Annotated in this window: 54 protein-coding genes, 1 tRNA gene and 1 CRISPR repeat array; of the genes, 44 read left to right on the top strand and 11 right to left on the bottom strand. The window is 40.1% G+C overall.

Features of this window, described 5'->3' with window-relative positions; all coding sequences use genetic code 11:
- Window positions 1-267 precede the first annotated feature (267 nt).
- The 4 genes from E3K36_07475 to typA all read left to right on the top strand — a co-directional run bounded on the left by E3K36_07475 (window position 268) and on the right by typA (window position 7,651).
- On the top strand, window positions 268-1,764 hold the full coding sequence (locus E3K36_07475) for an efflux RND transporter periplasmic adaptor subunit (protein ID MCF6155082.1): 1,497 nt from the start codon (window positions 268-270) through the stop codon (window positions 1,762-1,764).
- 62 nt (window positions 1,765-1,826) lie between these two features.
- Window positions 1,827-2,192, top strand: a complete 366-nt coding sequence (locus E3K36_07470; GenBank protein MCF6155081.1) for a four helix bundle protein — start codon at window positions 1,827-1,829, stop codon at window positions 2,190-2,192.
- Window positions 2,193-2,267: 75 nt separating this feature from the next.
- Window positions 2,268-5,471, top strand: coding sequence for a CusA/CzcA family heavy metal efflux RND transporter (locus E3K36_07465; protein ID MCF6155080.1), 3,204 nt, complete (start codon window positions 2,268-2,270; stop codon window positions 5,469-5,471).
- Between the two features lie 317 nt (window positions 5,472-5,788).
- A complete protein-coding gene (gene typA / locus E3K36_07460) occupies window positions 5,789-7,651 on the top strand; it encodes a translational GTPase TypA (protein MCF6155079.1) in 1,863 nt (620 codons plus the stop codon).
- 131 nt (window positions 7,652-7,782) lie between these two features.
- On the opposite strand, the gene E3K36_07455 is transcribed toward typA, so the two are convergent.
- Window positions 7,783-8,058, bottom strand: a complete 276-nt coding sequence (locus E3K36_07455) for an HU family DNA-binding protein (GenBank protein ID MCF6155078.1) — start codon at window positions 8,056-8,058, stop codon at window positions 7,783-7,785.
- Between the two features lie 231 nt (window positions 8,059-8,289).
- Between E3K36_07455 and cas6 the strand changes: the two genes are divergently transcribed.
- From cas6 to cas2, 12 genes are all read left to right on the top strand, one after another.
- Window positions 8,290-9,141: a CRISPR-associated endoribonuclease Cas6 gene (cas6, locus tag E3K36_07450; GenBank protein MCF6155077.1), complete on the top strand. Its 852-nt coding sequence runs from the start codon at window positions 8,290-8,292 to the stop codon at window positions 9,139-9,141.
- A gap of 48 nt (window positions 9,142-9,189) precedes the next feature.
- A complete protein-coding gene (locus tag E3K36_07445; GenBank protein MCF6155076.1) occupies window positions 9,190-9,396 on the top strand; it encodes a hypothetical protein in 207 nt (68 codons plus the stop codon).
- A gap of 197 nt (window positions 9,397-9,593) precedes the next feature.
- Entirely contained in the window at window positions 9,594-9,722 is a 129-nt protein-coding gene (locus tag E3K36_07440) for a DUF861 domain-containing protein (protein MCF6155075.1), read from the top strand.
- 56 nt (window positions 9,723-9,778) lie between these two features.
- On the top strand, window positions 9,779-11,263 hold the full coding sequence (locus tag E3K36_07435) for a hypothetical protein (protein MCF6155074.1): 1,485 nt from the start codon (window positions 9,779-9,781) through the stop codon (window positions 11,261-11,263).
- A gap of 15 nt (window positions 11,264-11,278) precedes the next feature.
- The gene (gene cas7i / locus E3K36_07430) at window positions 11,279-12,718 is read left to right on the top strand and encodes a type I-B CRISPR-associated protein Cas7/Cst2/DevR (GenBank protein ID MCF6155073.1); all 1,440 of its coding nucleotides are present in this window, start codon (window positions 11,279-11,281) and stop codon (window positions 12,716-12,718) included.
- Window positions 12,718-13,395, top strand: coding sequence for a CRISPR-associated protein Cas5 (gene cas5 / locus E3K36_07425; protein MCF6155072.1), 678 nt, complete (start codon window positions 12,718-12,720; stop codon window positions 13,393-13,395). Before cas7i ends, cas5 begins: the two co-directional genes overlap by 1 nt.
- On the top strand, window positions 13,388-15,646 hold the full coding sequence (cas3, locus tag E3K36_07420; GenBank protein MCF6155071.1) for a CRISPR-associated helicase Cas3': 2,259 nt from the start codon (window positions 13,388-13,390) through the stop codon (window positions 15,644-15,646). The genes cas5 and cas3 overlap by 8 nt, the downstream gene beginning before the upstream one ends.
- Window positions 15,647-16,008: 362 nt before the next feature.
- Window positions 16,009-16,338 carry a nucleotidyltransferase domain-containing protein gene (locus E3K36_07415; GenBank protein MCF6155070.1) on the top strand — a complete coding sequence of 110 codons (330 nt, stop codon included), beginning with the start codon at window positions 16,009-16,011 and terminating at the stop codon, window positions 16,336-16,338.
- On the top strand, window positions 16,335-16,727 hold the full coding sequence (locus tag E3K36_07410; protein ID MCF6155069.1) for a HEPN domain-containing protein: 393 nt from the start codon (window positions 16,335-16,337) through the stop codon (window positions 16,725-16,727). The genes E3K36_07415 and E3K36_07410 overlap by 4 nt, the downstream gene beginning before the upstream one ends.
- Before the next feature lie 18 nt (window positions 16,728-16,745).
- Entirely contained in the window at window positions 16,746-17,264 is a 519-nt protein-coding gene (gene cas4, locus E3K36_07405; GenBank protein MCF6155068.1) for a CRISPR-associated protein Cas4, read from the top strand.
- Between the two features lie 418 nt (window positions 17,265-17,682).
- Window positions 17,683-18,663 (top strand): type I-B CRISPR-associated endonuclease Cas1, encoded by a 981-nt coding sequence (gene cas1b, locus E3K36_07400; protein ID MCF6155067.1) that lies wholly within the window; start codon window positions 17,683-17,685, stop codon window positions 18,661-18,663.
- Between the two features lie 90 nt (window positions 18,664-18,753).
- Window positions 18,754-19,020 carry a CRISPR-associated endonuclease Cas2 gene (gene cas2, locus E3K36_07395; protein MCF6155066.1) on the top strand — a complete coding sequence of 89 codons (267 nt, stop codon included), beginning with the start codon at window positions 18,754-18,756 and terminating at the stop codon, window positions 19,018-19,020.
- 208 nt (window positions 19,021-19,228) lie between these two features.
- Window positions 19,229-19,778: a CRISPR direct-repeat array (repeat unit 29 nt; unit sequence GTTTTATCTGAACCATGTGGGATATAAAG).
- Between the two features lie 60 nt (window positions 19,779-19,838).
- On the opposite strand, the gene E3K36_07390 is transcribed toward cas2, so the two are convergent.
- Complete coding sequence (locus E3K36_07390; GenBank protein ID MCF6155065.1) at window positions 19,839-21,029, bottom strand: ISL3 family transposase; 1,191 nt, start codon at window positions 21,027-21,029, stop codon at window positions 19,839-19,841.
- A gap of 112 nt (window positions 21,030-21,141) precedes the next feature.
- On the opposite strand from E3K36_07390, the gene E3K36_07385 reads away from it, so the two are divergent.
- The 6 genes from E3K36_07385 (at window position 21,142) to E3K36_07360 (ending at window position 23,765) form a co-directional block, all read left to right on the top strand.
- Window positions 21,142-21,285, top strand: coding sequence for a ribbon-helix-helix domain-containing protein (locus E3K36_07385; GenBank protein MCF6155064.1), 144 nt, complete (start codon window positions 21,142-21,144; stop codon window positions 21,283-21,285).
- Window positions 21,282-21,698: a hypothetical protein gene (locus E3K36_07380; protein MCF6155063.1), complete on the top strand. Its 417-nt coding sequence runs from the start codon at window positions 21,282-21,284 to the stop codon at window positions 21,696-21,698. Before E3K36_07385 ends, E3K36_07380 begins: the two co-directional genes overlap by 4 nt.
- Window positions 21,699-22,335: 637 nt before the next feature.
- A complete protein-coding gene (locus E3K36_07375; protein ID MCF6155062.1) occupies window positions 22,336-22,608 on the top strand; it encodes a hypothetical protein in 273 nt (90 codons plus the stop codon).
- A 138-nt stretch (window positions 22,609-22,746) separates the two neighbouring features.
- Window positions 22,747-23,070, top strand: a complete 324-nt coding sequence (locus tag E3K36_07370; protein ID MCF6155061.1) for a hypothetical protein — start codon at window positions 22,747-22,749, stop codon at window positions 23,068-23,070.
- 31 nt (window positions 23,071-23,101) lie between these two features.
- Window positions 23,102-23,524, top strand: coding sequence for a hypothetical protein (locus E3K36_07365; GenBank protein MCF6155060.1), 423 nt, complete (start codon window positions 23,102-23,104; stop codon window positions 23,522-23,524).
- A 34-nt stretch (window positions 23,525-23,558) separates the two neighbouring features.
- Window positions 23,559-23,765: a hypothetical protein gene (locus E3K36_07360; protein ID MCF6155059.1), complete on the top strand. Its 207-nt coding sequence runs from the start codon at window positions 23,559-23,561 to the stop codon at window positions 23,763-23,765.
- A gap of 647 nt (window positions 23,766-24,412) precedes the next feature.
- Here the strand turns inward: E3K36_07360 and cobM are convergent.
- Entirely contained in the window at window positions 24,413-25,144 is a 732-nt protein-coding gene (gene cobM / locus E3K36_07355) for a precorrin-4 C(11)-methyltransferase (protein MCF6155058.1), read from the bottom strand.
- A gap of 6 nt (window positions 25,145-25,150) precedes the next feature.
- On the bottom strand, window positions 25,151-25,516 hold the full coding sequence (locus E3K36_07350; protein ID MCF6155057.1) for a hypothetical protein: 366 nt from the start codon (window positions 25,514-25,516) through the stop codon (window positions 25,151-25,153).
- 199 nt (window positions 25,517-25,715) lie between these two features.
- On the opposite strand from E3K36_07350, the gene E3K36_07345 reads away from it, so the two are divergent.
- Window positions 25,716-26,534 (top strand): 3-deoxy-8-phosphooctulonate synthase, encoded by an 819-nt coding sequence (locus E3K36_07345; GenBank protein MCF6155056.1) that lies wholly within the window; start codon window positions 25,716-25,718, stop codon window positions 26,532-26,534.
- Between the two features lie 78 nt (window positions 26,535-26,612).
- Window positions 26,613-26,685, top strand: a tRNA-Thr gene (locus E3K36_07340).
- Between the two features lie 17 nt (window positions 26,686-26,702).
- Here E3K36_07340 and E3K36_07335 read toward each other — a convergent pair.
- On the bottom strand, window positions 26,703-27,356 hold the full coding sequence (locus E3K36_07335) for a site-specific integrase (protein MCF6155055.1): 654 nt from the start codon (window positions 27,354-27,356) through the stop codon (window positions 26,703-26,705).
- Window positions 27,357-28,122: 766 nt separating this feature from the next.
- Between E3K36_07335 and E3K36_07330 the strand changes: the two genes are divergently transcribed.
- Window positions 28,123-29,592: an RCC1 repeat- and reductase domain-containing protein gene (locus tag E3K36_07330; protein MCF6155054.1), complete on the top strand. Its 1,470-nt coding sequence runs from the start codon at window positions 28,123-28,125 to the stop codon at window positions 29,590-29,592.
- A 69-nt stretch (window positions 29,593-29,661) separates the two neighbouring features.
- On the opposite strand, the gene E3K36_07325 is transcribed toward E3K36_07330, so the two are convergent.
- The 4 genes from E3K36_07325 to E3K36_07310 form a co-directional block, all read right to left on the bottom strand.
- On the bottom strand, window positions 29,662-30,051 hold the full coding sequence (locus E3K36_07325) for a putative toxin-antitoxin system toxin component, PIN family (GenBank protein MCF6155053.1): 390 nt from the start codon (window positions 30,049-30,051) through the stop codon (window positions 29,662-29,664).
- Entirely contained in the window at window positions 30,048-30,287 is a 240-nt protein-coding gene (locus tag E3K36_07320; protein ID MCF6155052.1) for a hypothetical protein, read from the bottom strand. Before E3K36_07320 ends, E3K36_07325 begins: the two co-directional genes overlap by 4 nt.
- Window positions 30,288-30,356: 69 nt before the next feature.
- The gene (locus tag E3K36_07315) at window positions 30,357-30,776 is read right to left on the bottom strand and encodes a PIN domain nuclease (GenBank protein ID MCF6155051.1); all 420 of its coding nucleotides are present in this window, start codon (window positions 30,774-30,776) and stop codon (window positions 30,357-30,359) included.
- Window positions 30,766-30,972 carry a type II toxin-antitoxin system VapB family antitoxin gene (locus tag E3K36_07310; protein ID MCF6155050.1) on the bottom strand — a complete coding sequence of 69 codons (207 nt, stop codon included), beginning with the start codon at window positions 30,970-30,972 and terminating at the stop codon, window positions 30,766-30,768. Before E3K36_07310 ends, E3K36_07315 begins: the two co-directional genes overlap by 11 nt.
- Before the next feature lie 1,405 nt (window positions 30,973-32,377).
- Between E3K36_07310 and E3K36_07305 the strand changes: the two genes are divergently transcribed.
- Both E3K36_07305 and cysC read left to right on the top strand, forming a co-directional pair.
- Window positions 32,378-33,766, top strand: coding sequence for a phosphodiesterase (locus E3K36_07305; GenBank protein ID MCF6155049.1), 1,389 nt, complete (start codon window positions 32,378-32,380; stop codon window positions 33,764-33,766).
- Window positions 33,767-34,034: 268 nt separating this feature from the next.
- Window positions 34,035-34,643: an adenylyl-sulfate kinase gene (gene cysC / locus E3K36_07300; GenBank protein ID MCF6155048.1), complete on the top strand. Its 609-nt coding sequence runs from the start codon at window positions 34,035-34,037 to the stop codon at window positions 34,641-34,643.
- A 27-nt stretch (window positions 34,644-34,670) separates the two neighbouring features.
- Here cysC and E3K36_07295 read toward each other — a convergent pair whose 3' ends face one another.
- Entirely contained in the window at window positions 34,671-35,423 is a 753-nt protein-coding gene (locus E3K36_07295) for a hypothetical protein (protein MCF6155047.1), read from the bottom strand.
- A gap of 327 nt (window positions 35,424-35,750) precedes the next feature.
- Here E3K36_07295 and E3K36_07290 point away from each other — a divergent pair, with 327 nt between their 5' ends.
- From E3K36_07290 to E3K36_07280, 3 genes are all read left to right on the top strand, one after another.
- Complete coding sequence (locus E3K36_07290) at window positions 35,751-36,764, top strand: class 1 fructose-bisphosphatase (GenBank protein ID MCF6155046.1); 1,014 nt, start codon at window positions 35,751-35,753, stop codon at window positions 36,762-36,764.
- 19 nt (window positions 36,765-36,783) lie between these two features.
- The gene (locus E3K36_07285; protein MCF6155045.1) at window positions 36,784-38,184 is read left to right on the top strand and encodes an aldolase; all 1,401 of its coding nucleotides are present in this window, start codon (window positions 36,784-36,786) and stop codon (window positions 38,182-38,184) included.
- A 152-nt stretch (window positions 38,185-38,336) separates the two neighbouring features.
- Entirely contained in the window at window positions 38,337-40,259 is a 1,923-nt protein-coding gene (locus E3K36_07280) for a hypothetical protein (protein MCF6155044.1), read from the top strand.
- Between the two features lie 38 nt (window positions 40,260-40,297).
- Here the strand turns inward: E3K36_07280 and ahbD are convergent, their stop codons facing one another.
- Window positions 40,298-41,374 carry a heme b synthase gene (gene ahbD / locus E3K36_07275; GenBank protein MCF6155043.1) on the bottom strand — a complete coding sequence of 359 codons (1,077 nt, stop codon included), beginning with the start codon at window positions 41,372-41,374 and terminating at the stop codon, window positions 40,298-40,300.
- 410 nt (window positions 41,375-41,784) lie between these two features.
- Between ahbD and E3K36_07270 the strand changes: the two genes are divergently transcribed.
- From E3K36_07270 to E3K36_07205, 14 genes are all read left to right on the top strand, one after another.
- On the top strand, window positions 41,785-43,356 hold the full coding sequence (locus E3K36_07270; GenBank protein MCF6155042.1) for a citramalate synthase: 1,572 nt from the start codon (window positions 41,785-41,787) through the stop codon (window positions 43,354-43,356).
- Window positions 43,357-43,447: 91 nt separating this feature from the next.
- A complete protein-coding gene (locus tag E3K36_07265; protein ID MCF6155041.1) occupies window positions 43,448-43,768 on the top strand; it encodes a hypothetical protein in 321 nt (106 codons plus the stop codon).
- Between the two features lie 11 nt (window positions 43,769-43,779).
- Window positions 43,780-44,847, top strand: a complete 1,068-nt coding sequence (locus E3K36_07260) for a glycosyltransferase family 9 protein (GenBank protein ID MCF6155040.1) — start codon at window positions 43,780-43,782, stop codon at window positions 44,845-44,847.
- 143 nt (window positions 44,848-44,990) lie between these two features.
- A complete protein-coding gene (locus tag E3K36_07255; protein ID MCF6155039.1) occupies window positions 44,991-46,073 on the top strand; it encodes a deoxyhypusine synthase in 1,083 nt (360 codons plus the stop codon).
- A gap of 966 nt (window positions 46,074-47,039) precedes the next feature.
- Window positions 47,040-48,383 (top strand): chromosomal replication initiator protein DnaA, encoded by a 1,344-nt coding sequence (dnaA, locus tag E3K36_07250; protein ID MCF6155038.1) that lies wholly within the window; start codon window positions 47,040-47,042, stop codon window positions 48,381-48,383.
- Between the two features lie 92 nt (window positions 48,384-48,475).
- Entirely contained in the window at window positions 48,476-49,546 is a 1,071-nt protein-coding gene (locus E3K36_07245; GenBank protein MCF6155037.1) for an aminopeptidase P family protein, read from the top strand.
- A 200-nt stretch (window positions 49,547-49,746) separates the two neighbouring features.
- Window positions 49,747-50,217, top strand: a complete 471-nt coding sequence (gene accB / locus E3K36_07240; protein ID MCF6155036.1) for an acetyl-CoA carboxylase biotin carboxyl carrier protein — start codon at window positions 49,747-49,749, stop codon at window positions 50,215-50,217.
- A gap of 70 nt (window positions 50,218-50,287) precedes the next feature.
- The gene (accC, locus tag E3K36_07235) at window positions 50,288-51,625 is read left to right on the top strand and encodes an acetyl-CoA carboxylase biotin carboxylase subunit (protein ID MCF6155035.1); all 1,338 of its coding nucleotides are present in this window, start codon (window positions 50,288-50,290) and stop codon (window positions 51,623-51,625) included.
- A gap of 367 nt (window positions 51,626-51,992) precedes the next feature.
- Window positions 51,993-52,703: a hypothetical protein gene (locus E3K36_07230; protein MCF6155034.1), complete on the top strand. Its 711-nt coding sequence runs from the start codon at window positions 51,993-51,995 to the stop codon at window positions 52,701-52,703.
- Window positions 52,704-52,744: 41 nt separating this feature from the next.
- Window positions 52,745-53,797, top strand: a complete 1,053-nt coding sequence (locus E3K36_07225; GenBank protein MCF6155033.1) for a hypothetical protein — start codon at window positions 52,745-52,747, stop codon at window positions 53,795-53,797.
- A 40-nt stretch (window positions 53,798-53,837) separates the two neighbouring features.
- Window positions 53,838-54,626, top strand: a complete 789-nt coding sequence (locus E3K36_07220; GenBank protein ID MCF6155032.1) for a hypothetical protein — start codon at window positions 53,838-53,840, stop codon at window positions 54,624-54,626.
- 94 nt (window positions 54,627-54,720) lie between these two features.
- On the top strand, window positions 54,721-56,112 hold the full coding sequence (locus tag E3K36_07215) for a sigma-54-dependent Fis family transcriptional regulator (protein MCF6155031.1): 1,392 nt from the start codon (window positions 54,721-54,723) through the stop codon (window positions 56,110-56,112).
- Between the two features lie 308 nt (window positions 56,113-56,420).
- A complete protein-coding gene (locus tag E3K36_07210) occupies window positions 56,421-56,963 on the top strand; it encodes a hypothetical protein (protein ID MCF6155030.1) in 543 nt (180 codons plus the stop codon).
- A 57-nt stretch (window positions 56,964-57,020) separates the two neighbouring features.
- Window positions 57,021-57,671: YncE family protein (locus E3K36_07205; protein MCF6155029.1), on the top strand; the 651-nt coding region annotated here is incomplete at its 3' end.

Genomic DNA, 57,671 nt, shown 5'->3' with positions numbered 1-57,671 from the left:
TTTTCAAGATATAGGGTAGCTGCAACCTAAAAAGGTTGCGCCATTCCCCGATAGGTTCGGGGATGGGTTTGCGCAGGCTTCGTTGTGAGTCTTCGTCGTGAGCTCAGTCGAACGATACAAGGGTGTGAAAGTTTGCTGGAACACACCCCCGACCCCTCTTTTTAGAGGGGACATGAAAAGCCGCTGCCTTTGGCAGCTTACCTAAAATGAACAGGGGGATCAATCATGGGGGACAAGAAGATATATCATACAGCTTATTTTAAGAAGATGTTGCCAATTGGTATTGCCGTCGTGGTAGGAATTGTGCTGGCAGTAATTATTTTCCGTATGAAGAAAACAACAGTTGAAGAGCCTCATGAGCATGCTGCCTTGGAACATGAGCATGAGGAAGAAAATCAGGTAAAAGGGTCTCATGGCGGCAGATTGTTGTCTGAGGGTGATTTTCAGGTTGAGATCACCATTTACGAACGTGGTGTTCCTCCCCAATTTAGAGTTTATGTATTTGATAGAGGAGAAGCAGTTAACCCTGATGAGGTGAAACTAATTATAGAATTACATAGACTCGGTGGCAGGGTGGATGTAATTAACTTTCGAACAGAAGGCGGGTATCTTTGTGGTGATAAGGTTGTTGAAGAACCGCACTCTTTTGATGTCAAGGTGTTAGCAGATTGGAAAGGTAAGACCTATCGATGGGAATATTCGCAGGTGGAAGGCAGAATCGAGCTCAGCCCCGATGCAGTACAAAACGCTGGGATCGGTATTGAGACTGCCGGTCCTGCTCAGATAAAAACCGTCCTTGAGCTTCCAGGCGAGATCGAACTCAATGCAGATAAGGTAGTGCATGTCGTACCGAGAGTCTCAGGTGTGGTAACTGAGGTATACAAAAATCTTGGCGATACGGTCAAGCATGGTGAGGTTATTACCGTTCTCGACAGTCGAGAAGTGGCGGAACTGAAGAGTGAATACATGGCCTCTGTGAAACGAGTAGAACTGGCGCGAGCAACATTTGAAAGGAAAGTACGTCTTTGGAAACAGAAGATCTCTTCAGAAAAAGACTATCTCGCCAGCCGGCAGGCATTGGCAGAAGAAGAGATAAACCTGCAAACGGCTACTCAAAAATTACTCGCATTGGGGTTTTCCCAAACTGATTTGGATAGGATTCCGGAAATGACGGGTAGGGGGCTTACACGTTATGAGTTAAAAGCCCAGTTTGACGGTATCGTTATTAAAAAGGAGGTTGCCGTGGGTGAAGCTATTAAGGAGGATGCCGATATCTTTGCCATCGCTGATTTATGTACGGTTTGGGTAGGAGTCACGGTGTACGCCAAGGACTTGAATGTGGTCAAGGTGGGACAAAACGTTACGGTAAGGTCAAAGATATTAGGTCTGGAAGCGAATGGCACGCTGACGTATCTCGGCCCACTTGTCGGTGAGCAAACACGTACTGCAAGGGGAAGAGTTGTTGTGCAAAATCCTGAAGGGCAGTGGCGTCCCGGCCTCTTTGTAACTGTCGAAGTTGTTCAGGAAGAGATATCAGTTCCAGTAGCAGTATCAGTCAATGCAATACAAACATTTCGTGATTGGTCTGTCGTTTTTGTACAATACGGCGACCTTTTTGAAGTCCGTCTATTGGAGTTAGGGCGAAACGATGGACGATGGGTGGAGGTTCTGCATGGTCTTTCTCCGGGTGAGAAATACGCTTCACGCAACAGCTTTATCCTCAAGGCCGAATTAGGTAAATCAGGGGCAACCCATGAGCATTAACTAATGGTAAATCCGAAACTCGAAACATGAAATATAAAATCCGAAATCCGAAATTAACTGCAATGAACGATGACGAAAATAACCGACATTATGATTTAGAGGAACGTACCTTTCTGTTTGCTAAAAATGTTAGGAGTTTCGTAAGGAAACTTCCTAAAACTATTGCTAATATCGAGGATGGGAAGCAACTAATAAATGCGTCAGGTTCTGTAGGAGCAAACTACATTGAAGCAAATGAATCGTTTAGTAAAAAAGATTTTATTTTTAGAATTAAAATTTGTAGAAAAGAAGCAAAAGAAAGCAGATATTGGCTAAGATTAGTTTTTGTCGCTAATAATGATGAACTTGGAAAAGAACGTGAACAGTTAGTTCAAGAAGCTACGGAATTGATGAATATCTTTGGAGCAATAATCCAAAAAAGTAAATAAAAATATCTTGTTTCGTTTCGGATTTACGCTGAGTACTTTGTGATGATCTGAACTTTTAAGAAAAGAAGGTGAAGTATGCTTGAGCGAATATTAAAATTTTCAATCCACCAACGATGGTTAGTCCTTATAGCAACAATGGCAGTTGCAGTTTTGGGTGTATACAACTATCAAAAACTTCCCATCGATGCAGTGCCTGACATTACCAATGTTCAGGTTCAGATTAATACGGAAGCGCCGGGGTACTCTCCGCTTGAGGTCGAGCAACGTATTACTTTTCCTGTTGAGACATCGATGGCTGGTATTCCCGGTTTAATGGAAACACGCTCGTTGTCACGTTACGGACTCTCACAGGTGACCGTTATTTTTCAGGACGGAACGGACATTTACTTTGCCCGTCAACTGATCAACCAACGCATACAGGAAGTCAAAGGGGATCTCCCTGCCGGCGTTGATCCTATTATGGGACCTATTGCAACTGGCCTTGGTGAGATCTTCATGTGGACTGTGGAGCCTAAAGCCGGGGCATTGAGGCAGGATGGGATGCCTTATACATCCGTTGATTTAAGGACTATTCAAGACTGGGTTATTAGACCTCAACTTCGCAATATTCCAGGTGTTACCGAAGTAAATACCATTGGCGGTTACGAGAAACAATATCATGTAACTCCATACCCTGACAAACTGATTGCCTACGGGTTGTCGTTTCATGACGTTCTTCAGGCCCTTGCCAGAAATAATGCCAATGTAGGCGCCGGGTATATCGAACACAGTGGGGAACAGTATCTGATCAGAGCCCCCGGACAAGTGATCGGCATTGAGGATATCCGGCAGATTATCATAGGAAATTACAAAGGGGTGCCCATTTATATTAAAGACGTAGCAGAGGTTTTATTAGGGAAGGAACTCCGAACCGGTGCAGCAATGGAAAACGGGAAAGAGGTTGTCCTGGGTACGGTCTTTATGCTTATGGGCGAAAATAGTCGAACAGTATCCAGAAAGGTGGCCGATAAGATGGTTGAGGTAAATCATATACTACCACCTGGTGTTATTGCCAGGACAGTTTATGACCGTACCACTCTTGTAGAAAAAACCATACATACCGTAAAGAAGAATCTGGCTGAAGGCGCCCTTCTGGTAATTGCTATTCTGTTCCTCTTTTTGGGAAATATACGAGCGGCCCTTATCACGGCTTTAGTTATACCATTATCCATGTTATTTACTGTTACCGGGATGGTAAGCAACAAGGTGAGCGCAAACCTCATGAGCCTTGGGGCATTAGACTTCGGAATCATTGTTGATGGCGCTGTAATTATCGTTGAGAATTGCATTCGCAGGTTGTCAGAGGAACAACATCGACTTGGACGGCTATTAACACGTCAGGAACGGTTCGAGGTTGTTTTTGAGGCATCAAAGGAAGTACGGAGAGCAACCATGTTTGGTGAATTGATCATTATGATCGTTTATTTACCAATCCTGAGCCTGACAGGAGTTGAGGGAAAGATGTTTTATCCCATGGCATTTACCGTGATTGTTGCCTTATTCAGTGCAATGGTTCTTTCTGTGACGTTTATTCCTGCCGCTATTGCGTTATTCTTTTCCGGAAAATTAGCAGAAAAGGAAAACTTTTTCGTGCGATGGGCCAAGAAAACCTATATCCCTGTTTTAAACCTGGCTATGAATAACCGGGGATTTGTCATAACGATAGCAAGCGTGCTTGTTGTCCTGAGTGGCCTTTTAGTGACACGGATGGGAAGTGAATTCATACCGAGTCTGGATGAAGGAGATATGGCAATCCATGCCCTCCGCATTCCGGGGACAAGCTTATCGCAGGCAGTGGAAATGCAGCAGACCCTGGAGGAGAAGATAAAAGAATTCCCCGAAGTGGATAACGTCTTTTCCAAAATTGGAACAGCCGAAATCGCGACCGATCCAATGCCTCCAAGTGTGGCCGATACATTTGTTATGCTAAAACCACGGTCAGATTGGCCGGATCCTCATAAACCAAAAGAAGATTTGATACATGAACTTGAGGAGTTTCTCGGGAAAATTCCGGGAAATAATTATGAATTTACCCAGCCGATCCAGATGCGATTCAATGAGCTTATCGCAGGGGTGAGGAGCGATGTTGCGATAAAGGTATTCGGGGATGACATGGGAGTCCTGCTTGAGACCGGGGAGAAAATCGCCGGAGTCCTTGAGAAGATACGGGGGGCATCGGATGTGAAAGTAGAGCAAGTGACAGGGCTACCGGTTCTGACTATCCACATGAACCGCAAAGAAATGGCGCGATATGGCCTTAACATTTCTGATGTGCAGGAGGTAATAGAGGTTGCGATTGGAGGGAAGAGTGCAGGGAATATTTTTGAGGGGGATCGGAGGTTTGAACTCCTGGTACGTCTGCCCGATGAGATGCGCAGTAATGTGGAGGCACTTAAGAGGTTACCGATTCCATTACCGGAGAGTGGAGGTGGATTGAATACGGGTGTATTATTAGCAGCACATTCTAAGGAAAGCAAACGACCTAGTTATATAACACTTGGCTCTATTGCAGAATTTAACATTAAACCAGGCCCCAATCAGATTAGCAGAGAAAATGGCAAACGCCGGGTCGTTGTAACGACAAACGTGCGTGGTTGCGACATAGGTTCGTTTGTCGAGGAAGCTGAAAGAAAGATTAAAGAGGATGTCAACATTCCGGTGAATTACTGGATCACCTGGGGTGGGCAATTTGAGCAACTGATGTCAGCCAAGAAACGCTTGCAAATTGTTACACCCATTGCACTTTTACTAATCTTTTTCTTGCTTTTTACAACATTTGGAACCATAAAAGACGCCCTTTTGGTCTTTACAGGCGTTCCTTTTGCCCTTACCGGGGGGATAGTTGCACTCTGGCTTAGGGGAATTCCATTATCGATTTCGGCTGGTGTCGGGTTTATAGCACTCTCCGGTGTGGCAGTGCTCAATGGACTTGTCATGATCTCATTTATCAACAAACTGCGTGCAGAGGACAATCCCCTCGACCATGCCATCCTTCAAGGTGCAATTACACGTCTGCGCCCGGTATTGATGACCGCCCTCGTTGCCTCTTTAGGGTTTCTTCCTATGGCTATGGCTACCGGAACGGGGGCAGAGGTGCAGCGCCCGCTTGCTACAGTAGTGATCGGGGGAATTCTGTCATCAACTATCCTCACATTGCTTGTACTTCCCGTACTTTATCGGGTATTTTACCGCGCGGATGAAGTTGAAGTCAGTACGGAGGACATGAATGGAAGTATCTAGGCCTAGTGCGGCGTAGCTGCAACCAAAGCAAATTTAACCACAAAATCACAAAGAATTCAAAACCTTCGGAGGATGTAAGAAGTATGATTTATGATGTATGAGGTACGATTTCACCCTCATATCTCAAAACTTCATTTTTATTGACAATAACAAGTCCGTTTGTAATAATATAAAGAATTGTATGAAACGTAGTTTTGAGGCTTAGTGACTCAATTTATATTTTAGTAGCCGCTACGATTATTCGTTGCGGCTTTTTTATTTTAAAGCAATCGTAGGTATTGGTTGTATAATATTTTGCAGTATATTTAAGGAGCGATATGACACAGTTAGTGCGAGACGATATACGGAATGTGGCAATTATTGCCCATGTAGATCACGGCAAGACCACCCTTGTGGACCAATTGCTCAAACAAAGCGGTACATTTCGGTCTAATCAGCAGATTCAAAATGTAGAAAGGATTATGGACTCTAACGACCTGGAACGTGAGCGGGGTATTACCATCCTCGCCAAAAATACCGCTATCAATTATAAAGGCGTGAAGATCAATATTATTGACACGCCGGGGCATGCCGATTTTGGTGGAGAAGTGGAACGTGTCCTCAAGATGGCCGACGGTGTCTTATTGCTGGTGGATGCAGCTGAAGGGACGATGCCCCAGACACGGTTCGTACTCCGTAAGGCCTTGAGTTACAATCTCAGGCCCCTTGTGGTTATCAATAAGATTGATAGACCCGATGCCCGTTGCTCGGAGGTATTGAATGAGGTCTTTGACCTCTTTGTTGAACTCGATGCAACCGATGAACAGTTGGATTTTACGGTGATTTATGCCAGCGGACGGGAAGGCTATGCAAAGTTGTCCCTGGAGGGCGATAATAAAGACATTACCCCGCTGCTCGACACGATTTTGCACTACGTTCCAAAACCCAGCGGTGATCCAAATGCACCATTGCAAATGCAGATAACGTCACTGGATTATAATGATTACGTAGGCCGAATTGGGATCGGTAGGGTGTTTAATGGTACAATTCATGCAAGCCAGCAGGTTACGCGGATTGACAAGAACAACCGGCATACGGTACACAGGGTGACGGAATTATTTGCCTTTACGGGATTGGGAAGGCAGTCGGTAAAATCGGCACAGGCTGGTGATATTATTGCTTTAACCGGGATTGAGGATGTCGACATCAGCGATACGATTGCCTCCGTCGAGAATCCGCAAGCTATGCAGAAAATTAGCATCGACGAACCGACACTATCTATGATATTTTCAGTGAACAATTCACCCTTCAGCGGTCAGGACGGCAAATACGTTACCAGCCGGAATCTGAGGGAAAGGCTTTATCGGGAACTTCGGTCAAATGTAGCCCTCAAAGTGGAAGATACAGAAACGCCGGATGCCTTTCGTATTTCGGGGCGTGGGCTCTTGCATCTCTCTGTGTTAATTGAAAACATGCGTCGTGAAGGATATGAGTTGCAGGTCTCTAAACCTAAGGTGATTTTTAAGCAGCTGGAGGGGGAAAAAGCGGAACCAGTGGAATATGTCGTAATCGATGTACCAAAAGAATATGAAGGCCAGGTGATCTCTATGATGGGGGCACGAAAGGGGGAAATGCTCAGTATGGATACCGATAAGGACATCACCCACTTTGAGTTTAAAGTGCCTTCCCGGGGTCTGATCGGCCTGAGGAACCGTCTCTTAAGCTCTACCCGCGGAGAAGCAGTGATGTACCATAATTTTTATGACTACGAACCTTACAAAGGTGACATTGCCCATCGCATACAGGGCGTGCTCATTTCCATGGCCGCAGGTGAGGCAACTGCTTATGCCCTGGATGGATTACAGGACAGGGGTATAATGTTTGTAAAACCTGGTGATCGTGTGTATGAGGGGATGATCGTGGGTGAACACTGTGAGCAGAATGATATTACGGTGAATGTCATCAGGGCAAAAAAGGCCACGAATATTCGTAGTGCGACGGCTGACAAAGGGATCAAACTCCCTCCTCCCAGAGAATTCTCGCTGGAGATGGCCCTTGAGTATATCGAAGACGATGAATTAGTGGAGATTACTCCAAAAACATTCCGATTGAGAAAGAAACTCCTTACCGAGAACGAACGGAGAATTACCCGCAGACAACAAACCCTTGAATCTGTTGAGACATCCACAGAAAAGCCATAGGGTGGTATTTTATAAATTTCTTGTAAGGTTAAAATTCCTTGTGTAAAGCGAATTTTGTAACTATCCGGGAAGAAACAAAAAAGCAGGCTCTGGAGCCTGCTTTTTTGTTGTATATCCAAGAGGGGAATGATTTATTTATTGACGACGTTCTTGAAGTCCTGTCCCGCAGTAAATTTTACCGTTTTGCTGGCCTTGATGTTAATCACAGCGCCCGTCTGCGGATTGCGCCCTTTCCGTGCCTTTCTGGTCCTTACAGAAAAGGTACCGAAGCCAATTAAGCGAACCTCCTTGGTCTTCTTAACACCATTCTTTATGCCATTTAACACGGCATTTACAGCCATTTCCCCGCAAGCCTTTGACATCTCACACTCTTTTGCTACAATTTCAACTAATTCCTGTTTATTCATCCAACAACCTCCTTTCGATAAAATGGTTTAATAAAGGGTGTTAAATTCGGGGTTAGAATACATTAAACGGACTTCTGAATCAAGTATTTTCTGGATTTTTTTTGAAAATAATATCTCCACGATAAAATTCCCGTGTGTCTTTCAAGGAATTTATATTGAAAATCTTATCCAAAGACTTACAATTATCAACGTTGGACTACTCATTAACTTGCTCAGAGGAGGAAATAGGATGTGAGGATAAAGATAGCCTTAAAAACCCACAAATTACCCATCCTCTACCGGCATCGGTTTATGGCCCTTATAAAGGAAGCACTGGGCGAATCAGATGCCGGTTATAAACAGTATCTCTATCCCGCCAGGGACTCCTGCAAATCCAAGCAAGCAAAGCCATTTGCTTTCAATGTGGTAATCCCTTCCGATAGAACTGCAAAAAAAGAAAAGATCACAATAGATAGCGAATTCGAAGTCGAAGATACAGTATTTTATTTTTCTCCCGATAGTTTCCTTTCCTTTTACGTAAGCTCATCTGATTATCAGTTCATGATAAATCTTTATAATGGACTTCTGAAGATAAAAGAATTCGACTTTGGCAGTAAGATAATCCTCAAATTAGGGAAGATATTTCTGCTCAATGAACGGGAGATCAGGGGAGATGAAGTAATATTCAAGACCAATTCTCCCGTGTTAATTGAAGATAGAGACGGTAAACCTATCCTGCCTTTTCAAATTTCATCAGACGTCAGCCCTCAGTTTTCAGCCCTCAGCCTTCGGTCTTTTAATGACCATTTCAATGAAATTCATGACAGAATCTTGAGTGATTTAAGGGGAGTGAACGGAAAGAAGGGGCAAGGGTTACAGAGAAAAATGGAATTGATTCCTCTTAATCTCAAGAAACAGGTAGTAAAACATACCTTGAGGGATTTCAGGGAAAAGACCGGCAAGCCATACATGACCCTTACCACGTTTCAGGGTTGTTTTACCTTGAAAGGTAACTCGGGAGACTTGCAGACCCTTTACCAGGTGGGTATTGGACTCAGGACAGGTCAGGGGTTTGGGATGGTGGAGGTGGAAAATATAATGTAGAGACACGTTGCCGCGGCCATGAAAACTTGTGGTTGTGGAGGTAATCAGATGATCAAAGATGCTGAATATCTCATGAAATTTAAAGAGGAATTTACTGCAAAGAAAAAGATGTCTTATGAGCAGGCATTGGACATTGTTGAAGCCATGTGGGAAGAAGGAGTCATTCTTGGCGTCTTACCCCCAAAAGATCTCATGGAAGGCATAGAGGTTGACATAAAGATAGCAAAGGTTCTGAATGCATGTTTAAAGAATTGAATTTGACATATCGTTTCCCGGAGAAGGATTTCTGGAAATATTTAAGCAGATTTTTTAAGCTGGTTTTAGGGTGGCACGGACTTCGTCGTGAGCGCTCAGTCAAATGACAAACTCGTTTGTCCGTGCCTGATTTAAACAAGAGAATTTATATGAGTATGGCTAACAAAGAATCCGAATGATGGGTTCAATTTGCAAAATTGAATCCGCCGGAGTGCTATATCCTTGAGGGTGAGGTTGTTGTGGAAACAAAGGATGGTGAAAAGATAGAAATCAAGGCTGGTGACTTTGTTACCTTCCCGAAGAGTCTCTCCAGTTATGGGATGTAAAGGAGTCTAAAAAACGAAAGATAGAATTCGGGAAAGAGGGAAAGTAGGGGGAGAATATGGAGAAAGACAAGATAAGATTTGAGCTTACTGGAAATTTTCAATACGATATTGGGCTTTTGGGTTTAAAAAGGGTATTGGATTTTTTTGGTGTTCAATATAAAAGTGATGAATTCTCCTTGACAGTCAATAAAGATACATGGCCTGAGGTAGGGCATTATGCATATTTATACGGTTACTCTTTTAAAGGTCTTGAGGCATTTGCAAAAAAAATTAAGGCAAAAAAATATTCAGGGAGAGATAGCGATTTTGAAAGACTTATTAAAGATAGTGGTAATAAAACATTTGAGGAGTTCATAGCTTTATTAACTGATTTTTTCAAAGATGAAAATAAGGAAGTCATCAATAGCATAAAAGTTGCCGGGGCAGCATATACGGCATTAAATGTGATGAATATATCCCATCACAATACATTAAATCCTCATAAGATGAAAGGGGCTCAAAAAGACAGTTTTAAAAGTGATATATTTTATCAAGAACTTGTCGAGAAATTTATTAAAAAAACAAAACCAAATGAAGGGCTATCAAGGCAATCCTGCGATTTCTGCCAGAAATACGAAGGGGAGTCATTAAATAGAAAGAATTTTTTATTTGCGCCTGCTGCCTTGAATTTATATTGGTTTGAGGAGCCATCAATTTATATTTGTCCATATTGCTCGGCATTAAATCTTTTTGCGAGCTATGGAACTTTTACAACAAAGACAAATGAAAAGTATCTTGTTTATTCCTCAAATCTATCTATCATGGAAAAAGATAATGCTATAGCTGAAAGGTCTTTTGAGGAATATATACTAGAATATATAAAGCATACGGCAAGAGTTCAGACTGAAATAATGGATAAGTTTTTTATTGAAATGAGATTCAGCGGGCAAGAGCCCGATATTGATTTTTTACCTCTTACCTCACGCGTTCTTCAATTTTTTTATGAAAATTACAAATTGTTTGAAAAGCTAAGCGAGGATGATTTTGTAGGTAAGTCAAAGACTCCTATAATACGCGCCTTTCGGGACACAATAGTATGCCTGATTAACGGAGAAGATTTAACCACAATAATTGATCTTATTGTCAATTGTGTAATAAAACAGGCAAGCGGCAATAAAAATATTCAGGGTTTTGATTTAAAGGCTATCAATGCTGCAATGGTTATGCTAAATATTTCTTTAAAATCAAAGGGGGTAATGGATATGAATCCTTTAGAAGACTTTAAACAGTTCGGTGATAATGTTAGGGCAAAGATTTATGCAGGCAAGAGCAGAAATGCAGCAAAAAATAAGACTGTGTCTTTTTCTGCTTCTCTGCGTGATGCTGTAAACGAAAGCAAGGTGAAACTGATGGAAACCCTTTTACAGTTGTCCATTTATTCAGAAGTTCCGATGCCTTGTTCTATGGTATCAAAGCTATCTTCGGCAGATTTTAATTACAAGGAAGCAGGTCTTGCTGTTGCACTGGCATTGATGTGTACAAGTGAAAAAATTAAACAATAAGACAGGAGATTTAAAATGGGTAAAGTTTTAACTTTTACAAATCTTATTGAAGCTGGCGTTGTTAACAGAAACGACAGTATAGGCAATATATCATCAGTAAAAAAAGTCTCTACTCAAAAAGGGGTAAAGGTTTTTTTCTCGGATAAGGCTTATAAAAGAGCTATCTGGAACAGGGCTGTTGAAAGAGGGCAGGAGAACTGGAGAAAATCGGCTGTGTCATCAGCAGGTGGGGTAACGCAGAGAATATCAACCATTATTGATAGCGAGGAGTTTGATTTTGCAGGGACAATGATAGCTAAGCCTATTCCTCATAATAGGGAAAGCGTTCTTGTTACTACTTATGGTCTTTCAATCAATAATTATGTAAGCTGTATGGAGTTTCTAACTAATATGGCTCTTGCAAAGGAGCTTGGGACAGATAAGACCAGTATTTATAATCGAGAGCATTTTCAAGGCCTTTATAAGGTCAGTGGTCTTATAAACCTTGATAGACTTGGAGAGCAGGAAATTCTAATTCCAACTAAGATTTCTGATGATGAGCTTGAATTGAACGCGGGAATGAGCGTTGATGAATTCTTAGCTGCGTTTTATGGCGCTTTGGCGTATGTTGACAATGAGAGTATGCCTATGACCATGAGCGACTTTATTTCTTCATTATCTTTACTTATTCAAGAGGGGCCGGATATTAATTTGACCAAAAATCAAAAAGGCTATGAAATTAAATTGGCTGTTGGCCAGACAACATTAGGAGAAAAGAATATGGTGTTACCTGAACTTAAGGGAGATACTGCTACAAAAAAGAAAACTCTCGCAAAATTCCTTTTAGATTTTTTAGTTAATGACGCTAATATAGTAGATGAGGACAGAAATAAAGTATCTGATAGGATAGAAAAGTTTATATCAAAAGTTGATATAACTGGTAATGTTTTGACTTTAACATTAAATAAAAATAGCGGTAAACAACAGAAAGAAAAAATTGATGAGCCTCATTCAAATGGTTCAAATGAGGAGAAAGTGAAATGGCTTCACAAAATTTATAAAAATTATCTCAAATTTCAAGTTCCTGAAGATGAGTTTGTAAAACTTGGAAATGAAAGAATTGCTTCAATAAGTATTGACAAGGAAGGCAATAACTATAAGGTTAAAATAAGTTTAAAATCAGAAGAAAAATTCAGACGGCTAGGAATTCTTTTTGATACTATATGTAACCTTTATAGAACCATAGAAGGTCGAGTTGAGAACTTATGTCCTGTATTTTCAATTTGGAGTGCAGAACTACCCAATCCAGTATTCCATAATCATATAGACGACATGATTAGCTCCTATAGCCCGCTGAAGGTTGATAAAACCAAATTATCAAATGTGGCAAATGGTAAAACAATATTTTATGGGCGTGAAGCATCAACTTTTAAAGAAGGCCTTTTTGCTTCAGTTAAAAGCTATTATGGGATTTAATGATGATCAGGCTTGATATTTTACAACCGATAGCCTGTTATAGGATTCCAGAAATAGGAAATCCTATGTTGTCATTTCCTATTGTGCCGCCTGCAACCGTGTATGGGCTTTTACGGTATATTACAGGCTATCTTTCTATAAATAAGGACAATACACGGCTTGCTATTTCGGGCAAATATGAAGGCAAAGCAAGGCATATAGTTATTAATCATCAAACTACACAAGGCGATAAAGGTAAATATAAGTCTAACAAGGTGCCTATTGAGGAGTTATATAACATCAGCCATTTTATACATGTGGATAGTCCATATGAGAAAGAAATAGTTAGTTCCATCCATAATGTTCAAAGAATGGGACGGAGGGAAGATGTAATAATCCATGTATCCTGTTGCGAGGTTGAAATAGCGAAAAAAGATGTAATTGATATTAGCTTGACAAAAATTATAAACAATGACGCAAACCTATATGTTCCATTTAATCATCAGATTCATGGAATTGGAATTTTTAAGGTTCCTATAGATAGTGATAAGGCGCTCTTAGATGATGGATACCTAAAAATGTATTATAAAAGACTGCTATTTATGGATGTTCCCAAATATTATAGTGTGAGCAATGAGATTGTTGTCAGCAAAGATAAGGAAGGCAATACTCATGTGTTGTGTTGGTTAAATGAATAGTCCTGACTCTTACCCTGCAAAATCTGACAAAACCACGATAAGACAGCATAACGATGAATTGCTGAAAAACAGCGACTTATTGCGTCAAAGCGGATATTTAAATGTGCAGGAAGATTTTTGGAAGTTGCTTAATATGGCAATTGAATATCATGATTACGGCAAAGCTAATAAGAGTTTTTATACAAAAATATTAGGTAATCGCAATGAAGAAGTTTTATTACACCATTTAATATCGCCGCTGTTTTTCCTTGATAGTGTACAAGCATTAAAAAGGATTGCAAAATTCTTTATTGTCAATGCAATAGTCAGTCATCATAACAGGCAATATGAACTTGTAAAGTCAGCATGGCAGTTTAACAACTCTACCTTAAAGAATAGCCTTATTAAAATAAAGGATACCTTGTTGAAGGGGTTTAATAATTATGAGCCTATAGTAGATGAATATATAGATATATTGGGATTGCAAAGCAGGATATTCAGCACGCCTGAGAACTTAAAGAAAGGAATACTTATAACAGGTCTTTTAATCCGCCTTGATCACGCCTCTTCTGCCGGACTGGAAGTAGAAGAAGAACCTATAAGAGATGATAGAACGGTTTTGTTTAAGAACTATATTAACGATAAGCCATTGCGACCGTTTCAGGAGAAATTTAAGAATCTGGATAATGCCTGTATTGTGGCTGATACGGGGCTTGGTAAGACAGGGCTTTCAGTTTTGTGGAGTAAAAGAAAGAAGTTTTATGTGCTTCCAAATAGGTCGTCCACGAATGCTATGTATGAAACATTGAAAGACATATATGGAAAGCAAAGAGTGGGGCTGCTTCACTCCACATCGCTTTTTTATATGCTGGATAGCGATCAAAGCGGAGAAGATGAGGATTTTTCAGTTGTCAAAGACTACGAGAAAACGAGGATATTATCAAAACCTGTAACTATTTGCACTGCTGACCAGTTATTTACAGCCGCTTTTAAATATCCTACTTATGAAAAGATTTATGCTACTCTTGCATATTCGGATGTTGTGATTGATGAGATTCAGGGTTTCTCTCCGCAACAGATTGTGCCTATTTTGCATCAGATAAAGGACACAAAAGAATTGGGCACGAGATATTTAATAATCACAGCTACTCTGCCTGAAAAGGTTGCTCTGGAACTGAACAAAATTGGGGTAAAAGTCGTTATAGACGATGAAGATACAATTGATACTATTAAAAGGCACAAAGTAAGAATTGAGCAAGACAAAAACCTATCAGACTTGTCACAGGATATCATTGATAAATTCCGTTTGAATAAAAAGGTGCTGGTAATAACAAATACTGTTGGCGCTGCGCAGAATCTATATGAAACACTGAGAAGATCGCTCGCGGGAGCTGAATTGGAGCGGCTAAACATTTTACACAGCAGATTTATCAGGAATAAGCGGTGGGAAAAAGAAGCGTCTATAAAAAAACATTGCAAGCAAGATGGGAACGGACATTATGTTGATGGAAGGGGCTTTATCTGGATTTCTACACAGCTTGTAGAAGCTTCTTTAGATATTGATTTTGATTATCTCTTTACTGAAATAGCCACGATAGATTCGTTAGTTCAAAGGATGGGCAGAATATGGAGACACAGAAAAATTGACTATGAGGGAGAACATAATATAGTTATTGCCTGTAGTGTAGACGAAAAAAGTGTTAATTTTGTTTATGAGAAAAGTCTGAGAGAGAAGACAACAGAACTTTTAAATGAGGCATTGGAAAATACAGAATTTTTGATATCAGAACAGAAAAGGAAAATGGTAAAGACACTTTATTGCGAAGAAAGTTTATGTTCTTTAAAATCAAGGTATCTGGAAGAATGGAAAAAGATAGATGATATTCTCAATGGCGGATGGGAATTTCTGATAAGTGCCGAATCACAGAAGGCGTTCAGAGATGTACTCACAATAGAATTGATTCCTTGGAAGTATAAAGAAGAAATAGAAAAAAAATATGAAAAACTTAAAAGCATAAATTCTCAATTAAAAGGCGATGAGAGGAAAAAACAGAGGGCAAATATCTTAAAAGATATTCAGAAACACAAAGTTCCTACTCCGCTTTACTATGTAACTCATTATGCAAAAAAGCATAATATTTCCAGACCATATCACGTGATAGACAAACAATATGAAATTGCATTTTTGGACAAAGCATTCACTTATGATGAAGATTTAGGGTTGACGAAGAAAATAGAAGAAATTGATGATTTTGACGAAAGGAGTTTTTAAATATGTCATGACTACCCTTTACATCCTTGAATCCATCAACAACCCTAAATTCCCATACTGCCTTATCATGAAGCAGGGGGGGAATCGTTCAACTGCTCGCTCCCAAACTCCTGTTTGGGAGTGTAATGGACGAGAAACTCAGTTTCTCTGCAATTGTGTTCCCAAACTGATGCTTCAACAGGTTCAGTACATGGTTTGGGAACAAGCAGTGGTTGTTTATTTAAAGGGTTGTTCGGCATATTAAAAAATGATTTTATTTATCATTACCATGATAAGGAACTTGCCGGAATTACGATTCTGCATGCAAAAGAGAAGATTCAATAGCCGGGATATATGAGAAGAAAATATCTGTTAAAAATTTCATGAGGTATTTTATGAAAGAGAACGATTTGAAGATTGCAAGGGAGTTAAAGAAAAGGCTATCTGAAATTGTCCAGCTTGTCGATTTCCGTGTCTTTGGCTCCAGGGCGCGGGGCGAGGCTGACGAGTATTCGGATATGGATGTATTTATAGAGGTAGAAAGCCTGAATGATGAGTTGAAAAGAAAGATTCGCGATATCGTATGGGAGGTAGGCTTTGAAAATTCCATATACATATCCTCGCTTATATTTACGCGATATGAGATAGAGGATTCTCCATTGAAGGCGTCTCCTATTGTTGAAAACATCAACCGTGAAGGCGTAATGGTATGACAGATAAGGATACTTTGTTTTTATACCGCTTAAAACAAGCAGAAGAAACGCTTGCGGAAGCCAAAAAGATGGTTGAAGAAAACTTTACTTCAAGGTCTATTATAAACCGGGCTTACTATGCAATGTTTTATGCCGTATTGGCCCTTTTCCTTAAGACAGAAGTTTATATTCAGACTTCAAAGCACAGCGGTATAATCTCAGTGTTTGATAAGGAGTTTATTAAGAAAGAGAAGATTGACAAAAGATACTCCAAAATTCTTCATAATGCTTTTGACGACAGGCAAGAGGGAGATTACAAGGAACTTGTTGAGATACCATTTGAAAAAGCTGTTGAACATGTTAAGTTGGCGAGAGAATTTATACGGACTATTAAAGAATTTGTCAAATAACTTAATAAAAATAAACACATGGAAACTGATGCTTCCGTCGATTTCCAAACTCTTAAAACTAATGGAATAAAGGTCAATTACCTCTACGTCTGCGAGCGGAAGCTCTGGCTCTTTGACAGGGGCATTGCCATGGAATCACAATCGGATAAGGTCTTGATGGGAAAGCTGCTGGGTGAAACCTGTTATCCACGGGAGGAAAAGCGGGAGTTGCTCATCGACAATCTTATTAACATCGATATCGTGGGCGACGATGAGATTCGCGAGATTAAATACAGCAACAGGCTTGCGCATGCAGACAGAATCCAGTTGCTCTATTATCTGTATTATCTCAAACGTTTGGGCATCGAAAAGAGGGGTGTCATTAATTATCCGAAGATGAGAAAACGGGAAGAGGTTGTATTAACCCCTGAAACTGAAAAAGAGGTCGAAACAGCATTGATTCGTGTGAAAGAGATTTTGGAAATGGAGAAACCGCCGGCATTGCAGCGAAAACCCTATTGTACAAAATGCGCTTATTACGAGTTTTGTTGGGGGTAAGAAATAGTATCGGCAATTTCTTTTCTTACAGTCATCATGCCGCTCATGTGGCACTTTGAAACCATGAAAATATTTTCGATGTTTCGGTGTGTCCCCACACCGAAACATCGCGGCGTAGCTTAATAAGAAATATTTGAGACAGTTTTGTATAACTTGTGTTACCTCCCCTTCATCGTTCGACAGGCTAAGGGTGTAACGTCGTGCATGGTGAGCGTTCGACTGAGCTCACGCCGAAGGCTTGTCGAACCATCACGACGAAGTCTCCTCCTTGCGAAGGAGAAATCGGAAGGGTTTTTTGATACTTTACCTCCCCTTCATCCCCTCCTTGCGAAGGAGGGGAAAGAGGGGTGGTTTTTTTCGGTTGTGGCTCTGCCACACTGTGTTCATCTGCGTCCAAATACATATTTCTGAGAATAACATGTCCAGATCATACTACATATTTTCTAACGGCCGTATGAAACGGCAGGAAAACACCCTTTACATCGAAAATGAGAAAGGAAAGAAAAAGGCCATTCCGGTGGAGGATGTTAACACGATACACCTCTTTGGAGAGGTGGACCTCAATACAAAGCTGCTCAATTTCCTGTCGCAGCAGAATAAAACCGTCCACATCTATAACTACTATGGTTTCTATGCCGGAAGTTTTATGCCGAGGGAGAGGAATGTCTCCGGCGAGTTAACCGTCAGGCAGGTGGAATATTACCTCAACGCAGAGAGACGCTTCTTTGTTGCCCTTTCCTTCGTGGAAGGCGCCATGTTCCACATACTAAGGAATCTGCGTGAATATTCCAATACCGGGGATTTTCAGAAACAGATAGAGACAGAACAAGCCAATGCCGCTAAAACGAAGACCATTAGTGAACTCATGGGATGCGAGGGGCGGGTGCGGGATATCTATTATCAGGCGTTTAACGCGATCTTAAAAGACGACTTTGCAATGGAAAAACGTGAAAAACGGCCTCCCACCAATCCCATCAACGCCCTGATATCCTTTGGTAATTCCATGATGTATTCGGTCGTGCTTTCAGAAATATACCACACCCAGCTCAACCCAACCATAAGTTATCTGCATGAACCGAGGGAAAGGCGGTACTCGCTGAGCCTTGATATCGCCGAGATCTTCAAACCACTTATCATTGACCCTATTATCTTCAGGCTGGTAAACAACAATATGGTGAAACTCGAGGATTTTGAAGAAGATGTAAATTACTGTTATATGAACGAGGATGGACGGAAGAAGTTTCTCAAAGAGCTCGATCAAAAGTTAACCACCACGATTAAACACAGGAAGTTGAAGAGGAACGTATCGTACAGGACGCTTATCAGGCTCGAATGCTACAAGCTCATAAAGCATTTTTTAGGCGATGAAGTTTATGCGCCGTTCAAGGCATGGTGGTGAATACAGACTGAAGGGAAAAGATAAATGTCTGAATCCCCTCTATCAAGAGGGGCAGGGGTGTGTCATCTGAATTTTGTTGGAGATAGGGACGTGCCATATTTAATTGTTACTTACGATATTGGAGAGGAGCGGGTGAATAAGGTAAGGAAGGTTTTAAAGAAATATTTTATGTGGGTGCAGAATTCCGTGTTTGAAGGCGACATCAGCCTGGGAAAACTTGAGCAATGCAAGACTGAACTGCGCGGCGTTATCGATGATGAAGGGGATTCTATCTATTTTTACAGCCTTGAAAACAGGCTAAATTACCGGAAGGTTGTTCTTGGCATAGAAAAGGAAATGACGGGGAATATTTTGTAATTTGCATCGAACCGGTGTTTTTGGCGTGTACTCATGAAGTGTATTTACGACAGAGAGTTATAGATAAATTATGAAAAAATTCAAGAACATGATTCGGGGTTTGATGCAAAAATATTGATTTTCGATGGTTTGTAATCAACGGCCAGCAAAGCTTAAGATAATTTAAGAAGCGAATTTAAAGCCATTTTTATTGTTTTTAAATGGCGGGGTTTTATCTGAACCATGTGGGATATAAAGGCTTGAAAATGCGATCCCTGTTCACCCGTGCCCCCCGTTTTATCTGAACCATGTGGGATATAAAGCCGATGGTGAAGTGGATTGAAATGTCTTGTCGTGCCGTTTTATCTGAACCATGTGGGATATAAAGCCCGTTGATGTTGGCGTTGGTGTTGGATGTGATTCCGTTTTATCTGAACCATGTGGGATATAAAGATTACATAATCTTTGAGATAATCAATAAACTCTATGTTTTATCTGAACCATGTGGGATATAAAGGTGTTTCTGCGTCCCCAGGAGGAATCTATCCAGGAAGGTTTTATCTGAACCATGTGGGATATAAAGAAGTTCAGCGTTCCTCGCGATTGTACATCTAAAAGAGTTTTATCTGAACCATGTGGGATATAAAGGCACAATTGCCGCAAGCGCAAGAACACTTTCTGTATGTTTTATCTGAACCATGTGGGATATAAAGAGTATAAAGTCACCAGCACCGCTTTCCCCAACTTTTAGTTTTATCTGAACCATGTGGGATATAAATTTTAGCAGATTTACAAATTAAGAGGGTCATCGTGGAAACGAGTGGGTGAAATTTGCATCTTTATATCTCCGGAAGCATACAGGTCAGGATTTTTAAGCGAAGATATTCTTCATCTCTTAGACCGTAGGCCCGTCGCTGGATAATCCGGATTTTGTTATTCAGTCCCTCGACAAAACCCAAAGAAACTTTATTCTCCGGTTTACTGTATGCAGCAATTCCATCCCAGTGCCTTTCTATCATCTCAGCAAATTTCTCATAGGGTTTAAGCCTCTGCCACTTTAAAGACTTTTTCCGGTTTTCGAAAAAACGTCTTGCCCATCCCTCCGACTTATAATTCCATAGCTGCCCAAAAGACTCTCTCAGTATATACGCAATGTTGATTCGCTTATTGGCCTCCAACAGCTTTTTGAGCGCCTTTCTCCCGTCTATCGTGAGATTTTCCCAATTTGACAACAAGGTATACTTGTGCCCTTTGATAAACGAACGATCCTTCTCCTTCAACCGGGCATACTCCTGTTTGCGAATTTTATCCAACGCCTCACCCAAATGTCTCATCACATGAAATTTATCATACAGAATAGACGCCCCTGGCGCATTCTTCCGCGTGGATTTCTCAAATGCCTTCCACATATCCATAACCGCCAACCGTACCTTTTTTATCTTCTTTTGTCCAAGCCACTCATAAAACATATCCATACTCTCTTCCGACCTGTCCTTGCCTCCAAACCATATCGGTCGCTTCCTCTCCAAATCGCTTACCACGATCCGATACGTATGCCCCTTCCTTAACGATATCTCGTCTATCCCTATAGCTCCGGGAGCAGGTACTCCCGTTCTCTGTAGCTGCTTCTCCATGTATTGTTTGTCCAATTCTTTAACCGTATGCCAATCCAATTTCAACTCTTTGGCCACATCCTGTATCGTCATCGACCGGCATCGCCTCCCTACAAAAAAGGCAAACCTCTTTGTGTAGAAAGGATTTCTCGAAAGCCACTCTACCTCTTCCCGTTTCACCTTCCCGCATCTCCGACACTGCACGCGCCGAATCTCCACCTCCAGGTAAATCCGCATCTCTCCGCAGGATAAGTCTCGTACCCATCGGACCTTCTTGTCATAATAGCTCCGGTGCACCTCACCACAACAACCGCACACCGTTTTTTTTGAGTCCGAACAAGTCGGATAACACGCGCCTTTGCATCGCCAAATATCCCCTGTATCTCGGCCTTCGGACGAAACCAGGGGATATGATATTCGTCCAGGAGCCGCTTCTTTTTTCCCATCGTTGTATCATGCCATCTTTTTTAATCCCCTTCAACCCCTTTTTCACCTTACTTTATGCCTCATCGCAACCTTTTTCCCCTAAATTTTACCCACTCGTTTCCACGATGACCCAATTAAGAAACTGAAACAATTATCCGATAATACGGGTATACAGGTTGCGGAACATATCAGGCGTGCAATTAACGAATATCTTAGAAAGCAGAAACGAAAGGGGGAAATATTATGAAAAGGTATAGTGTTTTATTTTTTTTAGTTATTGCGATTGTAAGTATTTCTTATCAGTGTTTTGCTATGGATGCTTTTGTCATCAAGGATAAAGGCATTGATGAAATCGAATTTGAAGAAGTAGAGATTAATCCTGGCAGTATTGTTGAACAGCTAGAAGTGGTAAGGGATATTAAGCATAAAAAATATGCTGGTGTAATTGCTTTCATATTTGTTGGAACAGAGCCAAACGATTCAAAGGAAACTTTACCCTATGAAACCTATGTCAATCCCAGCCGTTTATTTACTTATTCAATTTCTTATTCTCCAAGTCAGAATATAGTCATCGTGCGGCGAAGGCTGGAGAATAGAAGCGATGACATATGGAATGCAAGTGGTGAAATTGTTAAGGTTGAATGGTTTTTGGTTAAATAAAAGGGGGAAATGTATGGATACATTGTTGGGAATGATATTTGACCATATGCCATTGGTAGTGATATTATTTTTGCCTGTTACATTTTGGTTTTATCTGAACCATGTGGGATATAAATGCGGTATTGCATACGTGACGTAACGTTCCACGAGGCAGTGCTGGTGTTTTGGGGGTAAAGGATGACCCACCCCTGCACTCCCCCCAAGGAGGGTCTATTTTTACGGTTAGGGAACCGAAATCGATTGGTGAGTATTGTGCAGGGAAAGATGTTAGGGAATGCAGAGGATATTGGGGAGAGCAGGTTTTAGCAATGATCTGTGCTACGTGTCCGAATTAACTCTGACAGGGTTTGAAACCCTGTCAGAGTTGCAACTTTTTATTCGAGAAAGAAATGCACAAAGAACATGAATATTACAACGATTATAAGCGCTATTATAGGTGGTTCTTTGTATGCGCGCCAGAAGGAATAGTCCTTAATAGGTTTATGCGGTGGTTTTTCTGAGGCAGATGGGGCAGCTTGCTCTATCAAACAGCACCGGCCAAATGCCCGTTTGCATTTCAGATATGAATACAGGGTACCAAGAAAAATAATAAAAGCTAAAATGGCTTCCATGTCAAAACAATAACAAAAAAATATTGATGGGTCAACGAGTAGAATTAATTATTAGTTGTATCAATGACACACGCAAGGCAATTCAGGAAGTCACATCGTCTTTCCAAAGCGTTGTGATCAAATTTGCTGCATGGAATCATTCGATAACTTACGCATTTCAGCGTGTTCAACACGTTCTTGATGTCGCAGTGCTCAAAGCTGCTCGTGTCGGTGATGACCTCTACAAAATGAGCCAGAAGATTGGCATCGGTGTGGAAGAGCTTTATTGGTTTAGTTTTTATGAACCATGTGGGATGTAAAGTTAACTGAAAAATAATTTCATAAAAGGGGGAATACCGTATGAAAAGGGCAATGTGTTATTTGTTCGCATTTCTTGCGTTTGCTTCTTATTGCGAAGCAAGGGAGTCATTAAAGATTGTTGATGAGGCGAAGTTAATTTGAGTGAATTTACTCAAGGTATAGTTGAAGCGCACAGTAAAGTTGAACAGAATCAATATGATTCAACAAGGGTAAGTAAAAGAAAAACCATACAAGGTTATCTCTATCTGAAAGGAGATGGAGCGACACCTTTAAATTATAGTGAAGTTTTAAGATTAGATTCTGATGGATTAGTTTACTGTACAATAACTTTATGGCATTTACCCTACATGGACAAAGAATCACGAATATTAATTACAAGAACAATAATTAATAATTCCGATTCAGATTATGAGTGTCTTGATTGGTCAGGGTTAAAAGTTGAATGGTATTTATTGAAATAGTGCTGAAACAGAAAAAGAAAGAGGGGGCGTTATGAAGAAGGCAATAGGATATTTATTTTTATTGATGTTTTTGGTTTCAGTGTGTCATGCTGGAGATGTTAAGGTTCTCCAAAAGAAGTCTTATGACTTGGAATTGGAAAGCAAACCAGTAAAAGCTGGCAGTTCCTTTGTGGAGTATTTCGATATTGATTCATTGGGTAATAAAATACCTGATGAAATCGCTGCGACGGTGCAAACAGGAGATTGGATAGCATCGTTGCCAAGAGATAGTTATGTCAGCCTGGACGAAACCACAACGGATAAAATTATAGAACATTGGGGGATAAGTTTTGCAGCGGTCAGGAGTGGCGGGAGAGTGGTATTTACAAGGACAATAATAAACAATGATATTATCGATAGAGAGTCTTATGCCTGGAATCTCAAATTGAAATGTAGATATCTAAAATACAAATAACCCGGTAAGGCAGGCAGCGCCAGCTAATCAGCTGTTGAGACACTACAGGTACGGCAAATGTAACGGGCAAGATACGGTAAACATACCAGGTGCATCATTACTAACAATTGCAAAGGTCGGCAGTACTTTCAAAAGGAAGGATGAATATGCAGAATACAACGTCATAGCCATTAACACAGAAGAGCAAATTCACATCTCTCCCGCATGTGCGGGGACAATTGCCACGGGCGGTTTTGTCTGAACCATGTGGGATATAAAGGTCGTTCTGCTGCATTGGCAAATTCATCAAACGCCTTTTTACATGATTAAAACCCGCTTTGTATGGAATAGTTCCATACCGCAAATTTCGTTGAGAGACTTTGAAAAGCCAGTTACTTCTTGAAGAGCCTTGCGGGTATCATTGATACAACTAATTATTAAATCTACTCGTTGACTCATATTGATTTTATCATATAATATTTTTATGGAAATTCTCGTATTTATCATTTCTTTTGTGCTTGCGATTTTTTACCACTATCGCTTCTGTTCTTATTTTGAGCCGATAAAAGGTATTGATAAAAATAAGAACAACGATAAAAATACAATTGTTTTAGATGAGACTAATTCGGGCATGTAGCACATACCCGTCCTAAAGATTCTCTCCAATATTTCCTGCATTCAACAGCGCCTTTTTCCCTTGCAATACTCGCCGACCAATTTTGTATTTCCCTCCCCCTTTGTCCCCCTCTGGAGGGGAATAGGGGGAGGATTCACCCCAGAAGTTTTATCTGGACCGTGTGGGATATAAACAGCTTCCAACCACTAACTACCAGTTTCCATATTCCTTTTGTTTTTGGTGCGAGTGAACGCCCATGTTTAGCTATATCTCCCGGCAAAAAGTACTGTATATTATTTTCTTTCTTGACTATATAATACAGACCTTTCAAATTCTTTCCGTAACATCCATCCTACAATAACAAGTGCCGACTTCCTGATCGCTTCCTGCCTGACCTTTTCGGTGATGTCCGATAGTGTTGTACAAACGACTTTCTGGTCAGGCCACGTTGCTTTATAGACAACTGCTACCGGGCAGTCATTGCCATAGTGGGGCACGAGTATCTTTACGATTTCTTCTATCTTGTCAATACTCAGGAAAATACACAGGGTAGGGGTTGCTGCAGCGAGGACACTCAGGTGTTCCTTTGCGGGCATGGGGGTTTTCCCCTCCATGCGGGTAATTACAATTGTTTGTGTAACTCCCGGAAGCGTTAGTTCCTGTCTCAAAACCGCTGCTGCGGCAGCAAAGGAGCTGACACCGGGAATAATTTCATAGGCAATTCCAAGCTCATCAAGGACATGCATCTGTTCCTGTATCGCACCATAAATGGAAGGGTCCCCTGAGTGTATCCTTGCAACATCCATATTTTTTCCCATTGCTTCCTTGTAGATAACCGTCATTTCTTCCAGACTCAGATTGGAAGAATCGTATACCTTTGCATGGGGCGGAAGAGATTTCAGTAAATCGGTATTTACGAGAGAGCCTGCATAAATACAGTATCCTGAACGTTGTATGGCCTTCAATCCCTTGATCGTTATTAATTCAGGGTCGCCCGGCCCTGCGCCGATAAAATATACCTTCATACGTTTTTAGTTCCCATCTTTCCAATGAATGGCATTAACAATAATCTTTTTTGATTCTTCTCCCACGATCTTGAATACGCTATCTTTTATTAAATATGTTGAGGCCTCTTTACTACTGGTCCTTACCGTAACAATCCAGCACCCTGCGTCTCTGCTTACGGACTCAATTCTTCCCTTCTTCACGCTTATGCTGACATTTAATACGGATTCCTCCTCCCCGCCGGATATTTCCCGAACACCTTCTACGGCAAAGACGGTAGGTAATCCGGTTTTTAGCCTTATTAAAGGAGCTTCGTAATCAAAAAATTGTCCAAATGCGGTAAAAGATATACAGCATAATGCAAACACACATACAAAGATCTTGCTTTTCATTTGCCACCCTCTTATTTTTAATAGGAATTAAATACGAAAAAACGAATGTCTGAAAATCTAAAAAAACTATTTTACACGCAGAATAAAGAGGTAGCAACCCCTTTTTGATTATCGTTCTGTTTATATTCTGTTGACACCTGTAAAATTGTTATTTATAGTTATCTTAAATCGCATTTCGTGGTATTTTTTCTATGGTGAAATGACTAAGATGATAAATGTCAGAAATTATTCAATAGGACGGGGGCAGCCCTTGGTCTTCATTGCAGGCCCGTGTGTCATAGAGGGCCATGAAAGCTGCCTGAAATTGGCAGAAAAATTAAAAAATATTTTTCAGACAAGGAAGATACCCTTTATCTTTAAGGCCTCGTATGATAAGGCAAACCGAACATCGGTGAATTCATACCGGGGGCCTGGCATGAAAGAAGGCATAAAGATTTTAGCTGACATTAAGAACCGGCTTGATCTGCCGATACTTTCTGACGTACATGCTGTGGAAGAGGTCCCATTCGTAGCAGAAACGCTTGATGTTATACAAATTCCGGCCTTCCTTTGCCGTCAAACAGATCTCATTCTTGCTGCTGCAAGGACAGGCAAACCGGTCAATGTGAAAAAGGGGCAGTTTTTGGCTCCATGGGATATGAAGTCCGTTGTCGAAAAAATACGAAGTACGGGGAACGAACAGATTGTATTGACGGAACGAGGGGCTAGCTTTGGTTATAATAATCTGGTCAGCGATATGCGTTCGTTGGTTATCATGCGGGAACTGGGTTATCCGGTGGTCTACGATGCTACACACAGTGTCCAGTTGCCAGGCGGTCAGGGAAACGTCTCCGGGGGTGAAAGAAAGATGATCGCGCCGCTTGCCAGAGCCGCTGTTGCAGCAGGCTGTGACGGCCTTTTCTTGGAGGTACACGAAACCCCGGAAACGGCACTTTCAGACGCTGCGACCATGCTGTCTCTTAAAGATCTGCCCTTTTTGATTGAACAGGTATTAGAGATCCACAGGATAGTTGGATGAACAGTTCCGAATATTTATTGTAAATAAAAAAATTTTTCGTATAATATGTTTTTTGTGTAATGACTTGTATCGTATTCAGCCCGCGTAGCTCAACTGGCGGAGCACGTCATTCGTAATGATGAGGTTGTCGGTTCGACTCCGATCGCGGGCTTTTATTTTACAAGGGTTTCAGGCCGTTGATACATTTCTGTTTACCCCCACTGCAGTCAAATTGTAGTCAACTTTTTCCAAAACCTCAATTCCTTCCCTTAAAGACTCCGGACAATGATGCGCATAACGCTGTGTCATGTGAATATCGCTATGCCCCAACAACTTTGATATTTTATAAAGGTCAACCCCTCTTTGCGCAAGCCGGGTGGCGAAAGTATGCCTTAAGTCATGGAAATGAAAGTTTTGTATGCCTGCCTTTTCCCTGACAATGTCAAACGCCCTGATAAGGTTTCTACGGTCAATCTTGGTCATTGCGCTACTTGAAAAAACAAAATCGCTTTTTAGACTCCTGACCTTTGCTTTCTCCATTAAAATATTTAGGGCAATCTGGTTTAAGGGAATGGTTCTCGGTTTACCGTTTTTGGTTTCCTGGATAATTATTGTTTTACGAAAAAGGTCAACCCTATCCCATGTAAGCGAAAGTAATTCATCTTGCCGTAAACCGGTATGCAAATCAAAGGCAATTACGTCTCTTAGCCATTGCGGAGAATTTTCAAGCAGTCTCTTTTCCTCATCTCCTGATAACCAGCGGTCTCTTTGATTGTTTTCCCTTTCTTTGGGTATCTTTAAACAAGGATTTTCCTTAATCCATTCCCATTGTTTTACTGCCAAACTGAATGCTTAAGGATAAAAATAATTCCGGCCTTTTTGCTTTTAAATAGTGATACTATTAAAAATTTCATCTTTTTACACCAGACATTTGGGCTTTTACGCTTTCTTGCGCCCTAATCTAAGGGACAAGACCCTACGAGTGTGCTCACATCTTTATCAAGAAGACTTCCGGCGCCGATAAGCGCAACAGCGACACAGCCTCCACCGAAGTTAAGAATTAACGGAAAACCAATTATGACATACTAAACCAGCATACAGACGCAACAACGAAGGTGGCAGGAGCAAAAAAGATAGATGCTGCAATGCCCTTAGAAACCAGCGGCCTCGATGGTAATTGCAAGACAGAGAAAGTAACCCCAAAGGCCAAAAACAACTAACGCACTCCAACCGACGAATGTAATAAACTTGCCAACGAATTTAATAAGCTTGCCAATAACCAACCTGACCGCCCCCTTTTTTTCATACGGAAGAAAACCCAAAGCATAATGGTCTTACCTTTTGTTGCAAACTTCATGTTCTGAATCTGCGGTATTAATAAACCTATCTCTAATTATCGACAAATCTTTTTTTGTTTCAGTAAATTAATTCTCAAACTTGGTCTTTTAGTTTGTAGGGCAATCCCAAAAAATCTATGCACACACAAAGAGCTTTTTTTCATGTAATTACAGATTTTTCTTTGCAGGGCAAAACAAACTAAAATCATCGTGAGAAATGCCGATAATACGATATATGGGATAAGATCAATATGCTGATAAACTCCTTCTAATTGTCTATCTTCATGGAGGATTGTATGGGCAACAGAAAAGCTTTAGTAATTGTCTCGGCGCTCTTATTTTCATTGTCCGTTATTACACCAAGCAGGCTATTTGCGTCAATCCTGCCTATGCCCCAAATAGCAGCGGGAGGACATCACACTATAACCCTGAAATCCATAGGAACTGTTTGGACATGGGGAGATAACTGGAATGGCCAATTGGGGGATGGTTCTGCGATTACTCAAAACACACCGGTACATGTAGATGGACTTAATAATATTATTGGTATTGCGGGAGGTTACTTGCATTCTGTAGCCTTGGGGTCTGACGGTACAGTCTGGACATGGGGGAACAATACTTATGGACAGTTAGCAGATAATTCCGCTACGGATAGAACCACGCCGATAAAAGTAAACGGTATAAACGATGTCACATCTGTTGCGGGAGGATATTATCATACGATAGCCCTTAAATCGGATGGAACTGCATGGACATGGGGAGATAATACTTACGGTCAGTTGGGAGACGGCACCAAGACCAATAGCAGTACCCCTGTTAAGGTGAATGGGCTTAATAATGTAATTGCTGTTGCGGGTGGATACTGGCATACCATAGCTTTAAAATCAGATGGTACAGTCTGGACGTGGGGGGATAATATTCACGGTCAATTAGGAGACGGAACCAATACAGAGCGAAATACACCGGTACAGGTAATAGGACTATCTAACATCATTGCCGTTTCGGGTGGATATTACCATACAGTAGCCTTAAAATCAGACGGAACGGTGTGGACATGGGGAGATAACTATTATGGGCAATTGGGGGACGAAACTAACGATGATAGTAATGTGCCAGTACAAATGGTTGGGGCTGGAGACGTTGTTGCAATTGCCTGTGGAGGGGGACACACTCTATGTTTAAGAACAGATGGATCGGTATGGGTATGTGGTAGTAATTATGACGGACAATTAGGAAATGGAGAGAATACAGATAGCAACAAACCCGTGCTGGTGAGTAGCATTAGTGGGATCGTCACGGCTATTGCAGGTGGTTTGTGGCACACTATCGCCGTAGGATCAGACGGGACAGTGTGGACATGGGGAAATAACTTTAATGGGCAACTGGGAGACGGAACACACGACCGAAGAAATACCCCTGTCCGGGTTGAAGATTTTAATTTAGCCCAGACTACCAGTAAGATATATGGGTATACAATAGATAGCAATGGTCAGTACGTTGACGCGGTAAAATTGAGACTTAAAGGAGAGAAGGTAAAAACATCAGAAACAACATATTCAGATGTTAACGGATATTTTGAATTTAAGGGTTTGAACGCTAATTCTTATACGATTAAATCAAAAAAGAAAGGCTATAAAGACGCGAAGTATAAAGTAATACTTGAGGAAGGCGAGACAAAAGAGGTCGGGGTAATGATACAGACAAAAGAAGGAACACCAACACCATCACCCACACCTAAATAAACTAAATTTTGTGCATGTTTTATAAGCAAACGTATTGTTTACCTGATGCCATTACTGATCAGTGATTCCCTAACTCAAATATTCCTTTAAGCTTATGATTTTTATCCCTTTGTATTCTTTCAGTTTTAACATTTCTTTATCACCCGTTACTATGGCATCGGCTTTACCACCTAAAGCACACTCAAGGATTCTGTTATCAGGATCGTCTTTAAAGACGCGAATTCTCTTCGTTGGATTTATTACCTGAGCAATATCCGAAAGGTAAACTGCTACATGACTGATTGCCTCTCTGTCACGGTGGAATTTTGTGGATAGCACTTCTAAGACCTCTTTGATGATTTCCCCGGAAATTAATAGCGTATCATCCCCCTCTATTATTCTTAGGAGTGCCTTCTCTGCTTTACTGCCAGGAATAACAAAGGCAGAAATGAAGATATTTGAGTCAAATACGAGGTTCACTTTTTTAGATACTTCTCAAAGTCTTTCTCGGTGAGAATACCCTTTTCCTTCGCCTTGCGACTCCAATAGCCCTGGATTTGATAGAATTCCTTTTTCAGCCTTTCTTTCCTTGTAGTCCTTAAAGCGTCTTGAATCACTGCGCTCAGTGTCTTCCCCTCTTCTTCGGCTATCATTTCTGCCTCTCTTGCCAGGTTCTCTGGAAGGGAAATAGTCTTTTTGACTGTTGAAGCTGTCATAAATACACCTCCTATTCTGGTATGAAATAATCATACCATAAACAATTTTGCCAAAGCAACTACTTCTTGTCATATCTTAAATTCATCAATGCAATCTACGGTGGATATGTCAAGGTATTTTGTCACTAATCTAAAATGTCTATCATGATGAATGAGCGTATAGCCGTAAGCCTTAGCAATCGAGGCAACGATTAAATCAATCGTGGGAATAGTAATGCCATTTTTCTTAAGGTTATAGCCAGCATTGTACGCCATGTCCCAGACTTTTCCATTTGCGGGTAATAATTCCAGCGACTCTAACCGCAACTTCATTTCGGCATACTCTTTTTTGTCACGACATCCCTGCAACAGTTCAAGAATAATGATGTTTGTCGTAGCAACCTGAGAGGAATCAAGGGATTTGATCATTAATTGCTGTAGGTCTTTATTCCCGGTTTTCTTAAAACTCTCTATCCATGCAGATGTATCAATGAGGATTCTATCTTTCATTGCGCATCTTTCTCAGGTCTTTAAGGTCAAGATTAAATTCGTCGAAATTACCTATAAGATTTTTAAGTTCCTCGCGTCTCTTTAGCCTTAGATAGTCTTTCATTGCTGTAACTATAGCGTTCTTTTTTGATTTTGCACCTGATTTTTCCATGACCTCTTTTAAAAGTTCATCATCTATGTCAATTGTTGTACGCATTTCCTACCCCTCATTTTTATGTTAAAAACTGTCTGCTAAGTATGCAAATATTATAGCATAATAGACATAACATTGGTTTTTATTTTGACACTATACTCAAAATTTTTGGTTTATCAAGACCTTTTTATAAATGGTATGATTTCAAAATTCCTATGCGCACCTATAGAGACACTTGATTCAATATCGAAGCAAGGAGTGACTTGTAGGGGGTGGGGGTAATTCTATCTACTATTCCTAATACTTTTCTAACAAATCCTAACACCGAAAATGTAAGGGATAACATATGATTTAAGGTTAGTTAGATTGTCCCTAACAGTCCTAAAAGATTTCCAAAGTTATCTCCTGGCCGTTGGTGGAAATTATTTTAACCACCTATCTCTTTGTACGAAGAATGATATTGTGTTGCTTTGTAGTATTAACTCCATTAATGATTTTATGACCCGCGCTCTATGTGGCAGTGGGGAAAGATACTCTGTTTTCTGGCAACATGGATTATGTCTTATACTAGATAATTGCAATAACAATTTACATAGTAAGGAGTTGTGACATAACACAACATAAGTGATATTATCGGACGTACGCCTTGAATCCCGCTAAAATCAAAGCATCTGAGACTTTCCCCACTTTTAAACAACACAACCTAATAAATTTCTTATTGAAATAACCTATTTTCTTATCTTTTTTTACCATGCAAATTGGATACTTACACCACATATCACTTTTTCTTCCCCACTTTTATATCGTGGGTAATTACACCTTTGTCTATTGCGCTTCGACACTTCTTTATCCTTCGGGATTACCATCTAGATAACGATTCTGCCAACGTTAGTGATATTTCCTCAGTACATAGAATCACCCAGGGCAAAAGTCCTCATTCTTTGCTCTAACTGATACAGTGCTGTACCTTTCACATCTTCCTTTCCGCCAACTAATATGCAAGAATCTTAGTGAGGCGTCTAAGCTCCTTAAAAATAGTATACATTCCAATGAGTTTTTTATAGATTTAGGCCCATTTTTGGTTTGTAAATGCTAAAATTTAGTGGTATTTCCAATACATTTTACTGTAGTCAAAACGTAGTCAACTCCATCGAAATGGTCAGGAATCAGCAGGAATAGGCAGGAAATAAATTTGTGTTGCAAGTTATCTCAAAACAAGGTATTATAGCCGTAAAGAACACGTTTCCGGTCACTTGTAAAAAATGGTAAAAAACACTAAAATGTCATTCGTAATGATGAGGTTGTCGGTTCGACTCCGATCGCGGGCTCTTTTATTGTTTTCAATAGAGATAAAGGTGGACCCCTCCTGACAGTTGCCTGACATGCCACAAAGAAAAATAAAGGCAGTTTATCAAAATATTTCTCCTCATGCAAAAATACCCGGGAAAGGTTTAAAAGTGGAATTTTTATGGTAATTAATAAGAAAAAAGTATTTGTATTAGGTCTGGACTCGGTTCCCCCTGAACTCTTGTTCGATCGCTGGTTGAATCAGTTGCCGAATATAAAACGACTGATTTCTCAGAGCAGATACGGTGAGATGAAAAGTACAATTCCGGCTATTACCTGCCCGGCGTGGATGTCCATGATGACAAGCGCCGATCCTGGCAGATTGGGAATTTATGGGTTTAGAAACCGATCGAGTTATGATTATGATGGGCTGTCCTTTGCTAATTCGAAGGCCGTCAATGTGGACACCGTATGGGGTATCCTGTCAAAGATGGGAAAGAAAGTTGTGGTTATCGGTGTGCCTATGACATATCCACCCCAGCCCGTCAATGGGTGTATGGTTACCTGCTTTATGACACCAGATACGAAGGGTGAATACACGTATCCTCCTGAGTTAAAAGATGAGGTTGAGGCCGTTTCCAACGGCTATATGTTGGATGTGGATGAGTTCAGAAGCGATAACAAAGAATCCACCTTAAAAGAGATCTACGCTATGACGCACAAGCGGTTCAGGTTAACCAGACATTTTATCCGTTCTAAAGAATGGGATTTCTTTATGATGGTGGAGATGGGGCCAGACAGGATACACCATGCCTTCTGGAAATATTTTGATCAAGATCATCCGAAACATGTACCAGGATCAAAATATCAAGACGCCATTCTGAATTACTATAAGTATCTTGATGAGGAAATTGGTGAGACCTTTAAGCTCTTCAATGATGATACCATGGTTCTTATTGTTTCAGACCATGGAGCAAAGAAGATGGTCGGAGGTATTTGCATTAATGAATGGCTTCTCCAGAACGGTTACCTGAAATTGGTACACTATCCAGCAGAGGTTACTCCATTCAATAAACTCATAGTCGACTGGGAAAACACGATGGCCTGGGGTGAGGGTGGCTATTATGGGCGATTATTTATGAATGTGAAAGGGAGGGAGCCCAAGGGTGTTATTGCGCCGCAGCATTATGAGCACGTAAGAAATGAACTGATAAAAAAACTGGAAGATTTGAGGGATGAAAACGGTAATACCATTCATACAAAGGTTTTTAAACCCGAAGATATTTATTCGGAGTGTAACGGTATACCACCGGATCTAATCGTGTATTACGGAGATCTCTTCTGGCGTTCTATTGGTAGTGTTGGAAATGGTACCATATGGGCTGATGAAAATGACACGGGCCCTGACGATGCAAATCATTCCCAATATGGTATTTTTATTATGCAAAATGGGAGCGACAAGGAAGGGGTACGACTCCACGGGGTAACCTTGTATGATATCGCCCCAACCATTTTGGATTATATGAGGGTGAAAATTCCTGAAAATATGGAAGGAAAGGTTATAGCGTAATGGCAAGTGAGGCGTGCTTGTAACCGATGAAAAAAAGGTGAAACTACAGGTTACCATCTTAACTGTTCAAACGGCTTATCTGCAATTATATTTAATAACCAATATAACATAACGCAGCGAAGCCGCAACCAAAATAACCGCTCCTCTTTCTACTCCTTCGCAAGGAGGGGATAAAAGGGAGGTAAAAAACTTACACAAAAAAGAAGTTTTCACAAAGTAATACTATAAATAGGGATTGTATAGGGAAGGTTTAATGAGGACATAAAGGATGAATAAAGGTTTTACGGTTTGGTTTACTGGATCATCAGGATCCGGGAAGTCCGCTATTTCCCAACTTTTGGGAAAAAAACTGAAGGAATGGGGCAGAAACGTCGAGATACTTGATGGTGATGTAGTGAGGACAAACCTCTGTCAGGGACTTGACTTTCGTAAACAAGATCAGGATATTTATGCTCAAAGGATTGCGTTTGTGTGTAAATTGCTGACGAGAAATGGTGTGGCCGTTATTTCCGTTGCCATATCTCCGTACCAGGAGAGCAGGGAAAATGCACGCAAGGAAATTGGTAATTTTGTTGAAGTTTATACAAAGTGTCCCACAGAGGTCTGTGCCCAACGAGATGTGGAAGGGATGCATCAGAAGGCACTCAAGGGAGAAATTCAGGATTTTCCAGGAGCTTCAGACCCCTATGAAGAACCGCTCAAGCCTGATCTTGTTGTTGAGACCGATAAGGAAACCGCGGAAGAATCCACGAATAAAATCATAAATAAATTGATAGAATTAGGCTATCTAAACCCGAAAGGGTCGGTTACACACGTTTATTCATCTGAAGAAGAAGATAAGATCAAGGAAAGATTGTCCCGGCTGGGGTATATTTAAAAGATGGAATAGTTTACCACAATACACCTACCTATTTTGTGCCTTTTTATTTGCATAGGCTGTTTCTACCACACTTTTTGTCTTCTTTGCAAATTTGGTAATAAGTTTATCCAATTTGGGAACCAGGATGGGACTTGCCGCCTTTGCAAGGAAGGCAAAAAAGGTATTGTCAAACTTCAAGTGGACGGCAGTTTTTACGTCTTCATAAAACCCTTCCTGGTCGTCTTGTGTGGTGTAATCAATCTCCAGAACAATAAAGCCTGAAAAATTGAAGAAAATTGCAGCATTGCCATGTCCCAGATAGATTACTTTCTGTGGTTTTCGTTCTGCTAACACAAACTCTCCGGTGATGTGTTTTGCAGGCATCTGTATGCCATACCGTCCATTTCCTTTTACTTCAAGTAACAACTCTCTTTTCCTGAAATCCTTTCCATGCTTTGTGAGTTCTTCTACATGCTCCATGAAGTATTCCAGGGTTTCTCTATCGGTACGGATTACGAGGGGTTTTTGAATCCTTGTAATGGTACTGTTATCAATGATGTATTGCACTTTGTTTCCTGGTATTGTTTCTGCTGATGCAGGATTAATAGTAATAAGCAATATGCAGATAAACACAATGGAAATTATATTTTTAAAAATCTTTAATATTGTTTCTCTGTCACCTTCTATAATTACAGGTTCGGAATAAAAGCGTTTTTTTGCTAGTCTTGCCGAAGAGATATCGATACCTGTTGCGGTCGATATCTCTTCGGGGGTCAAATTGGAAAATCCTTTTATCATGATACCTGCAGATTTTTTAATCTTAGAAAAGTTTCAGTCTCAGAAAGGGGTGCAACCGTAAAAAATATTAAGACGGAGAAGACAGAGAAAATCAATGGAAAAACATTTTTGTGGGTTGGATATTGCTGGCAGGGGCGCATTGAATATTTTTATGTTCTGATGGAACAAAAAACAAAAACCTTTTGAATTTTCTGGTGAATTGCGAACGTTTTTCCTGCATGAAGAGTGTGCGCAACTGCGCAAATGGATAATCGTTGACTTTACTAAGTAAGATTGTAAAATGTAGTGTCTTATCTCATTCTAGAGAACATGGGAGGAATTGACGATATGCAAAAAAGCAAGGCTGTTACGATACAACGGCATATTGTTGAACAGGAGAGATTATTCCCGAAGGCCACGGGAGATTTTACCGGGCTTCTATGGGACTTAACACTTGCTGCAAAGACCATTTCTCGCGAAGTAAACAAGGCAGGTCTTGCAGAAATTTTGGGTCTTACGGGAGAAGTGAACATCCACGGCGAAGCAGTAAAAAAGCTGGATGTCTATGCCAATGAGAGAATTTGTAAATCCATGGATCACGGTGGTCATCTCTGTATAATGGCATCCGAAGAAAATGAAGATGTTATTCCCATACCTGACGAATTTCCCAGGGGTAAGTATGTACTCATGTTTGACCCATTAGACGGTTCGTCTAACATTGATGCAAATGTAAGTGTTGGAACCATCTTTTCTATTTATCGAAGGAAGACAACCGGGAAAGAAGCTACGGTTGAGGATTGTCTGAGAAAAGGAACGGAACAGGTTGCGGCAGGATATATTGTCTACGGCTCCAGCACGATGATGGTCTATACAACAGGACAGGGTGTACATGGTTTTACCTTAGACCCCAGTATTGGGGAGTTTTTACTTTCACATGAAAATATAAAAATTCCCTCGAAAGGGAAGATATATAGTACTAATGAGGGAAATGCACTCACGTGGGATGAAGGGACGAGGGGATATATCAGTTATCTCAAGGAAAATGATCCGCCGACAGGCAGGCCTTACTCCCTGAGGTATATTGGGTCATTGGTGGCTGATTTTCATAGAAACCTGCTGTACGGGGGTATCTTTTTGTACCCTGCTGATTATAAAGACCCAAAAAAACCGAAACCAAAACTAAGGTTGCTTTACGAAGCAAATCCCCTTGCTTTTATTGTTGAACAGGCTGGTGGTATGGCATCCACAGGAAAGGAACGTATTTTGGATATACAGGCCGCTGAACTTCATCAAAAGGTGCCGCTTATCATCGGGAGCAAAGAGGACGTGTTGACTTATGAGAAGTTTTTTAAACAAAAGTAAAATAAGGAGTTAACAACTCATGCTTTATCATACGAAAGAAGACTTGTTAAACGATCTGAAGGGTATTCTTGATATTCAAAAAAATGGGACGGTAAAGATAATCGATATGGATGCGTTGAGAAATAAAAAAATTGACACTATTGTTTACAATGCAGTTTTCAACAAAGAAAGCGCCATCAAAGACATATCCCGGTGGCTGATCCGTGATCTCGGAAATAATCTTGGCATTGTTTCTTCATCCATTCAGTCGCTTTATGAAGCCATGGGGAAAAAAGAATACATGGGATTTACCGTACCTGCTATTAATATACGAGGTTTAACGTACGATGTGTCACGTTCCATTTTTCGGGCCGCTAAAAAGAATCATGTCGGAGCCTTTATCTTCGAGATTGCCCGGTCAGAGATAGGTTATACAGACCAGAGACCGGCTGAGTATACGGCGGCAATTCTTGCGGCTGCCATTAAGGAAGGATTTGAAGGCCCTGTATTTATCCAGGGAGATCATTTCCAGATTAATGCGAAGAAGTACGAAAAAGATAAAGACGGAGAAATAAATACCGTAAAAAAACTCATGGCAGAAGCCATTGATGCTGGTTTTTATAATATCGATATTGATACATCAACCCTTGTTGACTTAAACAAACCAAACCTTACCGAACAACAACGTCTTAATTTTGAATTTGCAGCCGAATTTACCGCTTACATTAGGTCATTAGAACCAAAGGGAATAACGGTATCTGTCGGTGGTGAAATTGGGGAAGTGGGTAAAAAGAATAGTACTGTTGAAGAGTTAAAGGCATTTATGGATGGGTATAATAATACGCTGGCTGCGAAAGGGAAGGGATTAAAAGGGATCAGTAAGATCAGCGTACAGACAGGAACAACACATGGAGGAGTGCCGTTGCCGGATGGAACGGTTGCCAAGGTAAAGCTGGATTTTGAAACACTAAAGAATTTGTCAAGGGCTGCCAGAGATGAATACGGCCTTAGCGGGGCGGTACAACATGGCGCATCTACGCTCCCGCCTGACGCATTTGATAAATTTCCTGAAACTGGCACAGCCGAGGTGCATCTTGCCACTGAATTCCAGAACATGATTTATGAGAGCAGTGTATTTCCACAAGATTTCAAAAAAGAGATATATGATTTTCTTAAGAATCATCCCGATATCAGGAAAGAATGGAAAGAAAGTGATACTGAGGAGCAATTTTTCTATAAAGTCAGGAAAAACGGTTTCGGCCCCTTCAAAGAAAGGTTTTGGAACCTTCCTTCGGACGTGAGAAACAAGATTGGCGAAGAACTTGAAGTGAAGTTTGAATTTCTTTTTAAAAAATTAAACGTCATTCACTCGAAAGAGATAATAAATAAGACGATCAAACCAGTTGAAGTATCACGGCCAAATCCTCCGGGCTTCCCATAATCAGTGCTGGGAAATTTATTGCTACAATGATTTCAAACTAAGAATGCAGTGCGGGATTTATCCTGCATGAGCAACTAGATGTCGTTCCACCACAGAACAAAAGCCGCTGCCGAAAGCAGTCTCATTTCTTAATTAAAATAAGAAAGATAAGTATGAGAAAGTGGCATTTAGTACAAAAGATTGTTTTGTTTTTAATAATACCGTTTGTATCTCTTGATATAGCCTTTCCTGGGGTAGATGATCCCATAATCCTGCCGGGAGATTTAACAAAGATACAAAATGAAACCGAAAAGAGCCGCAGAGCAGAAAAAAAGATGAGCGGTCTGTTGCGGTTACAAATGCAATTGAGAAACAGCTATAGTAAACAGCCTGACCCTGAGAGATTGAGTGCCATGCAAAAGACGGGTATGAGGATTTCAACGGCAGAAATAGACAAGCAATTGATCTACATTCATGTAAAAAGAAAATTAAGTGCCTCGAAGGTTGCGTCTCTGAGGAAAATAGGGGTGGTTGTGTACGAGGATTCATGGATACCACCACTCGAAAATCATCCCACGGGTTATGTTATAGCGAATGTACCTATGAGTCGATTGCATGATTTAGCAGCAAAAACTTACGTTGTCAAGCTTGAGACGGCTGAGCAAGTGTTCTTGCCTAAAAATGATGCGGCAGCAAAGAGTATCAATACAGATGATGTCTGGAATGATTACGGATATGATGGCAGTGGTGTCAGAATCGCTGTATTGGATTCCGGTTTAGATACAACGCATATGGACATTCCCATTCCCCTTGCAAGCAAGGATTACTCCAATTATCCTAATCTGGATGATACCATTGAAAATTTGGTGACGGAACACGGTACTCATGTAACGGGAAGTGTCGTGGGTCGTGGTACGCAGTCCAATGGGAAATACAGGGGTATGGCCTACAGTGCTGATTTAATTTTTTTAAAGGTTGGGGATGATATTACTGGTGGCGCCTCAGAAGACGCCGTTACGGCAGCCATAAAAGATGCTGTGGACACCTATAATGCTGACATTGTAACCATGAGTTATGGTGGCTTTGATGTTTATAATGATGGTTCGGAAGAAACATGCCAGGCAGTCGATTATGCCTTTAGTAAAGGTGCATTGGTGTTCATGGCAGGAGGAAATGAAGCGGATGCAAAAACGCATTATTCAGGAACGATTGCTGCCCGCAAAAAGACGAAGTTTATTCAGGTTAAGGTGCGCCGGGGGTTGGCAATACTCTATTTTTACCTCAATTGGTTTGATGGTAAGGGGGTAAACAATGATCTGGATTTGATTTTATATAATGCGAACAAGAGAAAAATACCTGCAAAGAAGATTACGAAGTACCGGGAAGGAGAAAGTTCAAGAGGTACCGAGGCAGAATTAGTTTTCTATAATTTTTATGTCTCCGGTCCTGCTAAATATTATTTGAAAGTAAAGAATAATTCAGATAGTGATCAGGTTTTTCATATCTATTCTTTTGATTATAATACGACCTTTAAAAAGGCAGATCCGAACTATACCATTACAACACCAGCAACTGCAGACAATGCAGTAGCTGTTGCATCGTATGTGACCCGGCCAATCTGGACTAATTATGAAGGGAAAACTTATGGTTATGGTAAAGATACGACTATTGATGAAATTTCCTCATTTAGCAGTCGAGGGCCAAGAATTGATGGGATTATAAAACCTGATATTTCAACACCAGGACAGGGAATCATTTCTGCAAGGGATAAGATTGTTACCTGGCCGGGAGTTTATGATGCTCTTATAATTGACAATGATGGAATGAATACCGGTAACGGTCCTGCTGATTATCTGTTACTCCAGGGTACAAGCATGGCTGCTCCCATCGCGGCAGGGGCATCTGCATTGTTGTTGCAGGCTCAACCATCATTAAAAGGTAATCCGGGTAGTATCCGAAATGCCTTATTTCAGACTGCAAGCAATGAAGGAGAACAGTCTAGTACAGACGGATATGGTAAAATGAACATATTATCTGCATTGAACTACCTGGTGAGCATGTCTCATGCTCTTGAGCCTATCATTATGAACAAATAGCAGATTTTAATGTTTTTTTCGTAAGAAAAATTGGTCTGCTATTCTTTGCCTGCACGAACAAGTTTCGGCTGATAGATACAATAAGGTTCTTCGGCCAGGTAGTTACCCGTGTCGTAAAAAGCCCGTGCCCTGCAGCCCTCACAGACCTTTTTATACTCACACGCACCGCACTTACCTTCCAATAAATCAGGGTCACGCAACTTCTGAAAGACGGGAGAATCATTCCAGATGTCTGCAAATTTTTGTTTTTTCACATGACCTGCTTCGACCGGTAAATAACCGCAAGGGAAGACTTCTCCCTTGTGGGAAACAAAGCATACACCTGTTCCTGCCAGGCAGCCCTTCGTCATGGCGGCCATACCGTGGGTTTTCGGTGAAATGGTAATCCCTTCTTCCTTTGCGCGTTCCCTCATGATACGGAAATAATGGGGGGCACAGGTAGCCTTTGTTTGAATCTTGGCCTCTTTGGAAAGGTCGTAGAAATGATTGAGTACCTCTTCATATTTCTTGGGATGAAGCATCTGGTCATCGGCAATCTGAACACCGCATCCCACAGGCACCAGCATAAAGATATGGAGCGCCTCCGCACCCAGTTTTAAAGCCATGTTATAAAGGTCGTCGATCTGATGAACGTTGTGTTTTGCGATAGTGCAGTTGATTTGCATACTCATGCCCAGATCTCTGAGTCTTTTAAAACCAGCGATAGACCGTTCAAATGATCCTGGTATCTTTCTGAATTCATCATGGGTCTTTGCATCAGCGCCGTCAAAACTGATTGAGACCCTGGCTATACCAGCATCAACAATTTTTTTTGCTATCTTGTCATCAACTAATGTTCCGTTCGTTGCCAGTGCAACGCTCAATCCTTTACTTACGGCGTACTTTGCAATCTCAAAAATATCGGGTCTGAAGAGTGGTTCGCCCCCGCTGAGTACAAGGATCGGCCTGCCCGCCTCGGTAATAGCGTCTACAAATGCAAAAGCCTCCTGAGTGGTCATGTCGTCCCTGGCAAGGGTCATACTCACATCGAGTCTGCGGCAATGGATACACTCCAGATTGCATCCGGCGGTCGTCTCCCAAAAAACCAGACGTAATTGGTTTTTCATGTTCTTCATATATTCAGCAGCAGATTTTCCGGACGTGTCTTCTTTGATACGTGTATACGTTTCTCTAATCGTTTCAGGATGCTCACCATGTCCGTGAGACGTAGGGTGACCACCTGGGCGTTGACCGTGCGGATGATGTGGATGCGGCATGTTGTCCTCCGATTGTTTTAAATTGAAAATGGCTTTAATGAACTACATATAAAGAAATATAAATGGAAAAAACATTTTCACCCAATTATAAAGAAAAATTCATTCTTTGGTCAACGAATAAATCAAGAAAAATGAGAGAAAATGCGGACTGCCAATTCCTTTTCAGTATGATATAAGCGGTGCTTCTTTTAAACTTGACAACCTATTGTACCATTGATACCATTTGGAAAATCTTTTTCAGAGCTATTATTAGATTTTGGTTTCGAAATATGGACAAAATATTCATCTACGATACTACATTACGTGACGGTAGCCAGGGGGAGGGAATATCTTTTTCATTGCAAGACAAATTGGCCATTACCATAAAGTTGGATGATCTGGGAGTAGACTATATAGAAGGTGGTTATCCGATAGCGAATCCCAAAGACGAATCGTACTTCAATGAAATAAAATCCCTGAGACTTCGGCATGCCAAAATTGCCTCTTTTGGAAGTACGCGGAGAGCGAATACACGTGTTGAGGAGGATAAAAATGTAAGAGCACTACTTATGGCAGATACGCCTGTGGTGACCATTGTCGGGAAAAGTTGGGATTTTCAGGTAAAAAACGTATTAAAGGTCTCACTTGACGAAAACCTGAAAATGGTTTCAGATACTATTGCATTTCTTAGAGGCGAAGGCAGAGAAGTTTTTTTCGATGCTGAGCATTTTTTTGATGGATATAAGAAAAATCGGGAATACGCCTTAAGGGTATTACAAGAGGCTCAGTTATCAGGTGCAAATGCCATTGTATTATGTGATACAAATGGGGGCAGTTTACCTGCGGAAATTGCTGAGATTGTCGGAGATGTCAGGGAAAATATTCAGGGTATGCTCAGTATCCATGTTCACAACGACGGTGACCTTGCTGTAGCTAATACTCTTGCAGCAGTGGAGCGTGGAGTAAGGCAAGTACAGGGCACGATCAACGGGATTGGTGAGCGTTGCGGGAATGCAGACCTGTGTTCTATTATTCCCAATCTTGTCTTGAAGATGGGGTATCATTGCTTGGAAGATGGGGGGCTGAGAAAACTGACTGAAGTGTCCAGGTATATTTACGAGACTGCCAATTTACTTTTACGCTCTAATCAGCCCTTTGTAGGGGTCAGTGCCTTTGCCCATAAGGGTGGATTACACGTAAATGCCATTCAGAAAGATAAAGGCACGTATGAACATATTCCGCCAGAATCGGTTGGGAATGAAAGAAAGATATTGATTTCCGAACTTTCCGGCAGTTCTACGATCCTTGCCAAGGTAGAAAAATTCAATCTGACACATGATAATAAACTTATGAGAACGATTCTTGAAGAGGTACAAAACCTGGAGAACGAAGGGTATCAATTCGAATCTGCCGAGGCGTCCTTTGAGTTGCTCGTAAGAAAGAAGATCGGCCGGTACAAAACCTTTTTCGACCTGGAGGGTTTTCGCGTGATTGTTGAAAAAAGAGAAAGCGGATTACCCGTAACAGAAGCGACGGTTAAGATTAAGGTAAATAATATTCAGGAACTTTCTGCAAGTGAAGGGGCAGGTCCCGTAAATGCCCTTGACGCCGCATTGCGCAAGGCGCTGGATCGATTCTACCCATCATTAAAAGATATGAAACTCGTGGATTATAAAGTGCGGGTTATTAATCCACGTTCAGGAACTGCGGCTAAGGTGCGGGTGATTATTGAGTCCCAGGATAAGGAAGATCTCTGGAATACTGTTGGGGTATCAGAAAACCTCATTGATGCAAGCTGGCACGCCCTTGTAGATAGTATTGAGTATAAATTGTTAAAGGAACAGGAAGTCGAAAGTTACTGAGAAAATTCTTGACCAGAGAAACAATTTGACTTAAAATTCTGTTATATTCATTGAAAATAGATATCACGCGGTAATTTAAGGAGATTATAAAATGGGTAAGGTAAAATGCCCTGGCAGTATACGGAATGCGACTCCCACACCAATAGAACGCAAATGTCATAATTGCGGTGTTCTTGTTGAGATGTGGAGCGATGAAGAAAAGGCAGAATGCCATAAATGTGGCACGACGATTTTCAAGGACAAAGTACCAACGTGTGTCGAGTGGTGCAAGTCAGCGGAAGAGTGCATGGGAGACATACTGGATGTTAAAAAGATTCAGGCAGAGGCAAAAAAGCGGGCTGCAACAGATGGAAATCCGAAATTCTTTGAAAATGTTACCGAACTGATTAAAAAGAAGAGAGAAGGGCTGTAATATCACAACTTTTGTTCCATTTAGAACAAGCCGCCAAACACGGAATTCCCAATTTAACTATTCAACAATCACCACGTAGCTTTGAAACGGTAAAACACATCCTGATTATTCGTCCGGGGGCTATTGGTGACATAATTGTTACCCTGCCCACCCTTCGTGCCATCCGTGATCATTTCCCTTCCGCCAAAATTGAAGTTATGGGTTATCCACCACTTCTGGAGATTATAAAAAGACGGTTTTATGCTGATGCAGTTAGCCGGTTTGACCAATCGGATATTGCTCATTTATTCATGAAAGATACGAAAATTCCTACGCCTCTCATGAAAAGATTCAGCGGTATGGATTTGATTATTTCATTTGTTTCTGACAAGGATCGGATTTTTTCTGGCAATCTTGAAGCTACGGGGGCACGCTGCGTTATTCATTATAACCCTTTTCCTTCTGGTGATGAACGTATTCACATTGTTGATCACTTGTTAAAATCTCTGGATACATTGGGTATATCTTCTTACAAGATTCCAAAGGTGTTTTTGCACGACGAGGATATGCGTTTTAGTGATGATTTTATAAGGGACAGAATTGTTGTTTCCAAAAAAATCCTGGTTGCTATTCATCCCGGAAGTGGCAGCAGACAGAAGTGTTGGCCTGTAGAAAGATTTGCTGCCTTAATGGACTGGTTAAATAGTGAAATGGAGGCTCAAATCTTTATTGTTTCTGGTCCTGCTGATGGGGAGATAGTTGAAGAATTAAAAACAAAAGTAAAGAACAATTTTACCCTGGTTGATCATTTTTCTTTACCAAAACTGGCTGCTGTAATAAGGCGATGCAATCTTTTTTTAGGAAACGATTCGGGTATTACACATTTGGCTGCAGCCATGGGAGTCCACACGGTAGCAATCTTTGGTCCTACGGATCCAAACATTTGGGGGCCTCGGGGAGAGCAGGTAAAAATCCTTTATAAAAAAGCAATTTGCAGTCCATGTTTGGCAGACATAAGAAGAAATTGTTCTATACAAACTTGTTTAGAAAATATAAAAATTGATGATGTTATGCATGAGGTAAGATCAAGGTTTTTATAATGACAATTTTGTATTGCCTCTAACATTATTCTTTTTCAATTGACTGGGTTATAAGAGTTTTATATACTTCCTCTTCTTTTCGCCTGATTTAAAAATATCGGAATTCATGCGTAATTATTAATTTAAGGAAAGAATAAATATCTATGTCTAAAAAATCTAAACAGTGTCAGTTGCAGCATAAGTATCTCTGTAAACCACAAATATCCCCTCAAGTCTTAAAGAAGGGTATGACGGTCAAGGGTCTCGTTGATGAATACAGCCGTTCCGGGGCATTTAATGCAGGGCGATTGGCAGAAGCATGCAAGTTATATTGTCATATGCTTAATGAGAACGCTACTATCGGTCTTACCCTCTCCGGTGCTATGACACCAACAGGTATGGGTGGGATACTTATCTCCCTTATTGAAAACGGATTTGTGGATTTTATTATTTCCACGGGGGCTAATCTCTATCATGACTTACATTTTGCATTAAATCTCCCAATACATCAGGGAGATTTCAGGGTTGATGACACAGAACTTTATGAAGCGGGAATCGAACGTATCTATGATATCTTTATAACAGACGATTTGCTGCTTAAAACCGATAAATTCATTCAAGATGTGGCTAAAAGAATTTCTGCAACCAAGCCCATTTCCACTGCAGATTTTCATTTTATTTTAGGTAAGGCGGTTCTTGAAGAGACTCCGTCACCTCACCTGAGTTTTGTGGCCCAGGCTGCAAGATATGGTGTACCTGTTTTTGTCTCTTCCCCAGGTGATTCTTCAATTGGAATGAACTTGTCTTATCTCAAAATTCAGGATAAAGGTATTACTATTGATACCGACCTGGATGTCCTTCAAACCACGGCCATTGTTTTCAACAGCAAAAAAAATGGTGTAGTTAGTATTGGTGGTGGTTCTCCAAAAAATTTCTATATGCAGACACAACCTACTCTGGCACAGATACTCGATATTAATAAAGGTGGGCATGACTACTTCATCCAGATTACTACAGATGCACCTCAATGGGGTGGACTCTCCGGGGCAACACCAACGGAAGCTATATCATGGGGGAAGATACGCAAGGAGGAAGTGAAGAATCATGTGGTTGTTTACAGCGATGCTACAATAGCCATGCCGATCCTTGCAGGATATGCGGTATCAGAAAGAAAGCCACGGAAAAAAAGATATCTGTACAGAGACCTCCCCGCACAGATCGCAGAGTTAAAGAAGCAGGTGAAATAAATTATTATTGCTAAAAGACAATTAACTTTGTGACAGTCTGCAACCGATTAACAGATATAAAAAGTTTTCGGTTATTTTCCGGAGATTTTTGGATTTATATTGCTTACTTTAACTATAGTGATTCTCGGAACTGGTTACAAAATATCCATGAATTTCCAATGTACCGTCCTTAAAATGCTCAACACCAACATTTCATTTCTATAAATATCTTTCGAATGGATCCACACAGATATACAAATCTTCATGCCAAAACTCGTACATGCTCTGTAATTTTATCGTGAAATATTTGCTTGGTAGTGTTTGATATTTCACTTCATGTGGCACTACTATTCATACCTTGCATGATTGCTTTTCAATAATACTTTATATTTTTAGAAATATTAAAGTCTTTATCTGAAAACAAAGGAATGGATGGTCCTTCACGTATTGAATATGAAATAGATAAGAGACTGTTATTAACATTATTGAATAAGAAATGAAGATAAATTAATAATGATATAAGTTTTTAAATAATCGGGAGTTATATATAAAATCATTTCTCTCTATCAACTAATAATTCACATATTATCCACAAATTTTTTTTCTGGCATGACAACATTTTTGGAGAGGATGTTTTAATTAAGTATTATAAATTAATGCGATTTTGTAGCTGGAGAAAATTATCTGCTTCTAAGTTTCAATTTAATATGAAATTACAGACATAATATTTTTCATAATAAAAATTGATGGCTATAAATATTTTTTATAGAAATTTATTTATTATTTTGCAGCAAGGTTTTTAATTTTTTTAATTATATTATTCATTGAAGTGTTACGAACGACATGAATGTGTGCCAAAAATGTTTTATTAATGCGAATATCTTTTTGTTTTGACACATATAAATCCTTCTGCTAATATCGCCCTCCTTCAAAAAGAAATCTTAATTCATTTCCAAAATAACCTTCTTTTAATTATAGGGGATAGTAATGGAGTTATACACAAAGGTCTGGGATGACGTTCTTCAAAATATCCGGGAAAAGGTTGGCCCCTTGCGATTTAATCTATGGTTTAAGAATACTCGATTGGAATCATTCGATGATAATAATGCGAATATCTTGGTGCCGAATGTTTTTACTCAGGTATGGTTGCAAGAAAATTTCTCAAATGTATTAAGAGAAGGTATTGGGAAACTAGTTAATAAAGATTTGAATATAAGATTTTCTGTCTCAAAAAATGGTGAGGGGGAAAATGTTTCAACCTCGAGTATTCCTTTCCCTGAGAAAAAAACAAATGGAAACAAAAATTATTCACAATTAAATAGAAATCTGAGGTTAGAAGATTTTGTGGTTGGCCCTAATAACCGGTTTGCTTATACAGCAGCTCTCGAAATGATTAAGGACAAATATCCCGCTTTCAACCCTCTTTTTATTCATGGTCCTGTTGGTGTCGGGAAAACCCATATCTTGCAGGGAATTTGGAATCGTGTTAAAGAAGAACAAAATGTAAATGCCATATACATGCCAGCTGAGAAATGGACAAATGAATTTATCTATTCATTACAAAAAGGGAAGATGGAGGCATTTCGGCAAAAATTTAGAAATGCAGATATATTTCTCATTGATGATGTCCATTTCCTTTCCAATAAACAAGGTGTGCAAGAGGAATTTTTGCATACTTTTAATGCATTATACGAATTGTCGAAGAGGATTATATTGGCTAGTGATGCGCATCCAAAAATGATTGGACAGTTAAAAGAAAACCTTGCAAGCCGATTTATGTCTGGTATGGTTACAAAAATAGATAAGCCCGAATATGCTACGAGGCTTTTAATCTTGAGGTCAAAAGCTGCAAAATTTGATATACACTTCCCGGAAGAAGTTTTGGAATTTGTTGCAGAAAAATTTGATGGTAATGTAAGAGAAGTTGAAAGTGCGTTGACCACACTCTCTGCCCACGCCAAATTCAATGAGAAAAAAATGGATCTTCAGCTGGCAAGTGATGCCTTGGGAGAATTTTTTTGTGCGGAAGGAAAAATTATCAAAATTAATGAGATTGAGGCGACAATACTGAATTATTTTAACATATCGCGCAATGAACTCCACTCGAATAAAAAAATGAAATCTATCTCATTTCCAAGGCAAATATGCATGTATTTGATAAAAACACTGCTAAATTGGTCATATCAGCAAATTGGGAATTACTTTACCAGCAAGAAACACACGACTGTTATGTTTGCGATAAAAAAAGTGAAAGAACAAATCGACAGTGATAAACAATTTAAATTGTTTATAGATACGTTGATAGAAAAAATTAAAAAAGAAAAAAAATAGCTTTTGCAATTCAATGCCTGAATAGAAAGATAATCGGAGTAAAAGACAATAAATCAATTTTATGTGCTGGGTTGGATGCAGCTTGCACGAATATGCATTGTTTAAACAAACTAAAAGAAGAATTACAAGAAAAAAAGATAGGTGGGTTTTTAGTTACCAATGAAGTCAATATTCGTTATGTGGCGAATTTTACTGGTTCTGAGAGTATTCTTTTAATTACCCCGGATCATGATTATTTATTTACTGATTTTAGATATGTTGAGCAAGCCCGGCTGGATATTCCTTGGGTCAGGGTCGTAGAAAGAAAAGTTTCTTTAATAAAAACAATTTGTGAGAAATTAAAACGCCTTAACATCAAAAAACTCTATGTTGAATCTTTATATCTTACACTCGATCAATATAGTCAAATTGTAAGTACAATAAAAGGAATTCATATTATACCAACAAAAGGAATCATTGAAAAATATCGAAAACGCAAAACTCAAGAAGAATTAGAAAAAATACGGACGGCCATTGATATAGCTGAAAGGGCGTATTATAACATCCAAAAGAAGATCAAAGCAGGCGTGTCTGAAAAAAAAATAGCAGATCTTTTAGAGTTTGAAATAAGAAATTACGGTGGTAGAAAAGGTTCTTTCGAAACAATTTGTGCTACAGGTCCTCATGCTTCACAGCCACATGCACGTGCATCGGGTCGAATGATACAAAAGAAGGATGTCGTTTTAATAGACTGGGGTGTAAATTTTCAGTTTTATAATTCCGACTTGACAAGGATTCGTTTCATAGATAAAATATCGACCGAATTCAAGAATATATACCAGATAGTATTAGATGCGCAGCGATTTGCCATTGATAGTATAAGGCCAGGGCGAATGGCAAAAGATGTTGATTTTGCTGCAAGGAATTATATTAAGAAAAAGGGATTGGGAAAATGCTTTGGTCACGGTGTGGGGCACGGCATTGGACTTGAAGTTCATGAAGGCCCCACAATAAATAGTAGAAGTAAAGAGATACTAGAAGAGAACATGGTATTTACAATAGAGCCTGGAATTTATATCCCTGGATGGGGGGGAGTACGTATAGAAGATATGGTGTTGGTAACTTCTAGCGGCTGCGAGGTTTTAAGCCGGCTACCAAAAAAGTTAACAGAAATAGTAGTATAAACTAAATAATTTATAGAATACCTTTGCTGAAATCACAAATTATTAAAAAACATATCAGTATAATTCATCTTTTTATTCCATCCCTTTTTCGTTTCATATTTCTCCGCACAATACATAGCAAGGGTATCCCTCTTACGTAGTAACAGAAGATTTTGTTAGCTTTCCTGTTTAATAATTAAATAAACTCCACAAAGGAATAGATGATGAGCATTATAGACAAGGTAAAGCAGTTAATTTCAATTATGAATGAAAATGATTTATCTGAGATTGAAATCCAAGAAGATGTTACCAAAATAAGGATTAAAAAAAGTGAGGTTGGATATACCCATACGATTTCACCCGTAACTGTCCCTTCTGTACTTCATCCAAAATTCGAACAAGAGCATCCTTCGCAGGCATTGCCAAAGGAAAGTGAAAATTTTGCAGAGATTGTTTCACCTATGGTGGGCACATTTTATCGAGCTAGTGCACCTGGGGCGGATCCTTGTGTGAATGCAGGAGATTTTGTAAACGAAGAAACAGTTGTTTGTATTATTGAAGCAATGAAAATAATGAATGAAGTGAAAGCCGAGACTGTGGGTGAAATCATAGATGTGTATGTGAATGATGGGGAGGCAGTAGAATTTGGTCAGCCGTTATTTCGTGTTAAGCCTTCTGCAAAGGCGACATAAGGATACATTTATTGTATATGAAAAATTAGTGAATGACTAAGGGACACCGAGTATTATGTTTTCCAGGATAATGATTGCAAATCGAGGTGAAATTGCTTTAAGAATTATTAGGGCATGCCGCGAAATGGGTATAGAAACAGTTGTAATCTGTTCAAAGTCGGATGAAAATGCAATGTACTTAAAGCAAGCCGACATAACCGTATGCGTTGGTCCTCCTGAAGCAGAGGGAAGTTATCTAAACGTTCCGAGTATCATTAGTGCAGCCGAGATAACCGACATTGAGGCTATCCATCCAGGATATGGTTTTTTATCCGAGGTTGGGCATTTTGCAGAAGTGTGTGAATCTTCCAAGATAGTATTTATTGGCCCCCGGTCAGAAATATTGAAAAAACTTGGGAATAAGACTGAGGCCAGAAAGATTGCCATTGCTAACAAAGTACCCGTAGTTCCAGGTAGTGAATCAGGTATAAAAAGTCAGCAACAAGCGTTGGATGTGGCACATAAGATCGGGTATCCTGTAATTATTAAAGCTTCATCGGGTGGTGGTGGACGTGGGATGCGTGTTGCACATAATGATATAAGTCTTGTAAATTCACTGGCAGTTGCACAACGGGAAGCCGAGGCAGCTTTTAAAGATCCATCCATCTATATGGAAAAATACATAGAAGACACGCGCCACATAGAAGTGCAAATATTTGGAGATAATTATGGTAATATTATTCATTTAGGTGAAAGGGATTGTACATTACAACGCAGACACCAAAAACTTATCGAAGAATCCCCTTCTCCGCATATTTCTGAGCGCCTACGAGATGAAATATGCAAGGCGGCAATTAAGATTGCGAGGGCTGTACATTACACAAATGCTGGTACGGTTGAATTTCTCGTAGATAAACAGGGTAATTTCTATTTTATAGAAGTAAATACTCGGTTACAAGTTGAACATCCTGTAACAGAAATGGTTACCGGTATCGATTTAGTCAAGCAGCAAATAAGGGTTGCCTACGGTGAACGTTTAAATATAAAACAAAAAAGTGTAAGGCCCAGAGGTGTCTCTATAGAATGCCGTATTAACGCAGAAGACCCCCAAAATGGGTTTCGGCCTCAACCGGGAAAGATCACCACATATAATCCTCCGGGAGGGCGTGGAGTGCGGGTTGATTCGCATGTGCACGTTGGCTATGAGATTACTCCCTACTATGATTCTTTGATCTCAAAATTAATTGTTCATCAAAAAACAAGGGAAGAAGCTATTGCCTGTATGAAACGGGCTTTGAGTGAATATGTAATTGAAGGTATTAAAACGACTATTCCATTAAATTTAGAGCTCATTTCACATCCTCAATTTGCAAGTGGAAATATAAATACTCTTTTTGTAGAAAATCTCTTGTCAAAAGGCCAGCATTAGTTTCGTGGTAAATGAATTTTTTCTTGACACTATTTAAAAAGCATGCTAAGTTATTCTTCCTTTTATGTGCACTACATGAATATTATATATTCAGAGATCAAATGGTTAGATTAGCGTTTATTTGAGCGGTTTTGATCTTGAAAAAAATTTTGAAAATATCAATTATTTTGGCTTCTGTCATGCGGTTTTTGTATTACAAATAATCATTTGTTGAGAAGAAAAATAATGCTTACAACTTCAATATGTATGAGATGATTTAAAGATTTATGGCTCGGATGTTGTTGATAAAATAAGATAGTGAAAATGTTGGAGTTTGCAGTAGTGTTTTGTTATTTATTTTCTTCGGTACAAGGAAAGGAGATTGTAAATGTTTGGTAGTAAAAACGCTGTGTATTTTTTGGGAGGTATTGTAGTTTCTGTTTGTTCACTAACAGTTTCATTACCTGCTATATCTATCGGGGCTGAGTACGTTAGCAATAGCGGTTGTAAGTGCCATATGGGGAAAGGGTGTTTTGAAGGAGAAGAATATAAAGAAAGATTACATTCCAATACTTGGGAAAAGAGGTTGAAAGGAACACCTGATGCTGAAAACCCGGATTGCCTGAAATGTCATGCGACCGCATATGGTGAAAAGATTGCGGAGGTTGGCAAGAAATATTTACCTAATGTACAATGCGAGGCCTGTCATGGTGCAGGTTCTGAATATAAAAAGGTAAAAGAAAACTACGAAGGCAAGGGGAAGGATGCATTCAAAGGTTTATTAAAAAAGGATCCTTTTATGGCCAGGAAAGTACAATATGATGCTGGCCTGATTGTGGCTGGTATTAATGGCCCTGCTACCGTTAAGGAGCAATGCTTGAAATGCCATTGGGAAAGTAATGACGATAAGAACAAATGTCCAAAAACAGACAAAATTATGGATTATAAAGAGTATTTTAAGAAAGACGACCATCGCGACGAGGATGAAATTGATATTGCAATCAAGAAACTTTCCCCTGAAGATAAAAAGAAATGGGCTGCAATATTGCCTAAGGATGAGATACTTCTTACACCATTAAAACCAACGAAAAAAAAATAACTCTTAAACTTAAAGAGTTATGGCTGGGGAGGATTCCATAGATGGGTTATAAGTCAGAAAAAAACTTAGTATTGGGAATTTTGTCAGGTTTTATGAAGTTTAGATTGTCGGTATTTCTGGTTGTAAGTACAGCTATTATTGGCCTATCGCCTGCAGTATTAACTGCAGGCGATAATGGACCATGTCTCGAGTGTCATACAAATCCTGAGAAATTAAAGAAGTCAGAAAAGGCAAAAATAGATCCTATCACAGGGGAAATTAAAGTTGTTTCGTTGCTAATTGATGAAACAACTTTTAAAACGACTGCGCATGGGGGGGAAGATTTTTTCTGCATTGATTGCCATCAAGAACTTGACGGCGTAGATTTGTCGGAAGGCCATAAACCTAATTTGAAGCCGGTGGACTGCATAACATTTTGTCATGATGATCCGGCTGATGAGTACCTGCAAAGCAGCCATGTGAAACTGATGAAAGAAAACAACAAGGACGCGCCTACGTGTAAAGATTGCCATTTCGGGTTAACATATCATTTCACCCCAATTGGAGAGAAATCGCCAATGTATGTGCCAAGGGGTACAGATTCGCTGCATAGAAAATTAACAATCCAATCTTGTGGATCATGCCATCAAGATTATCTTAATAGCTACAAAAATAACGCGCATGGTCAAGTAACGGCGCTTGGACATACAACGACAGATGTACCAGTATGTTTTGATTGTCACGGCATGCATACAATTTTAAATTCGTCAGATCCTGAATCCAAGGTTGGAAATGAAAAGATTATAGAGACATGCGGTAATTGTCATGCTAACGCAAATGCAAGTTTTGTCAAACATGTTGAGCATCCTCAGATAAAAAACATTAAATACTACAAGACTATGCTCACTGCATTAAAAAACGTGCGTAATGATCCGGAAAACTTTAAGAAGGTTCTTAAAAATCCACAAACCATATTATGTATAGTGTTTGTGATGTATATCGGAATACTGGGATTTACATTCTCGTCTTTCGGCCTCCATTCATTGTTGACGTGGTTTGCGACAGCACGAGACGAGCATAAAAGAAAGGGACATGCTGATGAGGAGCACCACTAACTATTTAAGATTTAGTTTTTTTCATAGATTTTGTCACTTTTTGATTATTATCAGTTTTTTTGGCCTCGTCTTAACCGGGATGCCTTTGGCTTTCAGGGGTTATGATTGGGCAAGATGGTTATATGAGTTGTTTGGTGGATATCCAACAGCTGGATTTATCCATCGCATTTGTGCATTGATAACTTTCTTTGCAGCGTTTATTCATTTTGTATTTCTCTTCGTAAGTATATCAGTGCAAAAGAAAAAAGGGTTTTTCTGGGGACCGAATTCGCTGCTTATTCAACCCAGAGATATATTTGATATTATAGGCGATTTAAAATGGTTCCTCGGCATCGGCAAACGTCCTGATTTTGACCGGTGGATTTATTGGGAAAAGTTTGAATATCTATCGTTGATGTGGGGAACCTTGGTAATGGCTATAACTGGATTGATCCTTTGGTTTCCCGTCCAATTTACGAAAATTATACCAGTTTCAATAGCCAGCATTATTGATCTTCCCAGCATAGCATTGATTATCCATAGGTATGAGGCGATTCTTGCAGCTGGTTTTATCTTTACAATTCATTTTTTTCATACTCATCTGCTTCCTGAAAAAATGCCTGTCGATGAGGCAATTTTCACAGGAAGTATAACAGAAGAGGAATTTAAGCACGAACGATTAAATCAATTCAAAAGACTGCAAAATCAAAGGCAGTTACAAGATTTTAAAGTTGCCCCTCCATCTCTTTTTGTAAGTTTTCTAACCAGGCTTTTTGCTGTTCCCATTTTGATTACAGGTCTGATCATGGTTGGTTTTATGTTTTCAGCACTCATTGTTTGGGCCATTTAATTTTGGTTGTTGACAATTCTATAGTAAGCAAATTATAACTGTTAAGTCTCTGCGGGTTTTGAAAGTACTAATAGTGCTTTTGTAAAGGTCGAATATGGCTTACAGAGTCCTAATTGCAGATGATGAAGAACGTATGCGAAGGGTGCTTGCTATAATTTTTGAAGAAATGAATGATGTTAAGGTTATTACAGCAAGCAACAGTTCGACAACCTTAGATTATTTAAACAAAGAGCGTTTCCATCTGCTTATTACTGATTTAAAAGTACAAGAAATGGGAAGGCTTGAGTTCCTGCGAGCAATTAAAAATAAAGCCCCAGATCTCCCGATTATTGTTCTTACCGCATATGGGTCAGTTGTGTCTGCAATTGACGTTATGAAAGAAGGGGTTTTTGATTATCTAACCACGCCTTTCGAAAAAGATATTCTTAAATTAGCAGTAAAGAGGGCTCTGAAAATAAGCTCTTTGACAATTGAAAATAAGTATCTGCGTCAGGAGCTTGAGTCTCAGTATAATTTTGGCAATATCATCGGTAATTCTCCACAAGTAATTGAAGCATTACGATTAGTTGGAGAGGTATCAAAAACTGACTCAACCGTATTGATAACAGGAGAAAGTGGTACAGGAAAAGAGCTGATCGCACGTGCCATTCATTACAATAGCAATAGGGCGTGCGGTCCGCTGATTGTGCTGAACTGTGCGGCAATACCGGAAAATTTGCTGGAGAGCGAGTTGTTCGGTTATGAGAAAGGCGCTTTTACCAGCGCAGAAAAAACCAAAAAAGGACGTTTTGAGTTAGCAGCTGGTGGCACCTTTTTTATGGATGAGATATCAGAAATGAGCTTAGGAGTTCAAGCAAAAGTTTTGCGTGTTATTGAAGCCAGAGAGCTGGAACGTTTGGGAGGAACTGAAACTCTGAAGGTTGACGTAAGGATTATTTGTGCTACCAATAAAAATTTAGAAGATTTGGTAAAATCTGAGAAATTCAGAGAAGATTTGTATTATAGAATAAGTGTCTTCCCGATTACATTAACACCGCTGAGAGAACGAAAAGAAGATATCATTCCTTTAAGCAAACATTTCTTAAAACGCTTTTCAACTAAAATGGGAAAAGCACCCATTTCATTAAGCAAAGAGGTGGAAAGATTGTTTATGATGCATAAATGGGAAGGTAACATAAGGGAATTGCAAAATGTTATAGAACGTGCGGTAATATTGTGCAAGGGTAATGCAATAACATCAGAACACTTGCCAATATCAATAGTTAAAGGCGCATCTTTTGTCGAGAAGGATAAGTTGCAAACTTCAGCTAAATCGGTTTCATTTGACATACCGCCGCATGGTTTATCTCTTGATGCTTTGGAGAAACAATTGGTTACTCAAGCCCTAGAAAAAAGTAAAAATAATAAGACGAAGGCCGCCAAATTATTAGGATTGACGAGGGGTACATTTCGTTATCGATTGCAAAAATATGGTTTGGCAAACTAATGAAGGTCGATATCAGTATTGGTTATAGTGCTCTGAAAACGGATTTAAAAAAATTTGATATGTTTATAATCTTAAATTTAACAAAAAATACCCGGTTGCTGGCTGATTACAACCGTATTTTGCAAACGTTCAATTTCAAATTAGAGATACTAGGTTTTCGTAAGTTACCTTAAAATGGAGTGGTTATGACAAATTGTTTTACTTATGTAATATTTGGTATAACTTGTGCTAATTCTGGTTAGGTTTTCGTGAGGTATTTTGCAAAATTAAAGAATATAAAACAATCATGAAAGGGGGTGAGTAGCATTATGAAGAGGAGCATTTTATTAGCCGCTGGTATTTTTAGTATTGTTATTTCATTGACCCAGTCTGTTTTTGCTGTTTGGGATAAGCCCTGCGATAAAAGACAGATTTTAGAAGCATATTGGTGTGATGCTTGCAAGGAGGTCCGGGAATTTAACGAATGTTCTGAGATAGGATATATCTGGGACTTTGCAAAACATCGCGCTGCGGGTGACAAAACACATACTGATTTACCTACTTGTTGGGCATGCCAGAAGATCGCTTATAGTTGTGTAAACACAAACTGTAAGAAATATGGCGTGTGTTTGCCAGCTCCCGGCGCTTGTGACGAATGTGGCGATGACATTACAAGTAAAAAAATTTGGGCTAGGGCACTATTCAAATGTCCAAAGTGTGGCAAAGAGACTCCAGAGGCAGGGAAGGGTTTCACAACTATGAAAGGACGGTATGCACCGCAAATTGAAAAAGCTGGGGATTGTGAGACATGTGGTGTCCCTTTAGAAACCATTTGTACAAAATCCGGCACTTGTCCACATGTCAGCAGATAGTTGTGTTTTATTTAGTGAAGTTATTTGTTAATCGATTTTAGGAGGGAAGGAAGAGCGATGAAAGGAAGAGGATGGATAGGAGCGATGGTGTTGGGGGCGGTGATGGCAGGAGGAGGAGTAGCGAGCGCTGGGTTTATCCAGGGAACGCATGTGAAGACGGATATGCCATCGCCGTTTTTTATTACGACGTCACCGGACGGCAGCATGTTGTATATATGTAATCAGTCAGGGCACAGTGTGACGTTTGTGGATGCGAGGACACAGAAGGTAGTTGGTGAGGTGGCGGTGCAGGTGCAGCCTGAGGCGGCAGCGCCCACGCCTGATAATGCGTTTTTGTATGTATGCAATGCCGAGAGTGACAGTGTATCGGTGATAGATATAGCAAGGAAGCAGGCGATCAAGGAGATCAAGGTAGGGGATTGGCCAAGCGGGATCAAGATTTCCAAGGATGGGAAGACGGCATACGTTGCATGTTCAGGGAACTTGTGGAACACGATTGATGTGATTGATACGGGGAGGATGGAGAAGATCAGATCGATCTACACGAGCGATTATGGTCCAAGGACATTGGATATATCGCCGGATGGGAAGACGATTGCCGTAGTGAATGACACCTGTGGTTCCATCAACAGGAGTGTAAACTTTATTGATCTTGCGACGGGGAAGGTAACGGAGAAGAGGGTGATCAGGGAGAGTTCCAACCTGAGG

It is taken from the genome of Candidatus Brocadia sp., assembly GCA_021646415.1.
GTDB lineage: Bacteria > Planctomycetota > Brocadiia > Brocadiales > Brocadiaceae > Brocadia.
The sequence above is the reverse complement of the archived record's forward strand: the minus strand, read 5'-3'. Positions and strand labels throughout refer to the sequence as shown.

Excerpts from the sequence above, each read along its gene's own strand:
- E3K36_07475 (MCF6155082.1), top strand. The coding sequence starts at position 268 with ATGTTGCCAATTGGTATTGCCGTCGTGGTAGGAATTGTGCTGGCAGTA.
- E3K36_07470 (MCF6155081.1), top strand. The coding sequence starts at position 1,827 with ATGAACGATGACGAAAATAACCGACATTATGATTTAGAGGAACGTACC.
- E3K36_07465 (MCF6155080.1), top strand. The coding sequence starts at position 2,268 with ATGCTTGAGCGAATATTAAAATTTTCAATCCACCAACGATGGTTAGTC.
- typA (MCF6155079.1), top strand. The coding sequence starts at position 5,789 with ATGACACAGTTAGTGCGAGACGATATACGGAATGTGGCAATTATTGCC.
- E3K36_07455 (MCF6155078.1), bottom strand. The coding sequence starts at position 8,058 with ATGAATAAACAGGAATTAGTTGAAATTGTAGCAAAAGAGTGTGAGATG.
- E3K36_07445 (MCF6155076.1), top strand. The coding sequence starts at position 9,190 with ATGATCAAAGATGCTGAATATCTCATGAAATTTAAAGAGGAATTTACT.
- E3K36_07435 (MCF6155074.1), top strand. The coding sequence starts at position 9,779 with ATGGAGAAAGACAAGATAAGATTTGAGCTTACTGGAAATTTTCAATAC.
- cas7i (MCF6155073.1), top strand. The coding sequence starts at position 11,279 with ATGGGTAAAGTTTTAACTTTTACAAATCTTATTGAAGCTGGCGTTGTT.
- cas5 (MCF6155072.1), top strand. The coding sequence starts at position 12,718 with ATGATGATCAGGCTTGATATTTTACAACCGATAGCCTGTTATAGGATT.
- cas3 (MCF6155071.1), top strand. The coding sequence starts at position 13,388 with ATGAATAGTCCTGACTCTTACCCTGCAAAATCTGACAAAACCACGATA.
- E3K36_07415 (MCF6155070.1), top strand. The coding sequence starts at position 16,009 with ATGAGGTATTTTATGAAAGAGAACGATTTGAAGATTGCAAGGGAGTTA.
- E3K36_07410 (MCF6155069.1), top strand. The coding sequence starts at position 16,335 with ATGACAGATAAGGATACTTTGTTTTTATACCGCTTAAAACAAGCAGAA.
- cas4 (MCF6155068.1), top strand. The coding sequence starts at position 16,746 with ATGGAAACTGATGCTTCCGTCGATTTCCAAACTCTTAAAACTAATGGA.
- cas1b (MCF6155067.1), top strand. The coding sequence starts at position 17,683 with ATGTCCAGATCATACTACATATTTTCTAACGGCCGTATGAAACGGCAG.
- E3K36_07380 (MCF6155063.1), top strand. The coding sequence starts at position 21,282 with ATGAAAAGGTATAGTGTTTTATTTTTTTTAGTTATTGCGATTGTAAGT.
- E3K36_07375 (MCF6155062.1), top strand. The coding sequence starts at position 22,336 with ATGGGTCAACGAGTAGAATTAATTATTAGTTGTATCAATGACACACGC.
- E3K36_07365 (MCF6155060.1), top strand. The coding sequence starts at position 23,102 with ATGAAGAAGGCAATAGGATATTTATTTTTATTGATGTTTTTGGTTTCA.
- cobM (MCF6155058.1), bottom strand. The coding sequence starts at position 25,144 with ATGAAGGTATATTTTATCGGCGCAGGGCCGGGCGACCCTGAATTAATA.
- E3K36_07350 (MCF6155057.1), bottom strand. The coding sequence starts at position 25,516 with ATGAAAAGCAAGATCTTTGTATGTGTGTTTGCATTATGCTGTATATCT.
- E3K36_07345 (MCF6155056.1), top strand. The coding sequence starts at position 25,716 with ATGACTAAGATGATAAATGTCAGAAATTATTCAATAGGACGGGGGCAG.
- E3K36_07320 (MCF6155052.1), bottom strand. The coding sequence starts at position 30,287 with ATGACAGCTTCAACAGTCAAAAAGACTATTTCCCTTCCAGAGAACCTG.
- E3K36_07315 (MCF6155051.1), bottom strand. The coding sequence starts at position 30,776 with ATGAAAGATAGAATCCTCATTGATACATCTGCATGGATAGAGAGTTTT.
- E3K36_07310 (MCF6155050.1), bottom strand. The coding sequence starts at position 30,972 with ATGCGTACAACAATTGACATAGATGATGAACTTTTAAAAGAGGTCATG.
- E3K36_07305 (MCF6155049.1), top strand. The coding sequence starts at position 32,378 with ATGGTAATTAATAAGAAAAAAGTATTTGTATTAGGTCTGGACTCGGTT.
- cysC (MCF6155048.1), top strand. The coding sequence starts at position 34,035 with ATGAATAAAGGTTTTACGGTTTGGTTTACTGGATCATCAGGATCCGGG.
- E3K36_07295 (MCF6155047.1), bottom strand. The coding sequence starts at position 35,423 with ATGATAAAAGGATTTTCCAATTTGACCCCCGAAGAGATATCGACCGCA.
- E3K36_07290 (MCF6155046.1), top strand. The coding sequence starts at position 35,751 with ATGCAAAAAAGCAAGGCTGTTACGATACAACGGCATATTGTTGAACAG.
- E3K36_07285 (MCF6155045.1), top strand. The coding sequence starts at position 36,784 with ATGCTTTATCATACGAAAGAAGACTTGTTAAACGATCTGAAGGGTATT.
- E3K36_07280 (MCF6155044.1), top strand. The coding sequence starts at position 38,337 with ATGAGAAAGTGGCATTTAGTACAAAAGATTGTTTTGTTTTTAATAATA.
- ahbD (MCF6155043.1), bottom strand. The coding sequence starts at position 41,374 with ATGAAGAACATGAAAAACCAATTACGTCTGGTTTTTTGGGAGACGACC.
- E3K36_07270 (MCF6155042.1), top strand. The coding sequence starts at position 41,785 with ATGGACAAAATATTCATCTACGATACTACATTACGTGACGGTAGCCAG.
- E3K36_07265 (MCF6155041.1), top strand. The coding sequence starts at position 43,448 with ATGGGTAAGGTAAAATGCCCTGGCAGTATACGGAATGCGACTCCCACA.
- E3K36_07255 (MCF6155039.1), top strand. The coding sequence starts at position 44,991 with ATGTCTAAAAAATCTAAACAGTGTCAGTTGCAGCATAAGTATCTCTGT.
- dnaA (MCF6155038.1), top strand. The coding sequence starts at position 47,040 with ATGGAGTTATACACAAAGGTCTGGGATGACGTTCTTCAAAATATCCGG.
- E3K36_07245 (MCF6155037.1), top strand. The coding sequence starts at position 48,476 with ATGCATTGTTTAAACAAACTAAAAGAAGAATTACAAGAAAAAAAGATA.
- accB (MCF6155036.1), top strand. The coding sequence starts at position 49,747 with ATGATGAGCATTATAGACAAGGTAAAGCAGTTAATTTCAATTATGAAT.
- accC (MCF6155035.1), top strand. The coding sequence starts at position 50,288 with ATGATTGCAAATCGAGGTGAAATTGCTTTAAGAATTATTAGGGCATGC.
- E3K36_07230 (MCF6155034.1), top strand. The coding sequence starts at position 51,993 with ATGTTTGGTAGTAAAAACGCTGTGTATTTTTTGGGAGGTATTGTAGTT.
- E3K36_07225 (MCF6155033.1), top strand. The coding sequence starts at position 52,745 with ATGGGTTATAAGTCAGAAAAAAACTTAGTATTGGGAATTTTGTCAGGT.
- E3K36_07215 (MCF6155031.1), top strand. The coding sequence starts at position 54,721 with ATGGCTTACAGAGTCCTAATTGCAGATGATGAAGAACGTATGCGAAGG.
- E3K36_07210 (MCF6155030.1), top strand. The coding sequence starts at position 56,421 with ATGAAGAGGAGCATTTTATTAGCCGCTGGTATTTTTAGTATTGTTATT.